The organism is Bradyrhizobium sp. Pha-3, assembly GCF_042258615.1.
In the GTDB taxonomy this organism is placed as follows: domain Bacteria; phylum Pseudomonadota; class Alphaproteobacteria; order Rhizobiales; family Xanthobacteraceae; genus Bradyrhizobium.
Genome location: NZ_CP170152.1, coordinates 3139606 through 3196546 on the forward strand (window position 1 = coordinate 3139606; position 56941 = coordinate 3196546).

The following is a 56941-nucleotide window of genomic DNA, read 5'->3' on the forward strand; positions in this document are numbered from 1 at the left end:
GATCGCCGAGGCAAAACTGGGAACGGAAACAGGTGACGAAGACCCGACCGAATCCGAGCGTCGCCAGCAGCCCGAACTGAGTCGCATTAAGCCTGTCGAGAAGAAAGCGCCGATCGAGAACGAGTTCGAGATCAGCCTTACCGACGACACCCAAGATGACGCGGTCCGCAACAGCCGGATGAACCGCCTCGTGCAGGGCGTTGCGCGGCAGGTATCGCTCGATCCCGGTGACGGCATGGAGCTGTGAGGTGATTGTGACGAAACCACCCAGGAAACAGCGCTTGTCGGTCTACCTCGATCCGGCCGTGATGCGCCGCCTCGCCGAACATGCTGCGCGGCGCGATCATTCCCGATCGCTAATTGCGGAGGCGGCCATCGAATCCTTCCTGTCGCCTGATGCTGCCGAGCGGCAGGAAGCCGCGATCACCAAGCGCCTCGACCAACTCGATCGCCGCATGACGCGGATGGAACGCGACGTCGGCATCTCCGTCGAGATGCTGGCCGTGTTCGTGCGGTTCTGGGTCGCCACAACACCGGCCTTACCGGAACCAGCCGCACAGGCCGCGCGCGCCAAGGCCGGCGAACGCTATGATCAATTCGTCGTCGCGCTCGGCCGTCGCCTGGCAAAAGGGCCGAAGCTGAGCCAGGAGATTTCCGACGACGTGCCGCCGAAACCCGATGAAAGTTAGTCGTGGATGGAGCGTGCGTTCGACTCGGGTCGATCGCTCCCTATCGCTCGCGATAGAGCACCAATTCCTCATGATAGAGCACGCCGTCGATCACGTCGCCGGTCGCGGTGAATCCGGTATCGTCGATATAGTCGATGTGGTTGCCCGTGACGGTGTAGCTGCCTTGATAGGCGCTCTTCTTGGTTCCGCGCGCTTCGTCATAGCGGCCGTTGGGCAACAGTTCTTGACGGATATGCCCGTCCTTCGTCACCCACATGCCGACATAATCATGGTCTGCCATCGTTGATCCCTTCTATCGGGGAGCGGCCGGAAGTTGCGCTGGCACAAGGCAGGTGAGCGACACGGCCGTCACTACATTAGGAAAAGCGGTCCGGAGACAGCAATTCTCTGCTTTTCAGGAAGGGCGAGTCGGCCCCGTGCCTGCGTTCAATGTGCGCTGGCGGTCGGACGGATGACGATCTCGCTGGTGTCGACATCGTCAGGCTGTTCGATCGCGAACCGCACCGCGCGCGCGATCGCGAACGGGCTGATCGAGATGGCGCGGTATGCCTTCATCCCCTCGCGGGCCGCGGCGTCGGAGATGGTCTCGGCCAGCTCGGATTCGACCACACCGGGGGAGATCACCGTCACCCTGAGCTTGTCATTCTCCTGGCGCAGACCGTCCGAAATCGCCCGGACCGCGAACTTGGTCGCGCAATAGACCGCCGCGGTCGGCGACACGCGATGGCCACCGATCGAAGCCATGTTGATGATCTGGCCCGAGCCGCGCGCCGTCATCGACGGCAGCACCGCGGCGATGCCATGAAGGACGCCACGGATGTTCACGTCGATCATCGCGTCCCATTCGTCGACCTTGAGCGAGGCCATCGGCGACAACGGCATGATGCCGGCATTGTTGACGATGACATCGACCCGGCCGAACTCGGCGATCGCCGCATCGACGAAGGATTGCATGTCCTCGCGTGAGGTCACGTCGAGCCGGCGGTAGCACGCGGTGTGACCTGCCTTCTCGAACTCGGCGACCAGCGTCTCAAGCCGATCGGTGCGCCGCGCGCCGAGTACGACGGTGTGGCCGGTTTCCGCCAAAAGGCGGGCTGTGGCCTCGCCGATGCCGCTACTGGCGCCGGTGATGAGTACGATCTTGGTCATCGTGATACTCCTTTGATGCGATGAAGTGAGCTCTGCCGTTCACGCCGGGTCGGAGATGCGGGTGAAGGCGCGCAGGTCGAGGTCGCCGGCAACGAGCGTCGGAATCTTCGCGACGAACCCCTGCATGTGCGGCAGCGCGAAATGTCGGCCGACCGCCAGGTCTCGTAGACCATCCAGAGATCCGCATCGTCGTTCGAGCGATGCACGTCGTAGGTGCCGCAGCCCGGTTCAGCGCGCGACGGCGCGACGAGCGCGAGCAGAGCGTGGCCGAGTGCGTCGGATTTGCCCGATTGAGCGCGGATGAAAGCGAGATTGGTATAGCTGCTCATGAGAAGTCTCCTTGGTGGGGTTTAGGTTTCTGGGGGGCAGGCGGAAAAATCGGTGGCGAGGCTGACATCCTCCCAGCGGCGGATGTCATCGTCGAAGCGGTCGAGTCGCGTGCGGGCGCGCTGCAGCGCATCGCTGCCGAGCAGCAGGTCGAGCGGCGGCTCGTCGGCATCGACAGCCTGAACGATCGCCTGTGCGGCCGCGGCGGGATTGCCGATCTGGCGACCGTCCTTGGCGAGCAGCGATGCGACCGTGCCGCCCGCCGCGTAATCGACGATCTCAGTCGCACTGCGCTTCGACGAGCGGTCGGACAGAAAATCGGTGCGGAACGATGCCGGCGACACGGTCGTCACCCAAATACCGAATGGCGCGACTTCCTGTGCCAGGCTCTGCGACAGCGCGCCGAGCGCGGCCTTGCTTGCCGAATAGACGCCCGAAGCTGCGCCCCGGCGCGATGCCGGCGACCGAGGAAATGTTGACGATATGCCCCGACCGTTGTGCGCGCATCATGGGCAGGACCGCGCGGATCATCGCGAGCGGTGCGAACACGTTGACGCGGAAGAGCTCGGTGGTCTCATCGTTCTGCGCCGCCTCAACCGGTCCGACCAGGCCGTAGCCGGCATTGTTGACGACGATATCGAGCCGGCCGTGGACGGCCGCCGCCCGTGCGGCGACATCGGCGACGGTCTCAAGTTGGCGCATGTCGAGCGCGAACATGGTGAGGTCGCCCGTGAGGTCGGCGGGCGCATTGCCGTCTCGGGTGGTGCCGATGACGGCGTCGCCCCGCGCCAGTGCGGCCTGAGCGATTGCGTGGCCGAGGCCACGCGCGATGCCGGTGATAAACCAGGTCTTTCGGGTCATGATGGTTCTCCCGCCAACGCGCCGTACCCGCATAAAAGTGCTCGCGCACACCGTCCGGCACAAGGAACTTAGCATCCTCCGGCCAGCCGCAGCTGCGCTTGGCCAAGCGGATCTCTTCAACTCCGAGCGGCTCGCCATGCGCGGCGCTGGTATCCTGCTTGTGCGGAGCGCCGTATCCGATATGGCTGTCGACGACGATCAGGGTTGGCACGTCGTTGGCGCTTCGGAAGGTCTCGATTGCCTGTGCTATCCGCTCGGTGTCATTGGCATCGCCAACTCGCTGCACGTTCCAGCCGTAGGCGAGAAAGCGCGCCGCGACGTCGTCGGTAAAGGCGAGATCTGTGTGACCTTCGATCGTGATGCGGTTGCTGTCGTAGATCCAGCAAAGGTTCCCGAGCATCAGATGACCCGCGAGGGAGGCGGCTTCGCTTGTGACGCCCTCCATCATGTCGCCGTCGCCGCATATCGCATAAACATCGTAGTCGAACACTGGAAAGCCCGGCCGGTTGAAGTGCTGCGCCAACCAGCGCTCGGCGATCGCCATGCCGACGCTCATCCCGCAGCCCTGACCCAAAGGACCGGTTGTCGCCTCAACGCCAGTGGTCAGGTGATATTCAGGGTGCCCCGGGCATTTGCTGTCGATCTCACGGAAGTGCTTGATGTCGTCAAGGGTGACCGCGAGTTCGCCGCGATGCACGTACTCGGCATTGACCTCCTTGACGCCAGCGAGATGCAGCATCGAATAAAGGAGCATCGAGGCGTGTCCGTTGGACAGCACGAATCGATCGCGATTCGGCCAGGTCGGACGAGTAGGATCGAAGCGCAGAAAGCGCTGCCAAAGGGTATAAACCACCGGTGCTAGTACCCGGAATCATAGATTCGTGAGACACAACCGTCATTGCGAGCGAAGCGAAGCAATCCATCTGCCTGCATATGCGGAGGCATGGATTGCTTCGTCGCTAACGCTCCTCGCAATGACGGCCGAATGCGACTCACACTTCAGCGATACTGAGTACTAGGGCCATCGGGGTGCCAGGATGACCGGATCCGGCCTGCTGCACGGCGTCCATGGACAGCGTGCGAATCGTATTGATACAGAGCTCGTCGATCGAGTGAGCGCCCGGCGCTGCCGTCGGTTTCTTGCTCAAGCTAATGTCCATACGGGTGTTCCGCGTTGTCGTGATTTGGCCCGTGACCCAGCCGCCGGACCGTCGTCTCGTCTGTGCTGTCGAGAGCGACAATTTGCCCGGTGCGATCTCGATCCATTCCCATCTAGAAAGTCGCGCCAAGCGCCGGCTGGGTTGGAGAAGCAGATCTGCACCGCAACAGCCAACCAAGACGGCCGAATGTTAGTTCCCTAAATCAGAACGAACTCGCTAGAAATTGGTTCATTACGAGCTTTGTCCTAGAGCGCCGCCGCCGCTCGGCCAAGCAAGAATGCGGGCTCATGCGCATCAGCCGATCGCTTTTGCTATCGAGCGCGCCTGACAATGGGACGTGAATCGCCAAGCTTGGTGAGCGCTGAAGCCTTGTGGAAGGCGATATGGTTAGTCTTGGGGGCTCTTGATCTCATGTTGCGGAATAGAACATGAATTCTAGCGATCGAGCTTGCTCTCCTCTGCCGCGCAATCAAACGGAACGATGAGCCCGGTTAGATGGCGATGAGGAAGATTTCATCGGTATTGCACTTTTGGCATTCAAAGGTGCGTAGATCGAAACCGGGTTTGTCCGGCTCGATGCAGGCCAACCTCATCGGCCTTCCGCATCCGGAACAGTTCAGAACTCCGATCTCCGCAACGCTAAAAAGTGGAGTTGGTTGAGTGGATAGCATGATACTCTCCTCGGATCAGGCGGGAGCGCTCTCCGTCACCGATCGTTGCCAGTGGTGGCCGGTGGTCGAACCAGCATACTCCTCGGGTTCCACCCACGCTGGTCAATATTGCTCGTGTTCAAAAACTGGCACTCTTTTCGACGCGACAATTAGGACGTCCTGCAGCGGCCCAAAAGCGAGAGCGATTCTCTTCCCTATTCGTGGGGGCTCGAGATGACCTCACGAGGCATCGCTGGTTCGGTTTGGATCCGGCGATATGCCTTGCGGCGCAGGCGTCCGAACAAGTTTTGATGGTTATGGAGTAGAAAACGCAGGACAGCGGGAATCCCGGAATGATATTGCAAGCTCCGCGCCAGAGCCCTCGAAATCCTGCAATCTCAAACTCCGATGAGAATAGCCATACGATCGCGAGACCCGAGGTCTCAAGATTGTAATATTGGCCGTCGAAAGTGCGCTTGCGGGCTCAGCTCCTGCAGTCAGACCGAAGAAAGTGTGTCCCTCCGAGCTCGGCAGTCGAGAAGCGGCCGGTGCAAGACTTCAAAGCCGAATTAGCGGTTAAACCAAGATCGTCGGATGGATCATGCCCATATCAACCGTTTCCGCTTTGAATGCCCCAACCGGTTTTGCAGGAGAGGCTCACACCAAATTTGAACAAAAAACCACCGGTTCAACGGCACTTCTCGCCCTTGGCATCGTCTACGGCGATCTTGGAACAAGTCCCCTCTATACGCTCCAGACAATCGCCCGCATCATGGGAGATCAATTTACGCCGGAGGCAGCGATCGGCTCGCTGTCCTTGATATTCTGGGCATTGATCATCACCATATCGGTCAAATACTGCCTGTTCGTGATGCGAGCCGACAATCACGGCGAAGGAGGCATTCTTGCGTTGATGACTCTGACCGGAGCACGTTGGTACGGCCGCGGACCTTCGCTGGTCATTGCGGGTCTATTTGGGGCGGCCCTCATTTACGGCGACGGCATTATCACCCCTGCTATTTCGGTCTTAAGTGCGGTGGAAGGCTTTAATGCCGCGACTGACATCTTCAAACCATACACGATGTCAATTGCGGTTTTTATCCTGATTTGCCTTTTCGCTATCCAAAGTCGAGGGACTGGAACGGTCGGTAAGGCGTTCGGGCCCAATCATGATGGTTTGGTTCGTGACAATGGGTGTGCTTGGCGTCCGCGGTATCGCGCGCCATCCGCAGGTATTGGAAGCGCTCAACCCGGTTCACGCTGCACGGCTTTTAGCTACGCATGGATCCATTGGGTTCACGGTTCTCGGTGGAATCTTTCTGGCACTCACGGGCGGCGAAGCTTTGTACGCGGATATGAGCCATATCGGTCGAAACCCCATCCACACTGCCTGGTATTGCATCGTACTTCCGGCCCTTGTCCTAAACTACGCTGGCCAAGTGGCAAATTTCATTGTCACGCCCGATCTGGAAGCAAATCCGTTTTTCAAGCTGGCGCCCGACTGGGCGATCTATCCCTTGGTTGCGCTCGCTACCTTGGCGACCATCATCGCAAGTCAGGCCATCATTACCGGGTCCTTTTCGATGACCAGGCAAGCGATGCAACTCGGATGGTTTCCAGGAGTTCGGATTAGCCAGACAATCGGCCGAAGAGTACGGACAGATCTACGTCCCCTTCGTCAACTGGACCATGATGTTTTTTACGGTTGCCCTGACCGTCGGATTTGGCAGTTCGGATCGGCTGGCGGGCGCTTACGGGACAGCGGTCTCCACGACCATGGTCCTAACCACGATGCTCCTCTCAGGTGATACTCCATCGGTGGCGCTGGTCGATTTATCAGGTCGTTGCCACCGCGGGGGTTCTGCTGGTTGTCGATTTGGCCTTCTTCTCGGCAAATCTGCTCAAGATTTTCGAAGGTGGTTGGATTCCGCTAATGTTCGGTACGCTGGTTTTCGTCATTATGACCACGTGGCATTCTGGTGTTGAGGCGGTGCATCGGCGAAACGCAGCGCGATCTCAAAAGCCAGGGGAGTTCTTCGCCGGTTTGCATCGCGACGGGATCGTGAGGGTTGCGGGCACCGCAGTGTTTCTAACCCGACTTGTCAAATCGATACCTCCGCTCATCGTAAACTATGTGAAGCAGGGGCGATCTCTCCAGAAGAATGTCATTGTCCTGACGGTGAGTTTTGAGAATGTCCCGCGAGTTCGATCGAATGATCGAGTCCGCATGGAGCGAATTGACGACAACTTTTGGCATGCAACCCTTCACTTTGGCTTTGTGGAGATCCCGGACATTCCGTCAGCACTCAGCGGTGCACAAGAATTAAGGTTGCCGGTCGTGGACCAGGCCACATACTACATTGAGCGCAACGACCTCATTAGTCGCCGGCATCGAAGTCCATGATCGCGTTGGCGCGTGGCGTTGTTTTCTTTATGTTTCGAAACTCCGCGCACGCCATCGACCGGTTCAAAATACCGGCCAGTACGTTGATCGAAATTGGTCGACGGATAGAGCTTTGAAATATCCGGCCGGTCTGATCCCCGTCAGATTCTGTTCTTCGACCCGCAGTTCGCGGGAACGACGATTTCGGCATGAAGCGGTAGCTCGAATTTCTGGCAAAACACATCCCGGAATCCAAAAAGGCCGAAAGTGTCCTGACGCTAGGCTACCCTGTCAGCGCGCCAAATCGTATTAACATCAGGTCAAATCATGCTTTGCTTAGGCGTGCAGTCCGAAGAAGCCTGCAACAATGACTATGACGACCACGACTCCGATGATGTAAAAAATGTTCATTGTACACTCCAATTGAGACATGCGCGACTTCGGTTGAAAGCACGATGCTCTAAATAGAAGACGCCTTGCGACGATATTAAGTTCCTCGCGCCGGCGAACCTATTGCGCCACGAAGAGAGAGCGTGGACTCGACAGCAAAAAAATGGCCGCAGAAGTCGTCTGCGGCCTGGTTTCTGTTCAGTGGGGTGTCTTACCAGCGATCGTTGCCGACGCCTACACCGATGCTCACGCCCGGGGCGCTGGAGCCAAAGCCGGGGCGCGGCTGGTCGTAATAATAGCCGCGCCGCTCGATGTACTCTTCGCGGGGGGCGTAGTTGTATGAATCGCTGTAGTCCCGCTGGATAACCACGCGCCGCGATCCACGGGATCGGTAGCAACGACCGGAGTCGTCGCAAACGAGGCGAACTTGTTCCACGCTCGGCTGATTCATGCCGAAATACGTGGCGTCGTTGCTAAGCACGCCGGCAGCCATGGCGCTGTTCGCGAACAGAACGCCCGTGCCAGCCAAGAGTGCAATGCTGATCTTTCTCATGGGTAACCTCCACCTGGTCGGTACCGTGACCGCCGAAAACCAATGTTGTTCGATCATCTTCGTTCCAATCATCCCGCTTCATCTGTCGAGGAACGGCGCGCGGCTATCGCACAAAATATTCGAAACTGAGCAGTATTGATCATGACTCTGAAACTGGGAACGTCAGACTAGCTCGGTTGCTCGCATTACGATGAGCGAGATCCGAGATGGAAGTCGCTGGCGACATTGTCGATCGACGCAATTCCACTTGCGTTATTTCGCAACATTTCCTCCCAACCCAAGATAGAAGCGGAACTATAGGCTGTTGGGGCCGTTCCACTCGATGGCCGACCTTCGTCGGCATGAATTCAGTTTGAATTGGAAAATCAGATGAGAATGACATTGATGGTTTCTGTGGCCGTTGCGGCCCTATTGGCCGCGACCGGGCTTGCGACGGCACAAGGCGTTAACCAAGGAGCCGCGAAGGAGTCTCCAACTGCTGCTTCGCCTAAAGGTGATACTGCAGCGCCGATGAATGCACCCGCAAAGGGAGCCGAGACCGTAACACCCGGCCCTGGGTCTAAGGAGGCAGTGCCTCAACACGCGCAGGGCAAGCCGGATGCAAAGACGACCGGCGACATGAAAGCCGATGGCAAGTCAAAGGCTTCGGACTCAACCACGCCGAATACCACTTCAAAGGAGATGAAGACTCCGACCGCCGAAACGAAGTCGCCTTCTGACAACAAGGCGGCTAGCGAGACGAAAGCCGACGGCAAAACGACCGGCAACGCCGCAACCTCGGCGACATCGGCGCCTCCCGCCGAAAAGCGCACACAGATAACCTCGGCGATCAAGCAGGAGAAAGTCGAGGAAGTGACAAATGTGAACTTCAATCTCTCGATCGGGACGGCTGTCCCAGCGGGTATCCGCTATCACCCGATGCCGCCACGTATCGTGGAAATCTATCCGGAATGGCGCGGATACGATTTCATCCTTGTGCACGGCAAGTACATCGTTCTTCGCCCACACACCCACGAGATCGTCTACATCATCGAAGGTTAGCGAATTCGCCGAACAAACGACAGACAATCCAGAGGGCGGCTTAAGAGCCGCCCGTATTTTCTGAACCAACTGCCGCGGGGTGAGCCCAATTGCCCTCTTCCGGAAGAGTACATGAAAGCGAGCAATATTGACCAGCGTAGATGGAACCCAAAGCGTATATTGCTTCATCACCGCCCCATCATTGGCAACGAGCGGTGACTGAGAGTGTCGCGCTCCCGCCTGGTCTTAAGGGGAGTATCATGCTGTCGATCCAAGCTAACCCAATTTTGGATGTTGCGGAGTTTGAAGCTCCAATCTGCTCGCGATGTGGCAAACCGATGAGATTGACCTGCATCGAGCCGGACCAACCGGGCTTCGATCTGCACACGTTTGAATGCGCACGGTGCAGCGCCGACGAAACCCTCCTCGTTGCCATTTAGGTGAGCTTCGTGCTTCCGCTTGATTGCGCCGCCTACAGAGCAGAGCAAGGCTCTCTCTCCATCGCTAGAATTCATGATTGCGATGCCGCAGCCCGCGGAAGCGATTGCGGCTGACCGCATGATGCCGCCGCCCCCGGCGCGCTCCGAGGCACTCAAAAAAAGGCAGACGTGCTTCGCTGCGACGCAGACAGCCGGGTTTGGTCTTCACCAAAACCGTAGACCCCGGAAGTAAGATCGCCTCAGATGGAACTCCCCAGTGCACGGAACATTCTTTCATTGCCGCGAAACGCGGCTACCTCAAGGAGAATACCAACATGAAACGTTTACTGCTGATCTGCTTCGCCGCCTGTGCGTTCGCGGCGGTGCCGATGCTTTCCGCATCGGCAATGCCGCGTGCAACACCGGATACGCTGGTTGCGGGCACCGATAGCGCCGTCATCCTCGCCAGGGGTGGTCATGGTCATGGAGGTGGCCATATGGGCCGCGGCGGTCGCGGACATCACTATGGTTGGTCGCGCGGGCGACATCGCGGTTGGCACTAATCCCGGATATCGCATATTCAAAGAGGCCGCCTCATGTGACGGCCTCTTAGTTTTATATCACGGAGCGATAAGGCAATCTGTCGAAGCTTTATTGCGGTCAGCCCCGGCAGGAATGAGTGGGCATAGCGCAACATATTGCGCCTTACCTGGACAAACTCCCCGATGCTGTGACGCTGCTCGAACGTCGGCACTCGGTGGACAGAAGGCATGATGCTCCCCCCGACATTAATGGGCGGGAGCGCTACCAAACTCTCAGTAACCGAAAAGCTGCCACGCACGGAGCGATGATAAGGCACTTTGTGCATTTTGGACCCCTTGCAGTGCTGGGCGCTGGTCAATATTGCTCAGTTTTTCGAATCTATTCCTCCGGTCACGTTTTTTACGCACAAGCATCTTCCGGACGAGCCTGGGTCGGCCAAAGCGGGTATGATTATCATCGAAGGCGATGACAGGCTCTCATTCGGAGGGAAAACCCATGGTTGCCGCCATACCGCCATCACAGCGCCCCTCCTTGCCGTCAATGCTGGATGTTGATCTGCCGGAGCCACAAGCCGCGGTGACGGAGGCTGCCGACGAGACGGAGATGCCGCTGCCTTCTGATCCGAAGACATTCTTTCTCGGCGGTTTGTTCGCGTTGGGTGTCTTTGCGGTGCTCTACTTGGCCAGCGCGATCATCCTTCCCGTCGTGCTGGCCTTCGTGTTGAACCTCCTTCTTCAACCCGCTGTCCGTCTTTTAGGACGCATGCATTTGCCCCGCGCTGTCGGAGCGCTCTTGACCGTCCTCCTGGTTATTGGAGCGCTGATAGGTCTTGTGGCAGCCTTATCAGTACCGGCCGCGACTTGGGCTGAGCGGCTGCCGGAAGGCATCCCGCGCCTGGAGGCGCACCTGCAGGTCATAAGAGGGCCAATCCAAGCACTCCAAAAGGTTATCGAACAGGCCGAGCAAGCTGCGGACGCACCCCCTGGTCGGGGCTCGATCGTTTCGGTTCGCCGCGATCTTGGCATAACGGGGGTACTTTTCGCAGGGACGCGCTCGGTACTCGATGGCCTGTTTACAACGGTTCTGGTGCTCTATTTTCTCTTGGTCGCGGGCGACATATTCCTTCGACGCATCGTAGAAATCCTGCCGACGTTCGGCAACAAGCGACAAGTCGTCGATATCTCTCAGCAGATCCAAGAGGATATATCGGGCTATCTCCTGACAATCACGGCCATGAATGCCGCAGTGGGTGTCACGACCGCGGCCGCGATGTATCTTTGCGGCCTGGGAGACCCTTTGCTGTGGGGGACCACAGCCTTCCTTCTCAACTACATTCCGATTTTGGGACCGCTTTTCGGGGTCTGCATCTTCGTGCTGGTCGGAATGCTGAGCTTCGAAAGCTTATGGTGGGCCCTGCTGCCGCCGGTGCTCTACTTCGGCATTCACCTCGTCGAGGGTGAAACAGTGACGCCAATGCTGCTGGCGCGACGCTTCACGCTGAACCCCGTGTTGATCATCCTGTCGCTGGTGTTCTGGTTCTGGATGTGGGGCGCACTCGGCGCGATCCTGGCCGTTCCCATGCTGGCTATCCTGAAGATCATTTCTGATAGGTTGCGCCCGTTAAAGGCCCTCGGGCACTTCCTCGAAGGCGAATAGCAGCATCGCTGCTGGCTTGCATGTCCCGTAGCAACGGAAACGTTCGTGACGGCTCGTCTTGCATCACATGCGGCCCCTGCGCCTGCCGAACGGAATGAAAGTCGGTTTCGGCGTATCATCATCTTGTAATTCATAAGGCTATATTTGAAGTTTGAGCCATGAATTCTTCCGAGACCGAGCTCAACAAATCGCCGCATAAACGTCGGAATATCTTGTTGCGGCTGCTCGGGCCTGGGCTGGTCACGGGGGCCGCCGACGACGATCCGTCCGGCATCGCGACATATTCCCAAGCCGGAGCGCAATTTGGGTATGGGCTGCTGTGGACGGTTTTTCTGACGACGCCGTTCATGATCGCGATCCAACTTGTCAGCGCTCAAATCGGCCGCGTGACGGGAAAAGGTATCATCGCCAACGTAAAAGACTTCGCCCCGCGGTGGCTGGTCATATCTCTCGTATCCATGCTGGTGACGGCCAATACGTTCAACATCGCGGCCGATCTCGCTGCAATGGGCGAAGCGCTCTCGCTCGTGATCGGCGGCCTCAATCACGAGCACGCGTTGATATTCGCGGCAACCTCGGTGCTGCTGCAGGTGTTTGTGCGGTACCGGCGTTATGCGCCCGCACTGAAGTTTCTCACCTTGGTGTTATTCCTTTACGTTGCCACCGCGTTCACCGTCCACATTCCGTGGGGCGAGGCGTTCGCGCGCGCAGTGTGGCCGGCTGCGGAGGTTAACCGCGATTATCTGCTCATGGTCGTGGCGGTGCTCGGAACGACCATCAGTCCCTACCTCTTCTCCTGGCAGGCATCCCAGGAGGTCGAGGAGATGAAACAAAATCGGCCACGGCGCCCGGTAAAGGAACGGCGTCCTTTAAGGGAGCTACTACGTGGCGGCGAATCCGAAACTGAGCGCATCGCGTTGGACACCAGCGTGGGCATGGCGTTTTCGAACATCATCGCTTTCTCTATTATTTTGACCACAGCAGCCGTGCTCAATGCCGGCGGCGTGACCAACATCCACAGCGCGGCCGAGGCGGCTGAAGCCCTGCGGCCACTTGCCGGTGATTTGACCTTCGTTTTGTTTGCGCTCGGGATTGTCGGCACAGGGCTGCTTGCGGTCCCGGTGCTCGCCGGCTCGGCTGCGTATTGCGTTTCCGAGGCGTTCGGCTGGCCCGCCACCCTAGAGGCGAAAGCGCCGGATGCCGTTGGGTTTTACAGCATCATCGCCGCCGCCACAGTGGTGGGACTCGCGCTCGGCTATACGCCAATCGATCCCATCCGAATGCTGATCTGGAGCGCCGTGCTCAACGGCATTGTTGCTGTTCCGATCATGGCGGTCATGATGGTGGTCGTTACGCGCCTTTCAGTGATGGGTCGTTTCAGCGCTCGGCCGACACTCACGTTCTTCGGATGGGCTGGCACAGCGCTAATGGCCGTTACTGTTGTGGCACTGTTCTGGTCCTCGATCGGCTGACCGCACTATCATCGCGAGTCAGGCAAATCTGTTGTAGTAGCGGGGAGCAGCCATGAAACGTGGACCGGTAATGGGCAAGGCCAGCTCCATTATGGGTGCGATCTCGTCGATCGGTTGCGCGAGCCTGGCCTGGCCTGGCCGGTCCGGCCCCCGTGCAATCGTCAGCCGAACCGCTGAATTGGTGCGCCGCGACGTGCAATGGAACTTTCAGGTTCCAATTGCGTTGACGGCGCATGAAACGGCAGCCGATCGAGGACGTTGTCGCTGAAAGCGGCAAGACGATCGACGCCCCACCACCAGAGATTCTCGAAACGGATCCAGGGCTGTCTCCGGAAGAAGCCGAGCAGATTCGCCGTGACTACTTGCTGAAGCGGTTCTGGATCAGCGCCAAGGGTTTTTGGGGAGTGGCTGGCGGCAGGCTGGCCTGGGTTCTCACCGGCGGATTGCTGGTGCTGATTTTCCTGCAGCTCTCTTTCCAGTTCGGCATCAACCTCTGGAACAGAGCGATCTTCGATGCCATCGAGAAGAGAGATGCAGCCGTCGCGCTGCGTCTTACAGGGGTATTCTTTCCGCTGGCAGTCGGCAGCGTTCTGCTTGGTGTAGTTCAGGTCTACACCCGCATGGGCATCCAGAGGCGATGGCGGGCCTGGCTGACCGGTTCGGTTATCTCTCGCTGGCTGAAGAACGGTCGCTACTACCAGCTCAACCTGGTCAGCGGCGATCATCAGAATCCGGAGTACCGCATTGCCGAGGACTTGCGCGTGGCGACCGACGCGCCGATAGACTTCGCCACCGGCGTCACGTCCGCGTTTCTGTCGGCAACGACATTCATCGTCGTACTCTGGACGATCGGCGGTGCGCTGACGCTGACAATTGCAGGCGCCACCGTGACGATTCCAGGCTTTCTCGTCGTCGCGGCAGTGCTGTATGCGGCGATCGCGAGCGGCTCGATGGTCGTCATCGGGCGAAATTTCGTGGCCATTTCGGAACGCAAGAATCAGGCTGAAGCCGAGTACCGTTACGCCTTGATGCGTGTGCGCGAGAACGGTGAGAGCATTGCGCTTCTGGGCGGTGAAGAAGAGGAGCGCTCCGGCATCGACAGTTCGCTCGGCGGAGTTCTGCAGCAATGGGCGCTGCTGTGCGGCCAGCACATGCGCACCACCATCGTCTCACAGGGATCGAGCCTGATTGCCCCCGTCATTCCAATATTGCTGTGCGCGCCTAAGTTTCTCGAAGGCAGCATGACGCTAGGCCAGGTGATGCAGGCGGCATCGGCGTTCACCATCGTGCAAGGCGCATTCGGCTGGCTGGTGGACAATTATCCCCGCCTGGCAGAATGGAATGCAGGAGCCCGCCGCGTTGCATCGCTGATGATGTCCCTCGATGGGCTTGAGCGTGCCGAAACTGGCGACAGCCTCAATCGGATCAAGCGCGGCGACACCGAGGGCAATACAATGCTTCGTTTGAATGATCTGTCAGTCACACTTGATGATGGCACCGCCGTGGTTGGCGAGACGGAAATTCTGATCGAACCTGGCGAGCGGGTTCTGGTGGCAGGCGAGTCCGGGACTGGCAAGAGCACATTGGTGCGCGCCATTGCAGGACTTTGGCCATGGGGTGGCGGCAGCGTCGATTTCCATGCGGATCGCCGTTTGTTCATGTTGCCTCAAAAACCCTATGTGCCGTCGGGCACGCTGCGTCGCGCTGCCGCTTATCCCGCGGCCGCCGAAGATTGGAGCATCGAGCAGATCGGGGAAGCGCTCGACAAGGTGGGGCTGGGTCATCTGAAGGAGCGCATCGAAGTGGAGGCTCCCTGGGACCAGACGTTGTCGGGCGGCGAAAAGCAGCGGCTTGCCTTCGCGCGGCTCTTTCTTCATCGCCCGGATATCATCGTGCTTGATGAGGCGACGTCTGCGCTCGATGATCGGAGTCAGGACAAGCTGATGGAGCTGCTTAACGAGGAACTAAAGGACGCGACCGTCGTCAGCGTTGCCCATCGCGCCGAACTGGAGGCGTTCCACAGCCGCAAGATCACCCTTGAGCGCCGCAAGGGCGGGGCGAGATTTGTCAGCGACATTGATCTGATTCCGCTTGATAGCCGCAGGCGCTTAGTGGGACGCTGGTTGCGCAAACGCAAGACGCCTCCGCTGCCGCCTCGGCAGGTGGCTTGAAGCCCGCACCCCAAATTGTTCCGGAAGAGGACATCCGACCGAGCAGACGCCGAAACGCCGCGCGTTCGTTCGGAGACCTAGAGCTGGCGGATTGCTGTCTGTCGACAGCAATCGGTCTGAGATCGTGGCCCACCTCGCTGTCGTGATCCCCATTCAAATACTGCGGTCTTGTCCCGATCGCGATGATCACGGTCGCGGACGCGCAGTCGCGATCCCTGTCACGACCGCCGATCGCCAATCGTACGCCAACAGGGTCAGCACCAGCCCCGACCTCTTCTGCCCGGCGGGCATTGCATTGCAACTCCAGCTGCGGCGGGATTACTGCGGCATACTCAATCACCGCGTGCTCCTATCACTGCTAGGCTCTGCGACCGCTGCCTGGTTGGATTTGGAACCGGTTGGGCCCCTTCTCGTTGAAATATTCCGAGCACGAGCTCGACCATCTTCGAAATTACCGGTTTCAGTGAAGCGATCTGCTAATGAAGCCAAAATAGGTCCGATCGGGACTTCTAATCCGCAGCTGCTTTCGTCGTCTACCGGTGCATCCCTCATGATTGACGACCTTTGGTACAAGAACGGCGTGTTCTATTGCCTATCCGTCGGGACTTATATGGATGCCAACGGCGACGGGATCGGCGACTTCAAAGGGCTGCTGCGACGTCTCGACTATCTGCACGGACTCGGTGTGACCGCGATCTGGCTGATGCCATTCCAGCCGTCGCCAGGCAGAGACGACGGTTACGACATCTCCGACTATTATGGTGTCAATCCGCGATACGGCACGCTCGGCGACTTCGTGGAATTCACTCACGGCTGCCTGCAACGAGGCATTCGCGTCATTATCGATCTCGTCGTCAATCACACCTCGGACGCCCATCCGTGGTTTCTCGACGCTCGAAGCTCACCGGATTCGCAACACCGCGATTGGTACGTCTGGGCTAACAAGAGGCCCGCCAGCGCCAGCAAGGGAATGGTTTTTCCCGGCGTGCAGAAGTCGACATGGACGCGTGACAAGGAAGCCAGGGCCTGGTTCTTTCATCGCTTCTACGATTTCCAGCCCGATCTCAACACGTCGAACCCATACGTCCAGGCCGAAATCCTCAAGATCATGGGCTTTTGGATTCAGCTCGGCGTGTCCGGCTTCCGGATGGATGCCGTCCCCTTCGTGATATCAACCAAAGGCGCGAAGGTCAGGACGCCGGTCGAACAGTACGACATGCTTCGCTCCCTGCGTGAGTTTCTGCAATGGCGGCAAGGCAACGCTATCATTCTTGCTGAGGCCAACGTCCTACCCGAAACCGATATGGAATACTTCGGCAAGGATGGCGATCGCATGCACATGATGTTCAATTTCCACGTCAACCAGAATTTGTTCTATGCAATGGCGTCCGCCGACGCCCGTCCGCTGGCAAAGGCCCTCAAGGCTACAAAGCCGCGACCAGCTTCAGCCCAATGGGGGCTATTCCTGCGTAATCACGATGAACTCGATCTTGGCCGGCTCACCAAGGTGCAACAGGCCGTGGTCTTCAAAAACTTTGGGCCCGACAAGAACATGCAGTTGTACGACCGGGGCATCCGGCGGCGCCTCGCGCCGATGCTCGGAGGTGATCGCCGACGTCTCGAACTCGCCTACAGCCTGCTATGCACGCTCCCGGGGACCCCGGTGATCCGCTATGGCGATGAAATCGGGATGGGCGACAATCTTGATCTGCCAGAGCGCAACTGCGCCCGAACGCCGATGCAGTGGTCGACCGAACCACACGCCGGCTTCACCGAAAGCGACAAGCCCTGCTCACCCGTTATCGATGAAGGCCCTTACGGGTACGAGCAGATCAACGTTGCCAAGCAGCGCCGGGATCCCAACTCGATGCTGAACTGGACCGAGCGCATTATCCGGATGCGCAAGGAAGTGCCGGAAATCGGCTGGGGTGACTTCCGTGTGATCGCGACGCGAGATCCAGCCATTCTGGCTATTCGCTACGATTGGCGAAATAACTCGGTGCTGTTCGTGCACAATCTCGACGAAACGCCGCGCGAGGCTTCACTCTCGGTTGGACTTTCCGGTAACGATGGAAAACACCTGATCAATCTACTGTCGGAAGACCACAGCGAAGCCAATGATCGAGGTGAACACATTTTGATGCTCGAGGCCTTCGGCTATCGTTGGTACCGCGTTGGCGGACTGGACTATCTGCTGAAGCGAACCGACATCGACGGTGTGAACGCCAATCATCCCGAATAACGCACGATGACCTCAGCCAAATCTCGCGTCTGAAATTGCAGCACAAGATAGTTGCTTTCTCGGAACGATACGGAGAAATCATCCTTACCTATCAGAGGCTCGAGCCATCCCGAGGCAATCCAATGAACATTCTACCCGTCGATCGCGCGCTGAGCAAATACGGTACTCTGGCAGACCGTTCCGAGACAAAAGGCGCCCGCGAAGGGCTTTCCAAGCATTTGATGAAGATGTACGCCGAGGGCGAAAGAGACGAGCACCGATTGACAGTGCACGGGCTGTCGTACCTTCGCAAGCTCGACCAGGAAATCGACTCCAGAAGCTAACCGTCTAATCGTCGGCGATGCGCACCACCTGGCCCTTCAGGGCTGCTCGCTGCCTTTGCAAGGAACTCCGTCGCGTCATTCTTGCCTTCGCGGCGCGGGCAGGCGGCCCTTTCGGGCTGCCCTTACCGCAATGGCGCCTACTGACAGAGGTGTCGGCGACCGTCTTCGCCACGGAACCAAGCTCCCGGCTGACAAACGAAGCCATTGCGCTTGGCATATCCATTATCGTAGCCGTAGCCGTTATCGTAGGCATATGAATCCCGGAACGGTGCTGTCGCAATAGCGGCGGCTGTTCCGACTGCGAACCCGGCTATGCCGGCGGCGGCATCAACAGGTCCTCGGTCGCGATAACCATCGTGGCCTCTGTAATACACTTGCTGGGCCATTGCTGGCGCGACCATAACGGTTGAAAGCACTGCAGCGGCGGCAAGAAGTTTTAGCTTTGTCATTGGATTTATCCTCTGGAGTTGTGTGAAGCCAACAACCCGCACGAAGAGACGTTCCGCTGTTAAGCGGCAATGGCCTCAAACAGACGTCAACGCACCTTGCAGCCGCGCTCTGTCAGATAGTCGGTTGCTCTCTGAACGCGGGCGCCACGATGGGCGCGATTGTTTCCGAACCGCATCGCGCGCTTGAACTAGGGTGTGAGCGAAATTGCTCACACCCCCGCCACGTCAATTGGGGGGTTGCACGCTTGTCGGGAACAATACGTTGAAGGCGCCGTTGATGCCTTGTACACGGCAAATATGCCTATCTCTATCAACGGAGAATTCCCATGGAAATGATCCTGATCGTCGTTTTGATAGTCCTCTTGTTAGGTGGCGGCGGATACTGGGGTCGCAGTCGCGGTCATTGGTGACAAACTTGACCCTTTCCTGCTCTTTGTCGCATCATCGACTGCTGACCTAACCCCGGCGACACACCGCGAACACTGCGCCACGATCATAAGCCCACATTGAACATGCTCTGATCGAAGTTCGACCGAACAATCCGGTGCGCGCGTGGCGACCCGATGTGACCAGTTTGCGGCCAACTGACCGGCCTTCCTCAAACTCGCATCGATCCGACTTTAGTTGCCCTCGGTTAGATCGATTGCGTGGACGACGGCTGCAGTCATCAATCTCAGCGTTCTTCGTCACCCCCGCTCCCGGCCTTAACGCGCGTGGTCGCGTGAGGGGCGGCCTCGGACCCACCAGCGCCGTCCTAGACTCGCGCAGGGGCCATTGAGCGCGCTGAGCATGCCGGGGATTTCTAAACCGGCGCTCGCAGCCCGGAAGATATCCACATCATCGATTTGGTCTCGCTGACGACCTTATCGACGTGATCGCAATTGACGCCCTGAAACGTGCGCATCTCGAATCCGATCCGAGAGGACTTGATGTGCGTCAGGATCATTGGACCCAAACATTTGGGACAGGTATGGGGCTGAATTGCTATGCGGCTTGCGTCGAACAAGACTGCCAAGGATGGCATGATGGCTCACCTAAACTCAGGCGGGAGCGTTACAGAACTCTCAGTCACCGATTAGATGCCGTGATTGGACGGTGATAGAGTCACCATGGGACCATTGCTGTCGCGGCGCTGGTCCATTTTGCTCACTTTCGAACAGTTATGACGAACTAGGGCCCTGGGAAAGCACAACGCCACCAAGCCCCAGAATGCTTGGTCGCGTTGGATTAGGTCCCGACAGTGCAATCCCCCGGTGATTACCAAAACATCCGATTTGTACCGCGATCGTTCCTTCAAAATCGCTCACTTTCAAACTAGGCTATGCTATTTTCAAACGAGGACACTGCGTTCGGAAACAGGCCAGTACCCACCGTCCGGTGCCGTCCTAGTTAGGACCCCCGCAATTTGAAAATGGGACAGTGAGCAAAAGTGAGCAGCGCGCCGCTGTTCGATGTGGTCGGCTGCAACGAAAGCCGCAGCCATGCTGTGGTTGCCCTCAAGACCTAGGCGGCGCTGGGGCCGTTTGAGGTCGATTTCCCATGCATCGCGACAGTTTCCTGATACTCGATCATCTCGTCAGCGCAGTGGAGCAGCGAGTGTGGGACGGTAAGAACCTGAAGCCACACCACATTTGCCAGCCGTTTCTGTGCGCGCAGGAACATAGACCGACCTTGTCGATTAGCTCTCCGGGACTTCAGCCCAGGGAGTGTGCACCATGGAGAACAATCGAATTGCCGGCTCGGCGAAGGATTTCGCCGGTAGGCTCGAGGGCGCCGTAGGCGATATCGCCAGCGACGCAAAGACCGAGGCAGCGGGCCGTATCCGCGAGGCGACAAGCACCGCGCAGAATCTATACAGCCAAGCCAAGGATGCAGCGCGCGAAGCTTCGGATGCCACCGTCAACTACGCGAAAGACGCTTATGAGAACCGCGGCGATACGATCCGTGACGGCTCACAAGCAACTGCGAAGAAGGTGCAGGACAATCCGCTCGGATCGATTTTGGTCGCGGGCGGGATCGGCTTTGCGTTGGCGCTATTGCTGACGCGCACCCCGCGCCGCCCGCTGCAGCGCGGGCGATAACGGCCAAGACGGTGATATCGGAACCGTTCACGCCCCTTGATTGATTGGTTGCTTGTTGGAGATCAAGTCGTGAGTGATGACATCCCGCTGGCCCCTTTCGCCCACGAAGGCTCGGATCCCGTTCCAGAACCGAAATCCCCCATCGCGGAAGTCTCCGAAGCCGTGAAAGGGACGGTTCACCGGGTTAGCGGCGCGATACAAGCGGGTCGAAAGCCAGGGATGCCGTTGAGCATCTTGAGTAACATCGTGCGCGAAGCGCCTCTTGGTTCGCTGCTAATCGCATTCCTGTTAGGAGTGGCCGTCGCCCGCCGCCGGTGATGGTTTGAGGGCGCGGCCGGGGTGAACAGATCTGCTGATGGCTCGGCGGATCTAGTGTCCCGAGTCACAAGTTCGCAATCGTAGATTCGCATTAGGTTCGCGTCGCTGTGCCAAGGCTGGAGGCAGCAGCAGTGACGGAGGATCTGATGGCGGTCCGGCAACTTGCCTGCCTGACATTGAGTGATGAAGAGCGCGCCGAACTGAAGGCGCTGACGACGCGGCGGAAGACGGCGCAGGCGCTGGCTCTGAGAGCTCGGATCGTGCTGACCTGCGCGGAAGGCGGTCAAAACAAGGAAGTGGCGGCCAAGCTGGGCTTGGGCCGGTCAACGGTAGGCAAGTGGCGGCGGCGCTTTGTGGAGCGGCGCGTGGACGGGCTGCATGACGAGCCCCGCTCCGGGGCGCCACGTACAGTTGACGATGTCCGCATCGAAGCCATGATCGTGAGGACGTTGGAGAGTTGCCCCGAGAACGCCACCCATTGGAGTTCCCGCGGCATGGCGAAGGCCAGCGGCCTGTCGGTGTCGACGGTGCAACGCATCTGGCGGGCCTTCGGGCTCCAGCCGCACCGGATGGAGACGTTCAAGCTCTCGACCGATCCAAACTTCGTGGCCAAAGTGCGCGACGTCGTGGGCCTTTACGTCTCGCCGCCGGAGCACGCCATCGTTCTATGTGTGGATGAGAAATCCCAAATCCAGGCACTGGACCGCAGTCAGCCGATGCTGCCGATGCGTCCCGGCCAGCCGGCCCGAAGGAGCCATGACTACACAAGGCACGGCACAACATCGCTGTTCGCCGCCCTCGACATTGCCAGTGGACGGGTGATCGGCAAGTGCTACGGACGCCATCGTGCTGCCGAGTTCCGCAAGTTCCTCGACGAGATCGAGGCTGCCGTGCCGCGCGACCTCGACGTCCATTTGATCATGGACAATTACGCCACGCACAAGACGCCATTGATCCGAAGATGGCTCGCCAAGCGGCCCCGGTGGCACGTGCACCTGACGCCGACCAGTTCGTCATGGCTCAACCAGGTCGAGCGCTTCTTCGCACTCCTGACCGACAAGAAGATCAGACGCGGCATCTATCGAAGCGTTGCCGCCCTCCGGGCAGACATCGCTTCCTTCATCGACCGGCACAACGCCGATCCCAAGCCGTTCCGCTGGACTAAGTCCGCCGATGACATCCTGGCCTCCATGGAACGCTTCTGCCGGTACAACGCTCCGCCAAATCCAGATTCGATATCGCGAACTTCTGGTCCACGACACTAGTAGCCTTTGCGCGTTGATGTCGACGATGGACATGCAAAGCACTTGTCGGGTCCCGGCCCGCGATGTTCGAGAAGGGGCGCCGTGAGCGGACATTGCCATGATCAACCCGGGTCGGTCTGGCCCGTTATCGAGGAATGCAAGTTGCTGCAAACAGGCAGCACGTGCTACTCGGCGCTGCTCACCAGCTTGATGCGCGGCTCAGCCGCATGCATCAGGGTGCGATACGCCGCAAGATAGTCAAGCGCCATGCGGCGCGCGGTGAAACGTGCCTCGAACCGCTTTCGGACCGCGCTGCGATCCAGCTGTGCAAGGCGGCCGACTGCCGCGACAGCGCCGATCTCATCATCGACGACGAAACCGGTCAGGCCTTCATCGATGATTTCGGCGACAGAACCTCGGTCGTACGCGATCACGGGCGTGCCGCACGCCATGGCCTCGATCATCACAAGACCGAAGGGCTCCGGCCAATCGATCGGCAACAACAGGGCGATCGCACCACTGAGAAAATCCGACTTCTCGTGATCGCCGATCTCGCCGATATATTCGATCAGCGAGTGGCGCAGTAGCGGCCGAATGATTTCGTCGTAATACTCCTGATCGCCGCGATCGACCTTGGCGGCGATCTTCAGGGGAATACCGCATCGTATGGCTATCTTGATGGCTTGGTCGACGCCTTTCTCCGGCGCGATGCGACCGAGCACCGCGAGATAGCTCGGCGAGATGGATCGCGGCGTCAGCAGCTTTTCCGGAACTCCGTGGTGGATTGTGCGGATCCAGCTTGCCTGCGGCACGGGGCGTCGCTGTGCGGTTGAAATCGAGATCACCGGAACCGAGGAGAACGTGGTGAAAACTGGCTGAAGTTCGGGCAGATCGAGGCGGCCGTGCAACGTGGTCAGGAATGGTGTCGGCTGCCGGGAGAACAGCGAGAACGGATAGTAGTCCAAATGAAAGTGCAGAACATCAAACGCTTCATCGTCGCATTTCTGTCGCACCCTCTCCAGCATCATCATGTGCAAAGCGTTGGGATCGCGTACTGATCCATCGAGGCGCAGGGCTTTCGGCCAGGTTGCGTCCAGTTTTGCGGAAGTGCTGGAATCGCCGCTTGCGAATAGCGTTACATCGTGTCCAAGTGCGACCAGTTCCTCCGTGAGCCAGTGCACCACTCGCTCAGTGCCGCCATAAAGCTTAGGCGGTACCGCCTCCGTGAGCGGGGCTATCTGCGCGATGCGCATCCACTGGTCTCCTACTAGGATTTCCGGAAAAAACGATCAGACATAAAAATGTCGGCGACCCGCCGCCAGGGGCGCTTCGTTTCGGATCAAGCGGCAGCGTTAGAACTCTCGCAGTCACCGGTAGATGCCTCGATGGGCCGGTGATATTCGAGCATGTCGTTTCGGGTCGCGACTCGCTGGTCAATATTGCTCACTTTCGAAGATTTTGAGCTGCCACGAATTGAGACGGAAACACATCGTCGAGGAACGCCTAAGCGTGTCCAACATTGGCTCAGCAGGATGTGAGGCCGCTCATCGGCTTGCGCCTTTTCCCGCCGAGCCGTCAGCGCCGCAAGACTAACCGGTTCCGCCCTTGGAGGACGTCGCTATTCGACGCCTCTCCGTCTATCCCGCGAGCATCAAAGAAAAGCCCCGCCGCGGCGCTGGGAGCGCCGGGGGCGGGGTGGATTTTGACAAGGAATCGAGCGGATTTAGTTATACTTGAATTGCGGCATTGCCTTTAGCTGATCCTTGGTAGCATTTAACGTCGCATGATCTGGATACCACTGCTCGTTACCGGCTCGTACTTGCTTGGTATTGGTCGTCGTAGTGGTAGCCGTCGTGCCAGTCGTGGTTTTCTCGGTCGTCGTAGTCGGCGCGCTACTTGCGCCGGTGCTACGAACGGCCTCGTTCACCCACCTAAGCTTGTCGAAGCCAACTGCAACGTAGTGCTCACCCATACCGAGAAAGCCGCCAACCCCTAAAACGACGTGATCGATCTTGCCGGACTGATCGACAATCAGCTCTTCAATGTCACCAATTTTTTCATTGGCATCGTTGTAAACATCGAGACCAATGAGCTTGGTAGATCGCCACTGGCCATCCTTGTGCATCATGGCGGTAGTAGCTTTGTCAGTCGTAGTCGTCGTTGTGGTCTGCGCCGAGGCGACGCCTGTTATCAACGCCGTGCCGAGCAATGCGGCGACGAAAAATCTCGTAATCATTGTGTCCTCCAACACTGTTATCCAACCAACGCGCTGGCTCAATTGATGAGGTCACCCTGGAACGACCGCCATCTGGACGCTGTTCCATTTTGCTCACTTCTGAAAATTATCGAATTAAACCAGTGAGCAGAATTGAACAGCGGCGGCGAGACGGAGGTGATCGGCTGTAGCTGAACGTCGCGGGCCGGTGGCGGTCAACTTTTTGAGACGACGAAACACAAGCGGCCTCCCCGAAGGAAGGCCGCTTGTGTCTCGCAATTATTGATTAGTCGCGGTCGATGACAACCGGACGACGGTCGTGGTCTCTGTCTCTGTCGTGGTCACGGTCCTTCCTGATAATAACCGTTTCGTCACGATCTCGGCGGTCCCGATCTCGAAAGTGTTCACGGTCACGATCGCGATCACGGTCACCATGACCTTCGCCCACCGTCACGCCATGAGGACCCACACCGATTCCGACTTCGTCCGCTCCAGCAGGGATTGCGGTGCAAATACCCACCACGGCGGCTACTGCTACTACGTACTTGATCATTGCGTGCTCCTATGAATGGGAAACTCTGGAGCCAATGCCTTGCGACGACGAATGTTCCGATTAGCGCAAACGCAGTGCGGTCGCTCGCTCAATGGGCGATGCTTTTCAGCAAGAGCACGCCTTATGAAATGTGGTCCTGTACAAAATTGATCACCTTTCGCCACCGTTGCGCCGGCAAATTGCAGCTTGCGGAAACGGCTCCGGATCACGGATTTGTTCGCATGCTGCAAACGCGTCGCCCTACTTGCATTCCCTCGTTGATCGTTTTCTCATCAGCGGTTGCGGCGCGCCTGAACTCCGAGGCCATCATGCGAACACACAAAGATCGCGCAATGAACAGCGGGAACCCTCGTTTTGGAGCAACCATTGACGACGCGCACCGTTGGTTCGGCGTTAGACAAACCAAGGAAAACTCAAAAATGTCGAATTTCAAACCAGAGCGGCTCAAATCAGTACGTCGCGCACCAACATAATGGCAAGGAACAAGGCGATACCGGGACCACGTCGGCCGACATCTTCTCCGGCGGCTTTCAGCGGATTGCCGCTGCTTATGGTAACTGACCGAGAGCTTGCGCTCGTGCCTGTTACAGGGAGCACCATGTCTAATCTGAATCCGCTCTTCCAAGATCTGTCGTTCGATCCAGAGGCGGTCGCTGCCGTGAACCAGGCATACGATCTGGCATGTCAAACGCTTCAGAATATCGGTCAGCTAGAAGTAGATCGCGAAATCATTGCCAGAGGAGTGTTGCAGGCTGCAGAGAGCGGCGAGAGGGACGCCAACAAACTATGCGAGCGGGCTATCCATGGGTTGACCGCATTCGACTATCGGCAGCATGGTATCTAGAACAACCATCGGACCAACTGGTTCAGGTTCGAAGAAACATCGGCAAATTGGAGGCCAATTAGAGAAAGCCCCACTAACCAGCGGGGCTTCCTTATTGCCGAGAGGGACACATGCTTATTGATAGATCGCTCATCGAGCACCGGGCCGTTAGACTTTGCTAGTTGAATCGTCCCGCTCTATCTCGGGCTTTTCATGCAAGACGGCATTCAAAAGCGAATTATGAACTTCTATCTTTCCATTGTAGCTGATGAGTCCGAGTTTTCGGAATTTGTTCATGAAGTAGCTCACCCGGGATCGGGTCGTTCCGATCATCTCAGCCAACGTTTCCTGGCTGATATCCAATAGAATTGGCTGAGGTATGCCTTCCTTTCCGAAGTGCGCGAGCAGAAGGAGAAGGCGGGCGAGCCGCTTCTCGCTCGAATTAAAAAGCTGATCGATCAAATCCTCTTCAACTCGGCTGTTCCGGGTCAAGAGATACGCCATGAACAGCTCGGAAAATTTCGGCTCCGTATGAAGGGTGGCGATCATTGCCTCTTTGGTGATGGAGGTGATCACGCATTCTTCCATCGCGGTTGTGGTCGCGATGCGCAATGGATGGCCATTGAGGCAGCCCTCGCCGAAGAACTGGCCCGGTTCTAGAATTCCGACGACCGCTTCCTTGCCTTGCTCGGATAGGACAGTGAGCTTGACCCGACCTCTTTGAATGTAAAAAACCGTATCTGCCACGTCTCCCTGCTGGAAGACGCGTTGATTCTTCTCCAGATTCAGGATCGCTTTGCCGGCCCCTACCTTGGCGAGAAAGGCTTTGGGATCGAACTCGTTGTTGGCTGGCTTCCCCACTGGAGCCTCCTTTGCTCCGATGAACGAGCGCGCCCCGCATTATAGGGGTTCCAACGCCGAAATGAAGCCGCGACTTACGTAGCAAGGGGATTTGACCGGCTAGAGGGAGTCCTTCTGCAGGGGGAACAGGAGTCCCTCGTGGCCCAGACGTGGCCGCACGTTCGACTGCCCCAAGTGCGTTCATGTCGAGGAAAACCGCTGGGCCCTCTATTCGCACCCGCGCCTCTTTCTCCCGCTGTAAGCCAAAAGCTCCTGAGTAGCCAGGCGGTAAGGTTCAGCTCCCGCCCAAGTGTGCGGACATTCGCAATCCGCGCGATAAGGTCCGAAAGGGGCCGAGGCTGTGTGAGAACCCTCTTTGGACTGATGGGCGAGATGCCCCCACGTCGGATGGTGGCTCGCTGGGCAACCAATGAGTCGCCAGGATGTTCTGAGGTGCCAGAACAGCCCCTTAGGTCTGCATCGCCGCCAAGAGTGGTCCGCAGCCCCGAATCGCTATTGCGCGTTTGATGTTGTAGGCGAGCACATTGAGCGCCATCTCGGTTGCTACCTTGTGTCGTCCTCGCATCAGGAAGTGCGTCGAACCCATCCAGTCCTTTATGGTCCCGAACGGATGCTCCACGGTCTGCCGGCGCAAAGTCATCTTGTTGGGGTCTTGATCGAGCCGCTGAACCTTCTCCAGCGCAGCCTCGTGCTCCCACCGAGAGATACGTCGTTGAGGGCCAGTCGTGCACTGAGCATTCAGCGCGCAGCTCTGGCAAGCGTTCGTCCAGTAACGGCGCAGCATCTTGCCATCTTCCTGGTTGGTGAAGCGATACGTCAGCCGTTCGCCAGCAGGACAGCGATAGATGTCCTCCGCCGCAACATAGATGAAGTCTTGCTTGCCAAAACGGCCGGCGGCTTTGGCACCTGAGGTCAGCGGTTTTGGCAATGTGACCGTGATGCCAGCCTCCTCGCAGGCACGAAGCTCTTCACCATCGTAGTAGCCGCGATCAGCAACGGCATCGATCGTCTCGACAACCATCTCGTCACGCGCCTGCCTGGCCATGTTCGCGAGCTGGTGCCGATCGCTGCCCACGTTGGTCACCTCGTGGGCCACAATGAGATGATGCTGCGTATCAACTGCAATCTGTACGTTGTAGCCGACAATGCCGGTGTCCTTGCCACTTGTGGCCATCGAGCGGGCGTCGGGATCAGAGAGCGAGATCTGCTTGTCCTCGCTCTTCATCATCTCCGTGTTGATCGCGTTGAGTCGAACGATCTCGTCCTTGAGCTTCTCGATCTTGCCCTTCAATCGCTCAACCTCCGCCTCTGGCACCGCATCGCCGTGCCGATCGGCGGTTTCAAGCTGAGAGAGATAGCGGGTGATGCTCTCATCGATCCGCTCAAAACGCCTCTTCATCTTGGCCTCGGTGAAGTTCTTGTCCCGTGCGTTGACAGCCTTGAACTTTGATCCATCAATGGCAACGCTCGCTTCACTGAACAGTTCAAGCTTGCGGCACACTGCCACGAACTCGCGACAGACCTCACGAATGGCCTTGCCATTGTCCTTGCGGAAGTCCGCAATGGCCTTGAAGTCCGGCGCTAGCTGCCCGGTCAGCCAGATTATCTCGATATTACGCTGGCATTCCCGCTCCAGGCGCCGGCTCGACGGAATCCGATTAAGATAGCCGTAGATGTAGAGCTTGAGCATAGTGCCGGGGTGATAGCTGGGTCGGCCGGTGTCGAGTGGCTGGACACCGACGAACCCGAGCTTGTCGAGACTGAGACCGTCGACAAACACGTCGACCGCTCGCACCGGGTTATCCTCGCTCACATAGTCATCGAGCAATGCCGGAAACAGCGTGGTCTGCCCGCGATCCAAACCTTCGACAAAGCGCTTCATCTGATGCCCCGCAAAGTCGGGGAAATCCTATCGCGCGAATCACTCTAAACAGAACGTTTTCACACAGCCTGGGCCAGGAGGCGACTGGCATCTCATCTGTGAATGAGAAAGGCCACTGTTGTCGTTCAAGTGCAAGCCTCCGCGCTGACGAAAACATCGAACACCTCGTAAGCCTGTTGCGGCGTCTTTCCTTCCTTGAATGCGTTTGCGAAACTGAAGATCGCATCCGCTAGAAGGAATTCATCCGGGACAGGAAACAGGGTGCGAAGTTCGGCGAGCCAGCTCGCGTAGGAGGGCGGGTTGAACTTACCCAATGTGTAGTTATCGCTGAATGAGGTGCGCATTTAGGTCGGAGCCTTCAGGCCGGGCGATGCAAGCCACTCGCTGATGTGAGAGGCAGTCTCAATTTGCCGCGCTCTCCGGATCAACCTCTCACGCTCAATTCCTGGCGGAGTACCCCTCGCTTGCTTGCGAAGTCGCTCCGCCTCATCGGTAAGGCGGTTGTATAGAGGTTCGGCTTGGGGCTGGTAACGGCGTCGCTGCATGCCGCTGCTCCTCTGTTTGAAGAAGGCGGGAGCGCATGGTGGCGTTCTCATCACCGATGCCGAGAGATGCGCGGTGGTTATGCCAGCTTGGGGCTTCTGGAACCCTCCCGCTGTTCCTTTTTGAACACTTCTGAAGAATTAACGAACCGGGAGGCGATGGTTCACTCGACAAACCGATGCTCAACACCAGTCGATGCCCAACAAAGGGGCGCTCCAACAATCACTGGAACCGTGTCCGACGGCGACGCCGTTGCGTTCAAGCCACGCGTCGTTTGCTTGCTGCGTCCCATCCGACCAGGCTGATAACGACGCGATCGCGACCCTCATGCTTGGCGTCGTAGAGGGCGAGGTCCGCAGCTCGAATGAGGTCGCGTGACGTGCGCTCGTCGCCAGGGACGAGACTGGCCAATCCGATGCTGACGGTCGGCAACTCGTGCTGAGACTCGCGAGCGGTCACCAGCATCGCGCGTAACTGTTCAGCAAGCTCCAGCGCGCCGGCCTTGCCGACGCCGGGCAGCAACACGGAAAACTCTTCACCGCCATAGCGCGCGCCGAGGTCGGATGCGCGCTTGGCGCTCGTTGCGATGCACCGCCCCACGATAGCAAGCACCGCGTCGCCGGCCGGATCGCCGACCTCCTGAAGTCGCTGATGGAACGGCAAGCCACCAAGAGCGCCTCCACCGATCAGAGGCTGCTCGATCTGCAGCGGGAGCTTAGTGATGCGGAAGACGGCTGAAGCGGCTTTATCGCTCGATCGAGGACGGTATCGTCGAACTCGGCGACATCCTGCGAGAACGTACCACCGCCCTCAAATCGCAGCGGGAACGCGCTTGAACAGCGCTGGACCGTGCCCGCGCCCAACGCGGTACCGCAGCCGCCATTGATGCCGGAAAGATCGACGCGTTCGCGCAGATGATGAACGAAAAGCTCGACACCGCGGACACCAACACCCGGAAGGGTTACATCCATTCAATCATCGGCGCTATCGAAGGCGACGACAAGGCCATCCGGGTCGTCGGCAGCAAGGATATCCTCCAGGCTGCTATCGCCGGCAAACAGACCGAGAACGGAAATGTTCGTGGTTTTGTACGCAAATGGCGCGCCGTCGCAGACGAGGATGAAACTGTATCTACGCTGCTACCCTCCTACGGTGGAATTCGAATCCTTCGCGGTCCGCCGGCGCAGCGACGACGCGTGACGCCGGGGCTCTCAACACTCCCTTTCATCCTCGTTTGCCTCCGGCATCCCCGACCATCGCGTCGCCGTTCTCCTGTATTTGCGCGCTACACTACTACTCCGATAAATCCTTGTTGAATCGCCTCGCAATCCGGCTCTTTTAATCGACCCCGCATGGGGAGCGTCTGTCTGTCCCCGTTTGCAACGAGGGCAGGGTGGGGTCTTTGCATCACAATTCTGTAGGTTTGGCGCGCGGTGCGCGCATGCTGCGTACGGCGCTCGGTCCCGCGATTGCCCGGTTTCTGGAAGACGCGGGCGTCGTCGAAGTGATGCTCAACCCCGATGGACGGATCTGGATCGACAGGCTTTCCGAGGGGTTGGTCGACACGGGCGAGCGATTGTCGGCGGCAGACGGCGAGCGCATCGTCCGCCTGGTCGCGCACCATGTTGGCGCCGAAGTTCACGCTGGCGCCCCGCGCGTCTCCGCCGAGTTGCCCAGCACGGGTGAACGATTCGAGGGCTTGCTGCCGCCCGTCGTCATGGCAGCGACCTTCGCGATCCGCAAGCCCGCCGTCGCGGTCTTCACGCTCGACGATTATGTCACTGCCGGAATCATGTCGGCGGCACAGGCCGACACGCTCCGCCAGAACGTCGCCGCGCGCGCCAATATTCTCGTGGCGGGCGGGACATCTACCGGCAAGACCACGTTGACCAACGCGCTGTTGGCCGAGGTCGCCAAGACCGCCGATCGTGTCGTCATCATCGAGGATACGCGCGAACTACAATGTGCGGCGCCGAACCTCGTGGCGATGCGCACGAAGGATGGCGTTGCCACGCTCTCCGACCTCGTCCGCTCCTCGTTGCGGCTGCGTCCCGATCGCATTCCGGTCGGTGAGGTGCGGGGTGCCGAGGCGTTAGAGCTCCTGAAGGCCTGGGGAACAGGACACCCCGGCGGCGTCGGGACGATCCACGCCGGCAGCGCTATCGGCGCGTTGCGCCGTCTCGAACAACTCATCCAGGAAGCGGTCGTCACAGTCCCGCGCGCTCTGATCGCCGAGACCATCGACCTCGTGGCGGTCCTCGTGGGTCGCGGCTCTGCCCGCCGTCTCGCCGAACTCGCTCGCGTTGAGGGGCTGCGCGCCGACGGTGACTACCGCGTCATCCCAGCCGTCATAACCCAGACAGGAGACCCCGCATGATCTACAGCTTATCCACTCTGCGTCGCAGGATCGCGATCGTGGCGCCCGCCGCCGCGCTCAGCGTCCTGTTGTCGCCTGCCGCCCATGCCTCCGGCTCGTCCATGCCGTGGGAGCAGCCGCTTCAGCAGATCCTCCAGTCGATCGAGGGTCCGGTCTCCAAGATCATCGCCGTCATCATTATTATCACGACCGGTTTGACGCTGGCCTTTGGTGACATGTCCGGCGGCTTCCGCCGCCTGATCCAGATCGTGTTCGGCCTTTCGATCGCCTTCGCAGCATCGAGCTTCTTCCTGTCCTTCTTCTCCTTCAGCGGCGGAGCGCTCGTCTAATGGCGGGTGCGATCGAACAGGGCGTCGAGACGCCAGGCTATGCCGTTCCGGTCCATCGGGCGCTGACTGAGCCGATCCTGCTTGGCGGTGCGCCAAGAGCGGTCGCCATCATGAACGGAACGTTGGCTGGGGCGATCGGCCTCGGTCTTCGCCTTTGGCTTATTGGTGTCGCCATCTGGGCAATCGGCCACTTCGCTTCCGTTTGGGCCGCCAAGCGCGATCCGCTCTTTGTCGATGTGGTGCGCCAGCATTTGCGCATTCCGACGCATCTGTCCGTCTGAGCGAGGCCACGCACATATGATGAGCCTCGCCGAATATCGCAATCGTAATAGCCGGCTTGCCGATTTCCTGCCTTGGGCGGCGCTGGTCAGCCCCGGTATCGTACTGAACAAGGACGGCAGCTTTCAGCGCACCGCGTGCTTTCGTGGGCCAGATCTCGATAGCGCCGTACCCGCCGAACTGGTTGCCGTCGCCGGACGCCTCAACAACGCCTTCCGCAGATTGGGGAGCGGATGGGCCATCTTCGTAGAGTCGGTGCGTCATGCTTCGAACCGCTATCCCGACAGCCGGTTTCCGGATGCCGCCTCGGCGCTCGTTGATGCGGAACGCAAGGCGGATTTCGAGGAGATCGGCGCGCATTATGAGTCGAGTTATTTCCTGAGCTTCACCTACCTGCCGCCCGCCGAGGACGCGGCCCGGGCCGAAGGTTGGCTCTATGAGGGAAGGGCGGCGCAGGGCGCAGATCCCAAAGAAGCGCTACACGGTTTCGTGAATCGAACCGGCCGCATCCTTCAGCTCATCGAGGCCTTCATGCCGGAATGCCGCTGGCTCGATGACGCCGAGACGTTGACCTACCTGCACAACTCTATCTCGACCAACCGGCAACGGGTGCGTGTCCCAGAGACGCCGATGTATCTGGACGCGCTGCTTGCGGATCAACCGCTGACCGGTGGGCTGGAGCCGAGATTGGGCGCGTCGCATCTGCGCGTCCTCACCATCACCGGCTTTCCGACCGTGACGACGCCCGGCCTGCTCGATGAGCTGAACCGGTTGGCCTTTCCGTATCGTTGGTCCACGCGCGCCATCCTGCTCGATAAGACCGACGCAACAAAGCTGCTGACGAAAATCCGCCGCCAATGGTTCGCCAAGCGCAAGTCCATCGCCGCCATCCTGAAGGAGGTGATGACCAATGAACCATCCGCCCTCGTAGATACCGATGCGGCGAACAAGGCGACGGACGCCGATCTCGCGCTCCAGGAACTCGGGCAAGACTATGCCGGCACCGCCTATGTCACTGCCACGGTGACGGTGTGGGACATCGATGCCCGTGCCGCCGACGAAAAGCTTCGCCTGGTCGAGAAGGTCATCCAGGGGCGCGACTTCACCGCGATGGCCGAATCCATCAACGCCGTGGACGCCTGGCTCGGCAGCCTGCCGGGCCATGTCTATGCCAATGTCCGGCAACCGCCGGTCTCCACCCTCAATCTCGCCCATATGATCCCGCTTTCGGCGGTGTGGGCGGGCGAGGTGCGCAACGAGCATCTCGGCGCACCACCTTTGCTGTTTGGCAAGACCGAAGGCTCAACCCCGTTCCGGCTGTCTATCCATGTCGGCGACGTCGGTCACACCCTGGTCGTCGGCCCGACCGGCGCGGGCAAATCGGTGTTGCTGGCATTGATGGCTTTGCAGTTCCGGCGCTATGAGCGATCGCAGGTCTTTGCCTTTGATTTCGGCGGCTCGATCAGGGCCGCAGCGCTCGGCATGGGAGGTGATTGGCACGATCTTGGTGGGGATCTCAGCGATGGAGCGACTGAGAGCGTCAGCCTTCAACCGCTCGCTCGCATTTACGATGTTCCCGAGCGCGCTTGGGTCGCTGACTGGATTATTGCAATCCTGACGCGCGAGGGCATGGCGATCACGCCCGAGGTGAAGGAGCATATTTGGACGGCGCTGACCTCGCTGGCGTCTGCGCCGCTCGAGGAGCGCACGATCACCGGCCTGGTCGTGCTGCTTCAATCGAACGATCTCAAGCAGGCGTTGCGACCGTACTGTGTCGGCGGCCCCTATGGGCGACTGCTCGACGCCGAACGGGAGCATCTCGGATCTGCTACCGTCCAGGCGTTCGAGATCGAAGGCCTGGTCGGCACGGGCGCAGCTCCCGCTGTCCTGTCCTATCTCTTCCATCGCATCGGCGATCGGCTTGACGGACGACCGACGTTACTCATTATCGATGAAGGTTGGCTTGCGCTGGACGACGACGGTTTCGCCGGCCAACTCCGCGAATGGTTGAAGACGCTGCGCAAGAAGAACGCCAGCGTCATCTTCGCCACCCAATCGCTCTCCGACATCGACAATTCGGCGATCGCGCCCGCGATCATCGAGAGCTGTCCGACCCGGCTTCTCCTGCCAAACGAACGCGCGATCGAGCCACAGATCACGACGATCTATCGCCGCTTCGGTCTCAACGACCGCCAGATCGAGATCATCGCGCGCGCGATGCCCAAGCGGGACTACTACTGTCAGTCGCGACGCGGCAATCGCCTGTTCGAGCTTGGGTTGTCGGATGTGGCGCTGGCGCTGTGCGCGGCCTCGTCGCGAACCGACCAGGCCGCGATCGCAAACCTCCTCGCCGAGCACGGCCGTGACGGCTTCCTCGCCGCCTGGCTGCGCCGTCGCGACGCCGGCTGGGCCGCCGACCTCATTCCCAACCTCACCAACCTGGAGACGTCCTCATGATCATCCGTCGCTCGCGCACGGCGTTGTTCGCCACATCCCTGCTTGTCATCCCTGCTGTGCTGCCGCCGATGCTGGCGGCTCCGGCTCTCGCCATGATCGTCTTCGATCCGTCGAACTATGCTCAAAATGTGCTGACGGCGGCGCGCGCGCTTCAGCAAGTCACCAACCAGATCACCAGCCTGCAAAATCAGGCGCAGATGCTCATCAATCAGGGGCGCAATCTCACAAGCCTGCCTTACTCCTCGCTCCAGCAGCTCCAGCAATCGATCACTCGGACCCAGCAACTTCTGGCCCAAGCACAGGGTATCGCCCTCAATGTCCAGCAGATAGATGGCGCGTTTCAAACCACGTACGGCAAAATCCCGATGACGGCGTCGAGCCAAAAACTCGTCATTGATGCGCAGACGCGCTGGCAGAACAGCGTCAGTGGCCTCCAGGACGCGATGCGGGTGCAGGCTAACGTCGTCGATAATCTCGACACAAACCGCACGCAGACCTCCGCACTCGTTGGCCAGAGCCAGGGCGCCGTGGGCGCGCTACAGGCGACGCAGGCCGGCAACCAACTTCTCGCCCTTCAGGCTCAGCAGCTCGCCGACATCACCGCCGTCCTCGCCGCTAACGGCCGCGCCGAGGCGCTATTGCAAGCCGAGCGCGCGACGGCGGTGGATCAGGGCCGAGTCCAGCGTCAGACCTTCCTCACGCCAGGTGCCGGCTATCAGCCGGGCAATGTCCAGATGTTCCACGGGAATTGAGGGGCGGGCGGTGGACAAGAAAGCCTTCGCTCGGCTCGGTGCCGTCGTGTTCGTGGCGCTCGCGATAACAACGACGATGATCGACATGGCCCGTCAAGACGGTCGTCTGGACGCATTTGTCGTGCCGACTCACTCCGTCACGACGCCTGATGTACTCGACGCCGAATTGCTCCGTTGTTCGGAAATCGGCGAGGCCGGCGCGCGTGATCCCGCCTGTCTGAAGGCATGGGCCGAGAACCGCCGTCGTTTCCTCGGTCAGGCCACCGTGTCCCCCATATCTCCGTCGGCCACAACACCGGGTGGCGCGATCGCAAAAGGGGAGCATGCCGGGCGATCAGGCTCAACCGGACATGCCGATTGAACCCGCACGGCCGGAGGCTCGCTGACATGGGCGGCACAAGCGTTATCGATCAGTTCCTCAGCACCTTCACAACGTACATCGATAGCGGGTTTGGCTTGCTCAAGCCCGAGGTGGCCTTCATTGCCTCCACGTTGATCGTGATCGACGTCACGCTTGCGGCTTTGTTCTGGTCGTGGGGCGGGGATGACGACATCATGGCGCGCCTGGTCAAGAAGACTCTGTTCGTTGGTGTCTTCGCCTATCTGATCGGCAACTGGAACAACCTCGCTCAGATCGTCTTTAATTCCTTCTCGGGGCTTGGCCTGAAAGCGGGCGGCTCGAGTCTGTCGGCCGCCGATTTCCTCCATCCCGGCCGTATCGCGCAAGTCGGGCTCGACGCCGGTCGACCGCTGCTCACCTCCATCTCCGGCCTGATGGGCTACGTCTCCTTCTTCGAGAACTTCATCCAGATCGCGGTGTTGCTCTTCGCCTGGGTGATGGTCCTGCTCGCCTTCTTCATTCTGGCTGTGCAACTGTTCGTGACGCTCATCGAGTTCAAGCTGAGTACGCTCGCCGGCTTCGTCCTCATTCCCTTTGGCCTGTTCGGCAAATCCGCCTTCATGGCTGAGCGGGTTCTCGGCAATGTCATCTCGTCGGGCATCAAGGTCATGGTCCTGGCCGTGATCGTCGGGATCGGCTCAACGCTGTTCTCGCAGTTCACCACCGCGAGCGGCACGCAACCGACCATCGATGACGCCATGGCGATCGTGCTGGCCGCGTTGTCGTTGCTCGGCCTCGGTATCTTCGGACCGGGCATCGCCAATGGCCTCGTCTCCGGCGGGCCGCAGCTTGGGGCGGGTGCGGCGATCGGAACCGGGCTTGCCGCCGGCGGAGTTGCCGCAGCCGGCATGGCTATGGTCGGTGCCGCGGCGTCGGGCGGTGCAGCTCTGGCTGGCGGTGTCGCCGCCGCGGCGCGTGGCGGGGCCACGCTCGCCGGTGGCGCTTCCACCGCCTACAGCCTCGGCGCAGGTGGCCAGTCGGGCGTTTCCGGCGTCGCCCCGGGTGTCGGGAGTGTCGCCAACGAAGGCTCACGGGGGGCGTCTCCATTGAAGCGGGCGGCAAGTGGCGCCGCTGACGGTCCTAAGCCTAGCGATCAGTCCGGCGCCCGCGCATCACCCGAGACAGCCGGCGGATCGTCCTCTGCTGACGCAGTCAGCGGAAATGCCGCTGCCGCTGAGACCTTATCTACGACGACATCATCTTCCTCCGCTGCCGACGGCCCACCAGCCTGGGCCAAGCGCATGAAGCGCTCTCAAGCCATGTCGCACGGCGTTCAGACTGCGGCCCACGCCGTCCGCTCCGGTGATGGGCACGGCAGCGGCTCCTCCATCAATCTTTCGGAAGGCGATTGAAGATGTTCAAGCGACCATCGGCTCATTATGGCAAGGCCCCTCAGTTCGAGACGCCATACCAACGCGCCGCGCAAGTTTGGGACGATCGTATCGGCTCTGCCCGCGTGCAAGCCCGCAACTGGCGGTTCATGGCCTTCGGCTCGCTGTTGCTCTCCGCCAGCCTATCCGCCGCGCTGGTTTGGAAGTCGATGAGCGGTTCGATCGTGCCTTGGGTGGTGCAGGTCGATCGGCTCGGCCAGGCGCAGGCCATCGCGCCCGCTGTGGCCGACTATCAGCCCAACGACCCTCAGATCGCATTCTACCTGGCGCATTTCATTGAGCAGGTGCGTTCGATTCCGGTCGACCCGATCATCGTGCGGCAGAACTGGCTCCGCGCGTACGATTTCACCACGCAGGGCGGGGCGCTGGCGCTCAACGACTATGCTCGCGCCAACGATCCATTCGCCAAGATCGGCAAGCAGCAGATTGCCATTGAGGTGTCGTCAGTCATCAGGGCGTCGCCCAGCTCATTCCGTGTCGCCTGGATCGAACGCCGTTATCAGGACGGAAGCCTCGCCGATACCGCCCGCTGGTCCGCCATCGTGACCGTCGTTGTGCAGCAGCCGCGCGACGCCGACACGCTGAAGAAAAATCCCCTCGGAATCTACATCAACGCCATCAACTGGTCGAAGGAGCTTGGTCAATGACGTCCGCCTTCCGCAAAGCCGCCCCCTGGAGTGCAGGACGTCCGGCTTTCTTCATCCGTACAATCCCGGCTTTCCGTAAATCCGGTTTACCGCTTTTCCTTCTCTGCACGTCTGCGCTTGCTGGTTGCGCAGTGAAGCCGCCAGAGATCTCATACGACGAGGGCGCGATGCCGGCGGTGCAGACCGCCGACCCGCCAGCGCCTGTTAGAGTGGTCGAACTGCCGAAGCCTCTGCCGCTTCCCGGCCAGTTAAAGCCGGTCGGCAGGAACGGCAAGCGTGCGCCGGAGGCTGCAGACCCAGCCATGCGCGTCAATCAGGCGAATGCCGCCGCCCGCGTTCAGCCCGTTCGCAACGGTTTCATCAATTCCATGCAGGTCTATCCCTTCGTCGATGGCGCGCTCTATCAGGTCTACGCCTCACCGGGGCAGATCACCGACATCGCGCTCCAGCCCGGCGAACAACTTGTCGGCTCCGGTCCGGTTGCTGCCGGCGACACCGTCCGCTGGATCATCGGCGACACCGAGAGTGGGGGCGGTGCGGGCAAGCAGGTCCATATTCTCGTTAAGCCGACGCGGCCCGAGTTGCTCAGCAATCTCGTCATCAACTCCGATCGTCGCACCTATCATCTGGAGCTGCGCTCGACCGAGAAGACCTACATGGCCTCGGTCTCATGGCAATATCCGCAGGACCAGCTGATCGCGCTTCGCCAACAGAACGCGGCCGCGCAGGCGGTTCAGCCGATTTCGACAGGCGTCGATCTTTCCCGTGTGAATTTCCGCTACGAGGTCATAGGTGACGGCGCGCCATGGCGACCGCTGCGCGCATTCGATGATGGTCAGCAAGTGTTCATCGAGTTTCCGCGCGGCATCGGCCAGGGCGAGATGCCGCCGCTCTTCATCGTTGGCCCCGAGGGTGACACTTCTGAACTCGTGAATTACCGAGTGCGCGGCAATTACATGATCGTCGACCGGCTGTTTGCCGCGGCCGAACTCCGGTTTGGCGCGGAGAAGGATCAGAAGCGCGTTCGCATTTCCCGCACGGATGGCATGAGAAGCGGTCCGTTCTCATGGCTGCAAGGCCTCGGGCAGTCATTGCAAGCAACACCTGTCAGCGGTGAAAGCGGAGGGCAATCATCGTGAGGCGTGAATTCGATCCCGAGAAGGAAGAGTGGCGAGAGCCGCCGAACGGAGCCCGGCCTGAGCCTCCGGGTAGGGATGGCGCCCGGTCACCGACTGGCGAGGCTGTCGCGTCCATGCGGCTGCGCTCTGACCCGCCGCGTGTGACGCGCCTGTCGCGCAAGGTCTTGGCAGGACTGGGCCTTGCCGCGGGTCTCGGTGTTGGCGGTGCGCTGATCTATGCGCTCCAGAGCCGTAACAGCGCCTATCAGAGCCAGGAACTCTATTCCACCGACAACCGGACAACCCCGGATGGGCTTGCCGGTCTGCCGAAGGATTATATCGGCGTCCCAAAACTTGGCCCGCCGCTTCCCGGCGATCTCGGGCGCCCGATCCTCAACGCGCAGGATTCAGGCAAGTCCGTGCCCACGCCGCCCATCGCCATGCCAAGCGCTGAATCCTTGGGCCGAAGCCAGGAGGAACAACGCCGGGCTCAGGAGCTGGAGGCTGCGCGCACCGCGCGTCTGTTCGCGTCCGCGGAGGCGAGCTCGGCAAACAATAACAATGTGTCTGCCGCCCAGCCCACGACAACTGCGTCCACGCCACAAACCAACCTGGCCAGCCTTGGCCTTGCGCCGCAGCCGGCGACGCCCTCAGCACAGGACCGGCAGCTTGCCTTCCTCAATCAAGTGCCGGATAAGCGCACCGTGTCTCCCGATCGCGTCGCCACGCCCGCCTCCGCCAATGTTCTGCAAGCCGGCGCTATTATCGCGGCAGCGCTCATCACTGGCATTCGCTCCGATCTCCCAGGCCAGATCACCGCGCAGGTGACGGAGAACATCTACGATAGTCCCACGGGCAAGATCCTGCTCATCCCGCAGGGTACCCGCGTCATCGGCCAGTATGACAACGGGGTCGGCTTCGGTCAGCGCCGCGTGCTGCTCGTTTGGAATCGGTTGATATTCCCGAACGGACGGTCCGTCGTTCTTGAACGCCAACCGGGGACTGACTCCCAAGGCTATGCCGGCCTTGAGGATGGCGTTGATTACCATTGGGGCGAATTGTTCAAGGCCGCCTTGCTCTCTACCATCCTCAGTGTCGGCTCCGAGGCCGGCTATTCGGGCAATGAGAGCGACATCGCCCGTGCGCTTCAACAAGGGACCTCGAACAGCACCAGCCAGATCGGCCAGCAGATCGTCGGCCGCCAACTCAACATCGCGCCGACGCTGACGATCCGGCCAGGCTTCCCAGTCCGGGTCATCGTGACCCGTGATCTCGTGCTCGAACCCTACGGAGGCTGACATGGCAAAGCTGAAACTTGGTCCGATCGCCGACGACAAGCCGGTCAAAGTCACGGTGGAGTTGCCTGCAACGCTCCATCGGGATCTAACTGTGTACGCCGAAATCTTGGCACGGGAGAACGGACAGTCCGCGGCCGATCCTGTGAAACTGATCGTCCCCATGCTCGCGAGATTCATCGTAACCGATCGCGGATTCGCAAAAGCCCGGCGTGTGACTACTGCGTCATGACCTTGGCCGCGACGCTCGCAATGTCTTTGATCCCGCTAATGTCCGGGCAACGCTCAGTAGCCTCCTGGCGGCCGGATTGTCGTTGTTCGTCGACCACACGGCGCTGAACGGCAGGATCTCATCGCGGATTGGCCGATAGGCGATACCGGGAAGCTGCATTGCCGTCGTGGCCTCGCTTGCCACCGTCAGGCCACGGCCGACGGACACTGACGCAAGAAGACTGTCCCTGCCGATGAATTGCCGCCTGATCTCAGGATGGCGACCAAGCTCGGCGAGCCGCTGCACCAGATAGTCATGAATCTCTTGGCCGGGCGCCGCGTCGCTGACCATGAACTTCTGGCCCGCGAGATCAATCCAATCGATCTGGACCTTGGCGGACAGCGGATGTTCACACGGCAACACCACGAACACCCGTTCCGACCAAAACTGTTCCGTATCGCAGCCCGGCCAATGTGTCGTTCCAGTGATGAACGCCACGTCGAGCCGGAGTTGGCGGATAGCCGCAATATGTTCCGATGGGTTACCTTCGATAAGTTCGACATCGACACTGGGATGCAGTTTCGCGAAGGTATTGAAAAGCGTCGGGAGAAAGCCAGATGCGATCGACGAAAAGATTCCGATTTTTACCCTCCCCTCGTCGCTCCGGCCGATCGCGGCGGCGCTGCCCACACCTTCATGCACATGCCTAAGCGCGCGCTTGGCCCGGTGCAGGAAGCGTTCGCCGGCGAGGGTTAGTTGGACGCCGCCATTGTATCGTTGGAAGACGGATGCGCCGAGATGGTCTTCAAGATCGCGGATGCGGCGGCTGACTGCGGATTCCTGAACGCCGAGCGCCGCGCTGGCTTTGCGAAAGCTTCCATGCTCGACCGCCGCTACGAAATAGCGCAGGTGACGAAGCTCGATCGATGTCACCTGCGTCGAGTTAGCGCGGAGCGACGGATACGTTTCGCGCGTCATCGATGGACGAACACTCTCTCTGAACTGTGACACAGGCGCCATCTACAGAACCGCATGTCACCGCTGACCCCAATACTGTCGGGGATGGCAGCATCAGCCACCGCGTCAAGAATGTTCGATGAATGGTCTTGAAGCTCCTGATCCGTCATGCGGCGGATGACATGCGCTTCAAAGGTACCGGGCGTGCCACGGTCAACGGCCATTGCTCGGATCAACTCGATTGCTGCAGTCTGAAATGCCACGTAAGTCATTGTCCGTGTAGCTCGGTCGTGAAGGTTCAGCGTCAACGCAGAGCTTGAAGCGAAACTGTACGTCGCTTTGCCTGTAAATTCCGGCGCAAAGTGGACAGGCAATGGATAGTTGAAGAGGGCGCCCGCACCACGAGTATGCATCATGCGCAGCTGCAGGTAATTTCGTGGTGCATTTGTCCTTTTGTCCAGTATTCGTCCAGTTGCTTTGTCCACCCGCATGGCAGACGTTGTCTAGCGTGAGCACAAAGAAGCCCAGTGCTCCGGCATCGGCGACAGCGGCCACGGCCCCGGCGTGTCGCCGCGTTCTCAATTCCTTGCCGTTCGCCAAGTCCCAAATTTTGATCGTACTGTCGAGGCTTCCCGACGCGACAGTTCGGCCGTCCGGCGAAAACGCGACAACATCTACGAACTTCGAATGTCCGGCCAACGTACGGAAGACGGGCTCCTTCCGTGGTTGCTCGATGCATTCGCTAGTGTGATCGTGAATGCGCTCTTTCGTGGCATTCTCGGTCGCGCTCTCGGCAGCCTGTAGCTGCTGAGCAATCTGCACGCAGGGATGCCCCTCTTCAATCATCTCGATATTGGCGAGCAAGTTGACGTCCGCACGCTTCGAGCGGCGGGCGATGGGCCTTGTGAGCCATTGTCTTTCCAGTCCTTCGGAATGAAAAGTCCGGTGCAGTGCCCACAGCACTACATGACCTCGGTGGCCTCTTTCCTCGGAACCGGCTCGCAACTTCGGCGGTAAGTCTATTTCGATCGTGTGATGATCGCACGTGCGCGTATGCGCACAGGCTCGTCGACCATGTCGCCGCCCAGCATAACCGCGCCCTCGCCGCTCGAAAGGACGGCTGTTGCCCAGGCAATTTCCTCAACGGTAGGGCGGAAGGCGGCTCTGACCGGCTCGACCTGCTTCGGATGAATGCAAAGCTTTCCTCTAAAGCCAAGGTCGCAAGCATGCCGGGCATCGCTTTTCACCAGCGTCAGGTCATTGATTGCTGTCGTTACGCCATCCACCGGGGATGGAATACCCGCTGTTCGAGATGCCAAAACAACCTCCGATCGCGCGGAAAGCAACGCCTCACGGGAATGGGCAGCCCCTATATCCGCGCAGAAGTCGACGGAGCCGAACACGAGGCGTGCAACTCCTTCCGTTCTGGCGATCGCGTGTACATCCCGGATACCCTTAGCGGTTTCAACAAGGGCGATAACTCGAATTCCCTCTTCCAAGGCGCGTGCGCACACTCGGTCGAGATCCGGCCCTGCCTCGGACTTTGGCAGCACAATTCCGGAAAATTGTCCGCTCAGCGCTGCGGCGAGATCCGCTTCGTGCCATTCTGTTTGCGAGCCGTTGATGCGCACAAAAACCGGAAGACTGGTAAAATTGGCATCTATGACAGACCTTGCGCGTTGTTTTACATCCTGGGGCACCCCGTCCTCAAGGTCGAGGATGATGGCGTCAGCTCCTGAAGCGGCGGCCTTCTCGAAGCGCTCGGATCGATGTGCAGGTGCAAATAGTGGTGCGACGAAGTCGAGTATGTCAGTCATGATGGTTCCCACCGACTGCCTTTGCAAGCGGTCCACAGCTCCAACTGATACAGGTCTTCACGGGCATGAAGCGCAATTCTGTCGCGATCCGATGCGCCGGCACCGGCCAGAGAGTCTGAATAGAATCGCGCGCAGCCTCACGATGTGGTCGAAGCGGGCGCTTGCGCAGAGCATGCGGATAGCATCCCGCATTCCCTGACTATCGTTGACACAGCTGCTGCTCACTTCTTCCCTCAATCCGATTTGCATCATTCAGGAGCGCATTTCGTTCAAAGCTCGCGTTCTAGCGGAGCACGAAAGGATTTGGGACGCTCTCGCCGAGGTTGATCCATATGCATTTGGTCTGCAGATATTCGTTTATTGCAGCTTGCCCGTTTTCGCGACCGATGCCGCTTTTCTTGTAACCTCCAAACGGTGCCATGAAGCTCACTGCACGGTATGTGTTCACCCACACGGTGCCGGCTCGAATTGCGTTAGCCATGGCAAAGGAGCGACGAATATTGGAGGTCCACACACCGCAAGCCAGCCCGTAGATGCTGTCATTGGCGATTGCAATGGCTTCAACTTCATCCTCAAATGGAATGATCGACAGGACCGGTCCGAAAATTTCTTCCCGGGCAATCCGCATGTTATTGGAGACATCGCCAAATATCGTTGGCTCGACGAACCAACCTTGAGCCAGCTCCGGCGCGGAGGGGCGGCCGCCGCCAAGAAGACAACGAGCTCCTTCGCCGCGTCCAATGTCGATATAATGCAGAACTTTTTCTTGCTGCTGTTGCGTCGTGATCGGGCCGACTTGCGTCGCTCCGTCGAGAGGGTTACCGAGCCGTGCCGAGCGGGCGAAGTCCACTACCCTCGCGGATACCTCATCATAAACGGAACGTTGGACCAACAAGCGAGATCCAGCGATGCATGTCTGTCCTGAGGCCGCAAATATTCCTGAAATTGCGCCCTTTACGGCGTCATCGATTTTGGCATCAGCGAAGATGATATTGGGCGATTTGCCACCCAGCTCGAGAGTGACGTGTTTAATATGTCGGGCCGCTTCTGAATAGACCGCCGCTCCCGTGGTATCTCCGCCGGTAAAGGCGACCTTCGCGACTTTCGGATGCTCGACCAGAGCGGCACCGATTTCGGAGCCGAGTCCTGTCACCGTATTGACGACTCCATTGGGGAAGCCAGCCTCCTTGATCAAATCCATAAGCGCTAGAGTGGAGCAAGAAGTAAACTCCGATGGCTTGATGACGACGGTGTTGCCAGCAGCTAACGCAGGCGCCAGCTTCCAGGTCAAAAGCAACAGCGGCGAGTTCCAGGGAGTGATTGCTACCACAACGCCAAGAGGCTCTTGCTTGGTAAACGCGAACACGTCGGTCTTGTCCGACGGTAAAACACCGCCCTCAATCTTGTCCGCCAGTCCGCCAAAATAATAAAACCATTCGGGTATATACCTAAGCTGCCCTAACATTTCGGCAATCAGCTTGCCGTTATCTTTGACTTCGATGGTTGCGAGCTTTTCAGCATCCCGCGCGACCAAATCGCCGAGACGCCTTAGGAGCTTGCCGCGGCCGCTGGGGTTAAGACTTGGCCATGGACCCCTTGTGAAGGCCAAGTGGGCGGCTTCAACCGCTGTCTCGACGTCGTCCTTCCCGCAAAGTGGCACCTCAGCCCAGTCTTGACCGGTGAAGGGATTCGTCGAGCGTAGCCAGCGTCCAGTTGTACTTTCGTACGGCCGGCCGCCGATTTGGTTAAGAAATCGAGTAAGATGAGTCATGGGGCAACCTGCGTTCTACGACCCGCGTCAGCGGCAGCCGTTCATGATGGGAAGATGTGGAAGTAGTGCCGCGGTTCGTCGTCCGGATTGATGCGCTATTTCGCGGTGTTACCTTGGTTGCCCTCCACGCGAGTAGCGCGAGCGTCCGAATTCGCAGGGTCGAGGCCAGAGCTCACTGTCGGATAGTCGGTGTAGCCCTGACTGTTGCCACCATAGAAGGTGCTCGGATCTGCTGCATTCAGAGGAACATCTCTGGTGATGCGAGCGACGAGATCGGGGTTGGCGATGAAAGGTCGTCCGAAGGACACCATGTCGGCCGCCCCGGTCGCGACGGCAAGCTTTGCGTCAGCCGGCGTATAGCAATTGTTGGCGATATAGATTCCGCGAAAAAGCTTCCTCAGTCTCCCGTAGTCAAATTGCATGTTGCGGCGGGTAATGCCCCCGGCTCCTTCCACAACGTGGATGTAAGCAATCCCAATTTCACCCAAGCGCTCCGCAAGATGCTCAAACAGGGGCTGCGGATCAGGATCCGACACATCGTTTGCGGGCGTCACGGGACCCATGCGAAAGCCGATGCGGGACCTACCGATCTCCTCGGCTACGGCCTGAGCCACCTCGATCGGAAAGCGCACACGATTTTCTATCGATCCACCATATCTGTCGTTCCGGACATTCGAACCTTTCTTTAAGAACTGGTCGAGCAAATATCCATTCGATCCATGTATTTCGACACCGTCGAAGCCTGCTGCTATGGCGTTGGCTGCGCCTCGCCTGAATTGACCGACGATGTGGAGAATTTCCTCCGTCGTCAGAGCACGCGGCATCGATGTCCCGCGAAACTCCCCTCCCGCCATGACCTTTGTCTTAGCGACAATGGCCGAAGGTGCCAGCGGCGGCTGATTGCGCGGTTGCAAGAACACGTGAGAGACGCGACCAACGTGCCAAAGCTGGAGAAAAATTCGTCCGCCCGCGGCATGCACGGCTTCGGTGACCTGCTTCCACCTTTTGACGTGATCAGATGCATAGATGCCGGGCGTGTTGTCGTATCCCTGCCCCTCGGGCGATACTTGTGATGCCTCGGAAACGATTAGTCCGGCTGTCGCGCGCTGTCGGTAGTACTCCGGCGTCCATTGCGACACGACGCCCTGCGAGACTCTGTTGCGGGTCATAGGCGACATTGCAATTCGATTTGGCAGGAGAACGTCTCCCAGCGATATCGGCTCAAGCAAACTGACCATTCCGCCTTCCTCTGTGAGCGTCCACGGTACGAAGCTCTTCATTGCTCAGGGCGTTAACGCAGGTGGGAGCCTCGTTGCGATGTTTCCTGACACGGTCGCGCCAGCATCGCATCAGCAAGTTAGGTTTGGCCATTGGAGCTGTCCATCGACGGTGAAGCCGACTGCAATAGATGTGCGCTAGAGTCCTATCTTTACGAAACAGTCGGAGGGCGGGTCGCCTCTCTCCCGGGGCACCGTGGCGACGAATCGGGAGCTATGTTGGTAGGTTGGTCAGGCTAGCTGTCATCCCTCTGACCCACAGCGGCCGCCCAGTGAAGTGCGGACTCTCGCAGCCGGCTCACATCTAGTCGGTAGTTGAAGCTCACTAGTCCGGCTCCGGACTAATTATCGCGACGCATGTTGAGCGCAAGGGAGCGGTTGATGGTAGCCGAGACCCGAAAGCCATTGCAGCGTCGAATCGCAGCGCGAGCAACCAGACTCAAGTTCATTCTAAGATAGCTCTATCGATCGATAGCAAGTGTAGATTGTAGACGACCGCTGCGCGGAAGTCTTGTGCGAGAATCCTACTGATTAAGTTGCTTGTCCTAACCTGCTTTTTCGCGAAGCACATAAAGTTGCGCCCGTTCCGCGGTTGGTCGGGCAAAGAGCACGTCGATGCAACGACGTCAGAAGCTCTCTAGTTCTTCGCGGTCACGGCAAAAGCTGAGCTGGTGAGGGGGAGTCATGGTCGCAAAGAGGATTAGCCGGCGGGTTGCCCTCGGTATTCTGGGGGCGGCTCCTATCGTTCGCATTGTGCCATCGCTGGCGCAGGGCCTCGTATCGACGAGGCCTTGGCGCGTAGCTTACGCCAATACAACGGATGAAATTCCGTTTGCGGTCGCGGTTCTGAAGGGCTTGAAAGAGGCCGCGAGAAAACGACCTCGCTTCGAGATGACCTGGTTAGATAATCGAAACGACGCCGCCCGAGCGGTGGAGATTGCACGCACGGTTGCGTCGAGCGGCTATGACTTGTTCATCGAATACAATTCGCAGCAAGCCGCCAATCGGCCTATCGCAGGCATACTCTCCGAAGAAAAAATCAAGGCCCTGTCGATTCAGACGCCGTTGCCTGGTTATCCAATTTATATGGTCGACAATTGGCGATCGGGATCTGAGGGAGGGCGAGCTCTTGTTGAGCAGGCGATGAAAAAGTGGCCGGGCACTGCGCCCGTAGCGATGGTGATTGGCTCGCCTGAACTCGGCGCGATCTTTCAGGAACGGGCAAACGCTGCCAGGAAAACAATTGAGGAGGGCTTTCCTGGCCTAAACGTTGTGGAGTTTTCGAGCAAGAATGACGCCGGAAACACGCGGCAGTTGGTGTTCGACACGCTGACACGCTTTCCAGGCCAAAAGATCGTAATTTGGGTTCATCTCGATTCAATGGCTTTGGCGGTACTAGCCGCAGCCAGAAATGCAAAGCGCGAATCCGACGTTCTAATTGCGTCGACTGGCGGAGATGCCGCCGTATTTCCGGAAATTCGTAAGGATAACTCGGCTCTCATAGGAACATACAGCTTCTTCCCCGAACTGTGGGGCGAAGATATCTTGAGTATTGCCGAGAAGATTCTTCTCAACGAGCCGGTACCAGAACAAAGCAGGCCTTCCCAAGCTGAGTTTATTACACGGGACAACATTACGCAGTTCTACCCTCAATGACCGTTCAGGCGCTCTTACAGGCCGCGAATGTCGAAAAGCGTTTCGGGGCGACGTACGCACTAAAGGGGGTCACGATTGCGTTGTACCCTGGCGAGGTGCATGCGCTCGTTGGCGAGAACGGTGCAGGGAAATCGACGCTTTCCAAGATCCTGTCGGGTGTTATTCAGCCGGATGGTGGCGAACTGATGCATCGCGGACGCACAATCCGCGTTTCGAGTCCCATAGACGCAAAAAGGCTTGGGATCCAATGCGTCCATCAGGAATTAGAACTCGCTCCAACGCTCTCGGTCGCCGAAAACATCTTTATGGGGGACCTTCCGCGGAAACGCCTGCTCGTTGACCGCTCCAAGATGGAGCAGCGTGCCCGCGAGGTTCTTAATTCGCTTGGAGCTGCCATTGATCCCCAAGCAACGGTACGGGATCTCAACGTGTCGGATCGGCAAATTGTCGAAATCGCCCGTGCACTGGTTCGAAAGGCAAGCGTCCTGCTCCTTGATGAACCGACCGCGGCGCTTCCGTCCGTGGAGGTGACCAATTTACTGGAGTTAGTTCGCAAGCTTCGAGCGCGAGGGGTTGCGGTCATCTACATTTCCCATCGGCTCGAGGAGGTCATGGAAATCGCCGATCGCATTACTGTGCTCAGGGACGGAAGGAAGGTCGCCGAGCTTGTCCCAGGCGAAATCACCAAACAGAGTCTGGTTACCCATATTCTCGGCGAAGAGCTTACATCCAGCGAATTCGAAAAGGTGAGTGATACCGCGCCGCATCTGGTATCAGTCGAATCCCTTCGTAATGGCAAAGATCTACATGACGTGAGTTTTGATGCACCAAAAGGCCAGGTCATCGGCTTCTTTGGCCTGCTCGGTGCGGGACAGAGCTCGATCGCCCGGTCATTGTTCGGTGTTGACGAGCGAGCCGAGGCGAAGAAGTGCGTCATAGAGCAGGTAGCCGGGCTGCCACTCAATCCCGCGGACGCGATACGGCGGAACATCGGTTATGTCCCCGCAGATCGCAGATATGACGGTTTGGCTCTAGGCCTTTCGATTCTTGAAAACATACTTCTGGCCTCGATGCAGAACGTCACCCGCCTCGGCTTCGTCAATAGGCGCCTGGCAAGGCAAATCGGCGGGAATCTAGCCGCCCGGTTCGATGTTCGCATGCGCGAGATCGATCAACCGGTCGCGGACCTAAGCGGTGGCAATCAGCAAAAGATTGTGCTGGCGAAATGGGTTGCCGCCGAGGCGCGGATCCTCCTCCTCGAAGAACCGACGCGAGGTGTGGATGTCGGTGCCAAGGCCGACATCTATAGGAACATTCGGGAGTTCGCCAAGAAGGATGTGCGATGTTGCCTGGTGTTTTCTTCCGATGCTGAGGAGATCGCGACTGTCTGCGACTCTGCCTTCGTTTTACAGAAAGGCAAGATCGTTGCGAAGCTTGGCGCGAACAACTTGTCTGTCAATCGTTTGGTAAAAGAAGCACTCGGATAGGTGGTGTTATGAACCTTCGACCAAAGCTCGGAGAGAAAAATCCGCCGGCGGCGGTGCATCTCGATGGCACCGTGACGCGTCAAAGCGCGAAAGTGCGCATCGACGCGCAAAGCCTCGCGCTCCTGCTCTTCTTGCTGTCTCTTTGCGCCATGTTTGCGTCGATGTCGCCCCACTTTCTGACGTTCTCCAATCTCCGCAACATCCTCTTGTCGGTCGCGGTCATGGGCGCAATGGCGCCTGTCATGACCCTGGTTCTTATTTCTCGCAATCTCGATCTTTCCGTGGGTTCGATATTTGCGCTAACATGCGTCGTCGGCGGTATGGCACTCGAAGAGGGATATCCCGCGTTCATTACGATCACCTACGTTGTTGGTCTTGGTTTGTTATGCGGTCTCATCAATGCCAGTATCATTGTCTGGCTGCGCATCGATTCCATCATTGTCACCATCGCGACTCTTTCAATTATTCGTGGCGTCGCGTTTGTCATTACTAACGGACGAACGACCGTAATTACGGACGAGGCAATTTCGGAGCTTGGTTCCGGCCGGATTGCAGGCGTTCCGTATTCCGTCCTGTTGATGCTCGTCATATTCCTGGCTTGCGGCGTTGTGGCGAAGTACTCGCGGCTGGGGCGTGCGATCTACGCGATTGGATCGAACGTCAACGCCAGTCGTCTGAGCGGCATAGCCATTAACAGACACATCTACTACGTCTTCGCCGCTAGCGGTGCGTCAGCTGCGATAGCAGCCCTCCTGTTCATGGGGCAGGCCGCGGCGGCAATGCCCGGAGCGGGCGTCGGATATGAGCTTCTTGTCCTTACGGCAGTCCTGCTCGGCGGAACCAGCCTGCACGGCGGAGAAGGGCGGATCAGCGGCACGCTTCTCGGCGTAATCATCATCGGCGTGCTCAACAATGGAATGATACTTCTTGGCGTCAACAGCTATCTCCAGATGGCCGCCCATGGCCTGCTGTTGCTCATAGCGGTCGGCATTGACCAGTTGCGTCGGCGGGCGGTCTAACCGTCAGCAGGCGCGATCTGCCGCACGAGCTGGCGCCGGGAGCACAACTCTCCTTTGTGGGTGAACGCCGTGAGGGTTGCCCGCCTGAGTCAAATTGTTTGATCGCTCAGTCCAAACGGTAGGGTGCGGCGACATGCTAAGTCTTGAATTCCTGCATAATCTAACATCCTGAGCGGGTAGGTAAGATGCTTGCGCTAAGCAAAGTCCGGCGGCCTCCATACGATGTGGTCATGAAGCCCTATGGCGCGGCTCTTGTGCGTCTGGCGCGATCGCGAACAGACATCGTGTGCCTGGGGGCCGATCTAACGAGGCAGACGGAAACGGATCTGTTTAGAGATCAGTTGCCGGACAGGTTCTTCAACATCGGAATGGCGGAAGCCAACATGGTCGGCATTGCCGGCGGGCTGGCGCGCGCGGGCCGTACTGTGTATGTCAATACGTTTGGTGTATTTGCCACACGGCGATGCTTTGACCAGCTCGCGATGGCCGTCTCGTATCCCGATTTGAATGTCAAGGTCGTCGGTTTTATGCCGGGCATATCAACGCCGGGTGGTCCGAGCCACCAGGCAATAGACGACATCGCCTTGATGCGAGTATTGCCGAACATGAAGGTGCTCGATCTCGCTGATGCAACGGAGATCGTACAAGCGGTGGATTTAGCTGCGCAGGAGCGCGGCCCCGTATACCTGCGCCTGAAGCGCGGCGAGATTCCGAAAATATTCAGCGACGACCATGTCCTGGAGCTTGGCAAGGCAAACTTGGTTCGGGATGGCGACGAGGTCGTCCTGATTGCATCCGGCATGATGGTGCCAGGCGCAATCGCCGCGGCTGAATTTCTCGCGGTGTATGGCTTCTCCGTTGCGGTCCTAAGTTCGCCCTCGATCAAGCCGCTGGACGTCGCCAGCGTAACGAGGTTAGTCGGTGGCGCTCCGCTCACGCTGGGGCTGGCGTGGCGCGGTCTGCCAGGGATCGAGAATTCTGGCGAGAGGCAGCGGTCTGCCAGCCTGAACGTGGCTGCCTTCGAACTTGATACGGCACGGAGACTCTGCCTTCCGATTTCGGTTCACGTTGGCGGCGAGACCGCCGAGTCTCAGTTCGCCGCGCTCGCGGAGCTCGACATGCTTCGGTCGGACGTTCAGCTTGTGCATATGACAGGAGTGAACGTTCTGCAATTTCGAGAGATCAAGCGCAGCGGAGCGTCGGTGGCGCTGACGCCGTTGACCGAACTTCGCATGGGTTATGGTTTCACCCGGCTCGGAGAGTTTCTGGATGCTGACGTACGGCTCGGAATCGGAATCGACTCGAATGCGCTGGCCGGACACTCGAACCCGTTTGCCCTTATGAGGCTGCTTCGGCTGATCGAGGCTGGTCGAAGGAAGGACGAAACTGTCATCTCCGCGCGTAGCTTGCTCGCCCTCGCGACAATTGACGGCGCGAGGGCGGTCAAGCTCGACCAAGAGATCGGTTCGATCACGCCGGGAAAGAAGGCTGACCTCATCATGCTCAATCCGAACGCATGGAATATGGGGTGGTTCTCCGAAGATCCCGCGGATCTGATCGTTGACGCTGCCGGTCCTGAAAATGTCGACACCGTTATCGTGGATGGAATTCTGGTTAAGCACAAAGGGAGGCTTACGCTGGTCGATCGAGATCAAGTGCTCGGAGGTGCGAAAACGTCGATATCGAACATTGTTCGGCGGGTGGCCTAGATGAAGGTCGAAAAGCCTGTCTGCATTCCGATTTGGAGGGTTAAGATGAACATAGTTAAGTGTCTTGCTTTGGGCTCCGCGGCGGGCCTCATTGTCGTGAGTGGAGCGCAAGCAGCAGATCTTCCCGTCAACGCCAAAGCGGTCGAGTATGTGAAAGTGTGCTCCCTGTATGGTCCCGGATTTTATTACATCCCGGGCTCCGACACCTGTATCAAGTTGGGTGGCTACGTGCGCGTGGATGTCCTAGCGAACACCAACTCGGACGCCACGGGCAACACGGGCCTGCCCGCCGGTGCGAACAACCGCTTCACGAACGGCTACACTTGGCGTTCTCGTGGAGATCTGAACGTCGATACACGCACCGCGACCGAGTACGGCCTGCTTCGTGTTTTCTTTGATGCGACGTTCAGCTGGACTACGGACAGTTACACAAACAATCCGAACGCGGCTGCGCCCGGCTCGAGCATCTACTCGGCCATCGGTGGCGGTGCTGCCGTGTCCCCGGCCTCAGCGCCGAACAACGCCAACGCCGGCGCAGTCGCGGGCGGGGCGGTCGGTGTCAATTATGCATTCCTGCAGTTCGCGGGGTTCACCATCGGCAAGGCGATCTCTCAGTTCAGCGCCCCCTGGACCAACTATCCGGCCAATAGCTTCGACGGTCTCGTCGGTGGAGGCGGCGCGATCCTTGGCGTGAACCAGTTCACCTATACCGCTGAGTTCGGCAGCGGCTTGTCGCTATCTCTGTCCGCACAGGATCCGACGACCTACTACCAGGCCGGTGTGAACAATCTCAGCGCAGGCGGCGCTTACGGGACGAGCGACTACGCCGGAACGATCTCGCCGGACTTTGTTGCCATGCTCCGTGTCGACCAGCCTTGGGGTCTGCTCCAGGCGTCGATTGCTGCGCATGACAACCATGCTGCCTACTACGGCGCCGCCGAGTTGACTGGTCATCCGGATGACAAGTGGGGCTGGGCCGGTCAGTTGGCCCTGTCGATCAAAAACATCCCAACTGGGCCTGGCGACACGGTCAACCTGAATGGTGTCTATACGGACGGTGCGACGCGTTACAATATCCAGGATCTGGCTGGTCAGGCAGGTGCAGCCCAGGTCTACGGGGGCACCAGCCTACCCGGTATTTACCAGAGCGTCGGTATTGGCGTTGCGCCTGACACCATCTTCGCTGCCGGTACTCAGCAGCAGACGATCAAAACCTGGGGCTTCCGCGGAGGCTACACCCACAATTGGGATCCCTATTGGAACACTGGTATCTATGGTGCCTACGCTGCAATCATGTACAACGACACAGCCAAGACCTTGCTCTGTGGCGTCAGTGGCTCGGTCCGCACGGTTCTCGCTTCGGCCCCCGGTACCGGGATCACTAGCTGCAATCCCGACTACAATGTTGCGCAGGTTGGCGTGATCACCCGCTGGACCCCGGTCAAGAACCTGACCTTCTCGGCCGACGTGACCTACACCCACCTCGATCAGAAGTATGCTGGTGTCGTCGCGGCGCCAAGCGCTTCTCTGGCCAAGCCAGCCGCTTTGTACGAGCTGAAGGATCAGGACACAGTGACCATGCTCCTCCGTGCCCAGCGCAACTGGTAAGACCCTGTCGAACAGACAGAGCCGTTAGCTTCCAAGGAAGGCTCCGACATGCCCATCGGGGCCTTCTTGTGTGTCACGCAGAGGATGCGTTGTGTGATCGACTATCCGCCCAACCAGCCCAGGGCCGCCGCTGGATGTGTTCTCGGAACCCAAAGAAGGCCCGGACAGGTTGGAACGCACCGCGCACGGTCAGATATCGAGCTGAAGCCTCTTTTTGCGCCTCAACATGCTTGATGAGGTGACAAAAGGAATCTTTGCTCACGCGTGCTGACAGCGTCCTATTGGGTTCACCACGCGCGAACTCAATGCGATCGCGAGCGCGTTACAGGACGGCCTCATTACCGTAGGGCGTGACCGACACGTCCCTCCTCAAGAGCAAATCCAATCAATCGAGTTTAGAGTCCTAACTGCTGAAACGATAACGAACTAGAAAGCTCGTAGAAGAGAAATCATGGCCGCAGAGAGCTCAAGGAGCCGGACAATGTCCATTACAAACTTCCTTCCGACACCGAAATTCGACGAATACAAAGAGCGCTTCAAGGATTTCTACAAGATGTCCCGCCGTCCGGACGGGGTGATCTTGGTTGAGGCGCACACAAATGGTGGGCCGATTCAGCTCAGCGTTGAGAACCATCGGTCAGTTGGTCAAATGCTGAAGACGGTTGGTGCAGACCCGGAAAACGAGATCATGATTTTTACGGGATCGGGCAAGGAATTCATGATGGACTCGGATCCTGAAGGCTTTGTATTGGAGCAGCAGGACCTCGCCAATTGGGCCTACGAATATGGCTACAAGGACGGCCGCATCAACGTGTCCTCGATGGTCAACGATCTAGAAATTCCGACCATCGGCATTATCAACGGCCCCGGATTCCATACTGAGATGTGCATTATGTGCGACATCACACTGTGTGCTGAAGACGCTGTCATCTTTGATCTGCACTACGACATCGGATCGGTGCCCGGGGATGGCATCCACAGTTGCTTTCAGGAGGTCCTTGGCGTGAAGCGCGCGGCTTATGCGCTCCTGACTGGCGAGGCTATCGACGCAAAAAAGGCGCTCGAATACGGCATGGTGAATGAGGTATTGCCGCGCGAAAAACTTATAGAGCGAGCCTACAAGATCGCTGACCATATCATGACGCAACCGCGCACTACGCGCCGCTGCACGGCGCAGATCGTTCGCCGACCCTGGCGCCGGCAGCTCGCCGACAGTCTTGATTTTGGCTTTGCGACTCAGCTGTTTGCGCATTTGGCTAAAGATGCTCCGACCCATGGCCGCAACCATATCGCCGATACCGTAGCTTACGTGCGCCAAGGAAAGCGAAACAACTTCGACTAAGAACGGCGAACGCGGCGGAGCGGTCCTAATTCGCCTCGGCGAGTGTCCGCTTAATCTTTGCTCAAGGATGGTTCACGTCGTCCACCCTGTACTCCGTCCCGAGCACGCTAGATTTTCGGGCTGCTCGGGACCATCCAGCGTTATCCTCTAGACTCTGCCTGCGTGATCGATTGCTTGTAAGACCGTATGTCCGCCTCTGCCGATGAGGTGGCTCGCCCTACACTGCGCGTCCGAGGGTTGCTCGGCCGAACCGAGCCGATCCTCATCACAGGAGGACGAGCCGTGGCAGATTATAGGCAAGCATTTGTCGGAATCGATGTGGCCAAGCTGAGAAATGCCGTCGCGATTGCGGACGCAGGCCGGGAGGGGGAGGTGCGGTTCTTCGGCGAGGTTGATGCTTCGGCCACCAACATGCGCCGCGTCTTAGGGCGGATCGCCAACCGGTTTGACCGCGTCCACTTCTGTTACGAAGCCGGCCCGACTGGGTATGGTCTTTATGGCCTGATCCGGTCGCTCGACCACCAATGCACGGTGGTGGCGCCATCGCTGATCCCAAGGAAGCCGGGTGATCGTGTGAAAGACGAACTGCCGGGACGCGGTTCTCTCGCGCGGCTACTACGCGCCGCGAGCCGACGGCTGTGTGGGTTGGTCACGACGTCGGCCGAACGCTCCCCGATAGTGGGACGGTCCATATTGGTTGGTAAACGTCAAGCGGCTATGTGATTTAACTGTGGCTGGGTGGAGGCGAGAATGGCTATCAGTCGAGCGAGGTCGACGCAGACCTGCTAGCATCGATGACGTCAAACGGCCGACGGTTCGACGATGCCATCGGATTGTCCGCAAACTGCGCGGCTGCATAGACGGCTCACGCGGGCTGTCCCGTTGGCTTGTTGTGATATTGGATAGGATGGCACGACAAGCCGAAATGTTATGTCACCATTCCTACTGGATGTGATCTAGTAAGCACATGGTGTCGAGCCAGCTTTCAGCCTATTGCAAGCGCAGCACTTGCAGGCTGCGACAAGGATAGTCTTCCGAAGGATATCCGATGTCCATTTTAGAGGAAGCAGCTCGGATAAGCGGTTGCACCGTTCGCCGCAGTTTTGGGCAGACTGTGCGAGTCTCACCGTTTTCGTACCGTTTCGAGGATAACGGCGCGTGCCGACCGTAGGAATCTCTCGACTACGGGCGTCGACGCGCGGTGCTTGAGCCTTTGGATGACGACTGGAAGGCGTTGTGAGCATTCGAGCGGCAGCGCGTGCAGGCCCCACCGGTCGGCGCCATGGCGAAAAGAGTATTCTGTCATGACGGTGAGATACTCTCCTGTCGTGAGGAGTTGCTGGCGCAGTTGCATGGAATAAGTCGCTATCGCTGCATCCGGCACCTTCAGGCCACGCTGCCTGAATTCATCCTCTAGGGTGATACGGGCCATGCTGTCGGTGGCCGCCAGAATCCAGCTCTCCCCCGTCAGGTCCGCCCAGTCGATCCGCTTCCGCGCTGCCAACGGATGAGTTGAGCTCGTCACGACTTTGAGCTTCTCCTCCATCAGGTGCTCGACGAGCAATTCGCTATCGATGTTTCCGTGTGAGCGCCGGCCGAGCAGGACATCGATGCCACGCTCGAGAAGTTCTCGGTATTCCGGCGCTGAAACGCGCGTGCTGGTCTCGAAGACATGCACGGATATTCCGGGATGGCGGCTGCGCAGATGGATAATGATGTCGGCCATCAGGCCACCAGCGATGAAGGCCATGTCGGCACCTACTCGCACGACGCCGCGGCCGCCATCCGTTAGGAACGCGATGTCGCGCATGCCGAGGTCAAGCGTGTCAAGCGCCTGACGCCCGCGCGCGACCATCGCTTCTCCCGCAACCGTGAGCACGACGCCGCGAGGGTTTCGATCGAGCAGACGAACGCCCGCAAAACGTTCCAGGTCCGCGATCGCCTGCGAAACCGCCGGCTGCGTGATCGACAGAAACGCCGCTGCTTTGGCCATGCTGCCGAGCTCGGCGACGACCGTCAGGGTGTGGAGGTCACGCAGCTTCAGCGAGCGTCCAAGCCGCATCCC

General features: G+C 59.1%; 53 protein-coding genes and 7 pseudogenes (1 of these 60 cut by a window edge). 37 read left to right on the forward strand and 23 right to left on the reverse strand.

Features of this window, described 5'->3' with window-relative positions:
* A protein-coding gene (locus ACE10Z_RS14675; RefSeq protein WP_375788545.1) for a conjugal transfer protein TraG crosses the window boundary here: on the forward strand, positions 1–247 show its 3' portion. 1739 nt of this gene lie to the left of the window's left edge; 247 of the gene's 1986 nt are visible here — the last part of the coding sequence; the start codon falls outside the window, past its left edge; its stop codon occupies positions 245–247.
* Between the two features lie 7 nt (positions 248–254).
* Positions 255–689 (forward strand): ribbon-helix-helix protein, CopG family, encoded by a 435-nt coding sequence (locus ACE10Z_RS14680; protein WP_375788546.1) that lies wholly within the window; start codon positions 255–257, stop codon positions 687–689.
* Positions 690–729: 40 nt separating this feature from the next.
* Here the strand turns inward: ACE10Z_RS14680 and ACE10Z_RS14685 are convergent, their stop codons facing one another.
* The 8 genes and pseudogenes from ACE10Z_RS14685 to ACE10Z_RS14720 all read right to left on the reverse strand — a co-directional run bounded on the left by ACE10Z_RS14685 (position 730) and on the right by ACE10Z_RS14720 (position 4174).
* Entirely contained in the window at positions 730–969 is a 240-nt protein-coding gene (locus ACE10Z_RS14685; RefSeq protein ID WP_375788547.1) for an Atu4866 domain-containing protein, read from the reverse strand.
* Positions 970–1115: 146 nt separating this feature from the next.
* Positions 1116–1838 (reverse strand): SDR family oxidoreductase, encoded by a 723-nt coding sequence (locus tag ACE10Z_RS14690; protein ID WP_375788548.1) that lies wholly within the window; start codon positions 1836–1838, stop codon positions 1116–1118.
* The gene (locus ACE10Z_RS14695) at positions 1835–2167 is read right to left on the reverse strand and encodes a putative quinol monooxygenase (protein ID WP_375788549.1); all 333 of its coding nucleotides are present in this window, start codon (positions 2165–2167) and stop codon (positions 1835–1837) included. Before ACE10Z_RS14695 ends, ACE10Z_RS14690 begins: the two co-directional genes overlap by 4 nt.
* Before the next feature lie 21 nt (positions 2168–2188).
* Positions 2189–2509 carry a hypothetical protein gene (locus ACE10Z_RS14700; protein WP_375788550.1) on the reverse strand — a complete coding sequence of 107 codons (321 nt, stop codon included), beginning with the start codon at positions 2507–2509 and terminating at the stop codon, positions 2189–2191.
* A pseudogene (locus tag ACE10Z_RS14705) lies at positions 2510–2650 on the reverse strand (SDR family NAD(P)-dependent oxidoreductase); the annotation flags it as partial.
* Positions 2651–2669: 19 nt separating this feature from the next.
* Positions 2670–3101, reverse strand: a pseudogene (locus ACE10Z_RS14710) (SDR family NAD(P)-dependent oxidoreductase); the annotation flags it as partial.
* Positions 3043–3879, reverse strand: a pseudogene (locus tag ACE10Z_RS14715) (transketolase); the annotation flags it as partial. The pseudogenes ACE10Z_RS14715 and ACE10Z_RS14710, both read right to left, overlap by 59 nt.
* Positions 3880–4018: 139 nt before the next feature.
* Positions 4019–4174, reverse strand: coding sequence for a hypothetical protein (locus ACE10Z_RS14720; protein ID WP_375788551.1), 156 nt, complete (start codon positions 4172–4174; stop codon positions 4019–4021).
* 1263 nt (positions 4175–5437) lie between these two features.
* Here ACE10Z_RS14720 and ACE10Z_RS14725 point away from each other — a divergent pair.
* From ACE10Z_RS14725 to ACE10Z_RS14740, 4 genes and pseudogenes are all read left to right on the forward strand, one after another.
* Positions 5438–5929, forward strand: a pseudogene (locus ACE10Z_RS14725) (KUP/HAK/KT family potassium transporter); the annotation flags it as partial.
* Positions 5930–6026: 97 nt separating this feature from the next.
* Positions 6027–6398, forward strand: a pseudogene (locus ACE10Z_RS14730) (KUP/HAK/KT family potassium transporter); the annotation flags it as partial.
* A 100-nt stretch (positions 6399–6498) separates the two neighbouring features.
* Positions 6499–6576, forward strand: a pseudogene (locus ACE10Z_RS14735) (hypothetical protein); the annotation flags it as partial.
* Between the two features lie 64 nt (positions 6577–6640).
* Positions 6641–7240: a KUP/HAK/KT family potassium transporter gene (locus ACE10Z_RS14740; RefSeq protein WP_375788552.1), complete on the forward strand. Its 600-nt coding sequence runs from the start codon at positions 6641–6643 to the stop codon at positions 7238–7240.
* Positions 7241–7820: 580 nt separating this feature from the next.
* Here ACE10Z_RS14740 and ACE10Z_RS14745 read toward each other — a convergent pair.
* On the reverse strand, positions 7821–8162 hold the full coding sequence (locus ACE10Z_RS14745; protein ID WP_375788553.1) for a hypothetical protein: 342 nt from the start codon (positions 8160–8162) through the stop codon (positions 7821–7823).
* Positions 8163–8531: 369 nt separating this feature from the next.
* Between ACE10Z_RS14745 and ACE10Z_RS14750 the strand changes: the two genes are divergently transcribed.
* The 7 genes from ACE10Z_RS14750 (at position 8532) to ACE10Z_RS14780 (ending at position 18008) form a co-directional block, all read left to right on the forward strand.
* Positions 8532–9203: a DUF1236 domain-containing protein gene (locus ACE10Z_RS14750; protein ID WP_375788554.1), complete on the forward strand. Its 672-nt coding sequence runs from the start codon at positions 8532–8534 to the stop codon at positions 9201–9203.
* A 733-nt stretch (positions 9204–9936) separates the two neighbouring features.
* Positions 9937–10164 carry a hypothetical protein gene (locus ACE10Z_RS14755; RefSeq protein WP_375788555.1) on the forward strand — a complete coding sequence of 76 codons (228 nt, stop codon included), beginning with the start codon at positions 9937–9939 and terminating at the stop codon, positions 10162–10164.
* A 475-nt stretch (positions 10165–10639) separates the two neighbouring features.
* The gene (locus ACE10Z_RS14760) at positions 10640–11800 is read left to right on the forward strand and encodes an AI-2E family transporter (RefSeq protein ID WP_375788556.1); all 1161 of its coding nucleotides are present in this window, start codon (positions 10640–10642) and stop codon (positions 11798–11800) included.
* Between the two features lie 158 nt (positions 11801–11958).
* Entirely contained in the window at positions 11959–13272 is a 1314-nt protein-coding gene (locus ACE10Z_RS14765; protein WP_375788557.1) for an NRAMP family divalent metal transporter, read from the forward strand.
* Between the two features lie 233 nt (positions 13273–13505).
* Positions 13506–15443, forward strand: coding sequence for an ABC transporter ATP-binding protein/permease (locus ACE10Z_RS14770; RefSeq protein WP_375788558.1), 1938 nt, complete (start codon positions 13506–13508; stop codon positions 15441–15443).
* Between the two features lie 550 nt (positions 15444–15993).
* The gene (locus ACE10Z_RS14775) at positions 15994–17685 is read left to right on the forward strand and encodes an alpha-amylase family protein (protein WP_375788559.1); all 1692 of its coding nucleotides are present in this window, start codon (positions 15994–15996) and stop codon (positions 17683–17685) included.
* Between the two features lie 122 nt (positions 17686–17807).
* Positions 17808–18008 (forward strand): hypothetical protein, encoded by a 201-nt coding sequence (locus ACE10Z_RS14780; protein WP_375788560.1) that lies wholly within the window; start codon positions 17808–17810, stop codon positions 18006–18008.
* A 137-nt stretch (positions 18009–18145) separates the two neighbouring features.
* Here the strand turns inward: ACE10Z_RS14780 and ACE10Z_RS14785 are convergent, their stop codons facing one another.
* Positions 18146–18457 carry a hypothetical protein gene (locus ACE10Z_RS14785; RefSeq protein WP_375788561.1) on the reverse strand — a complete coding sequence of 104 codons (312 nt, stop codon included), beginning with the start codon at positions 18455–18457 and terminating at the stop codon, positions 18146–18148.
* Between the two features lie 1715 nt (positions 18458–20172).
* Between ACE10Z_RS14785 and ACE10Z_RS14790 the strand changes: the two genes are divergently transcribed.
* The 3 genes from ACE10Z_RS14790 (at position 20173) to ACE10Z_RS14800 (ending at position 22121) form a co-directional block, all read left to right on the forward strand.
* The gene (locus ACE10Z_RS14790) at positions 20173–20538 is read left to right on the forward strand and encodes a hypothetical protein (RefSeq protein ID WP_375788562.1); all 366 of its coding nucleotides are present in this window, start codon (positions 20173–20175) and stop codon (positions 20536–20538) included.
* A 69-nt stretch (positions 20539–20607) separates the two neighbouring features.
* The gene (locus ACE10Z_RS14795; RefSeq protein WP_375788563.1) at positions 20608–20856 is read left to right on the forward strand and encodes a hypothetical protein; all 249 of its coding nucleotides are present in this window, start codon (positions 20608–20610) and stop codon (positions 20854–20856) included.
* 146 nt (positions 20857–21002) lie between these two features.
* Positions 21003–22121, forward strand: a complete 1119-nt coding sequence (locus ACE10Z_RS14800; RefSeq protein ID WP_375789833.1) for an IS630 family transposase — start codon at positions 21003–21005, stop codon at positions 22119–22121.
* Between the two features lie 164 nt (positions 22122–22285).
* Here the strand turns inward: ACE10Z_RS14800 and ACE10Z_RS14805 are convergent, their stop codons facing one another.
* Positions 22286–23353 (reverse strand): glycosyltransferase family 4 protein, encoded by a 1068-nt coding sequence (locus tag ACE10Z_RS14805; protein WP_375788564.1) that lies wholly within the window; start codon positions 23351–23353, stop codon positions 22286–22288.
* A 470-nt stretch (positions 23354–23823) separates the two neighbouring features.
* Positions 23824–24336 (reverse strand): PRC-barrel domain-containing protein, encoded by a 513-nt coding sequence (locus ACE10Z_RS14810; RefSeq protein WP_375788565.1) that lies wholly within the window; start codon positions 24334–24336, stop codon positions 23824–23826.
* Between the two features lie 298 nt (positions 24337–24634).
* Between ACE10Z_RS14810 and ACE10Z_RS14815 the strand changes: the two genes are divergently transcribed.
* From ACE10Z_RS14815 to ACE10Z_RS14825, 3 genes are all read left to right on the forward strand, one after another.
* On the forward strand, positions 24635–24883 hold the full coding sequence (locus tag ACE10Z_RS14815) for a hypothetical protein (RefSeq protein WP_375788566.1): 249 nt from the start codon (positions 24635–24637) through the stop codon (positions 24881–24883).
* 351 nt (positions 24884–25234) lie between these two features.
* Positions 25235–25429 (forward strand): hypothetical protein, encoded by a 195-nt coding sequence (locus ACE10Z_RS14820; RefSeq protein WP_375788567.1) that lies wholly within the window; start codon positions 25235–25237, stop codon positions 25427–25429.
* Between the two features lie 37 nt (positions 25430–25466).
* Complete coding sequence (locus ACE10Z_RS14825; protein ID WP_375788568.1) at positions 25467–25712, forward strand: hypothetical protein; 246 nt, start codon at positions 25467–25469, stop codon at positions 25710–25712.
* 147 nt (positions 25713–25859) lie between these two features.
* Here the strand turns inward: ACE10Z_RS14825 and ACE10Z_RS14830 are convergent, their stop codons facing one another.
* The 5 genes from ACE10Z_RS14830 to ACE10Z_RS14850 all read right to left on the reverse strand — a co-directional run bounded on the left by ACE10Z_RS14830 (position 25860) and on the right by ACE10Z_RS14850 (position 29948).
* Positions 25860–26552, reverse strand: coding sequence for a Crp/Fnr family transcriptional regulator (locus tag ACE10Z_RS14830; protein ID WP_375788569.1), 693 nt, complete (start codon positions 26550–26552; stop codon positions 25860–25862).
* A gap of 448 nt (positions 26553–27000) precedes the next feature.
* On the reverse strand, positions 27001–28434 hold the full coding sequence (locus ACE10Z_RS14835) for an IS1182 family transposase (RefSeq protein WP_375788571.1): 1434 nt from the start codon (positions 28432–28434) through the stop codon (positions 27001–27003).
* Positions 28435–28559: 125 nt separating this feature from the next.
* Positions 28560–28778, reverse strand: a complete 219-nt coding sequence (locus tag ACE10Z_RS14840; protein WP_375788572.1) for a hypothetical protein — start codon at positions 28776–28778, stop codon at positions 28560–28562.
* A gap of 457 nt (positions 28779–29235) precedes the next feature.
* The gene (locus ACE10Z_RS14845) at positions 29236–29640 is read right to left on the reverse strand and encodes a GGDEF domain-containing protein (RefSeq protein ID WP_375788573.1); all 405 of its coding nucleotides are present in this window, start codon (positions 29638–29640) and stop codon (positions 29236–29238) included.
* A gap of 23 nt (positions 29641–29663) precedes the next feature.
* Entirely contained in the window at positions 29664–29948 is a 285-nt protein-coding gene (locus ACE10Z_RS14850; RefSeq protein WP_375788574.1) for a hypothetical protein, read from the reverse strand.
* 470 nt (positions 29949–30418) lie between these two features.
* Here ACE10Z_RS14850 and trbB point away from each other — a divergent pair, with 470 nt between their 5' ends.
* From trbB to ACE10Z_RS14905, 11 genes are all read left to right on the forward strand, one after another.
* Entirely contained in the window at positions 30419–31354 is a 936-nt protein-coding gene (trbB, locus tag ACE10Z_RS14855) for a P-type conjugative transfer ATPase TrbB (RefSeq protein WP_375788575.1), read from the forward strand.
* A complete protein-coding gene (locus ACE10Z_RS14860) occupies positions 31351–31683 on the forward strand; it encodes a TrbC/VirB2 family protein (RefSeq protein ID WP_375788576.1) in 333 nt (110 codons plus the stop codon). The genes trbB and ACE10Z_RS14860 overlap by 4 nt, the downstream gene beginning before the upstream one ends.
* Positions 31683–31964, forward strand: coding sequence for a VirB3 family type IV secretion system protein (locus tag ACE10Z_RS14865; protein ID WP_375788577.1), 282 nt, complete (start codon positions 31683–31685; stop codon positions 31962–31964). The genes ACE10Z_RS14860 and ACE10Z_RS14865 overlap by 1 nt, the downstream gene beginning before the upstream one ends.
* Positions 31965–31980: 16 nt before the next feature.
* On the forward strand, positions 31981–34419 hold the full coding sequence (gene trbE / locus ACE10Z_RS14870) for a conjugal transfer protein TrbE (RefSeq protein ID WP_375788578.1): 2439 nt from the start codon (positions 31981–31983) through the stop codon (positions 34417–34419).
* On the forward strand, positions 34416–35171 hold the full coding sequence (gene trbJ, locus ACE10Z_RS14875; protein WP_375788579.1) for a P-type conjugative transfer protein TrbJ: 756 nt from the start codon (positions 34416–34418) through the stop codon (positions 35169–35171). The genes trbE and trbJ overlap by 4 nt, the downstream gene beginning before the upstream one ends.
* A 10-nt stretch (positions 35172–35181) precedes the next feature.
* Positions 35182–35532, forward strand: coding sequence for a putative entry exclusion protein TrbK-alt (trbK-alt, locus tag ACE10Z_RS14880; protein WP_375788580.1), 351 nt, complete (start codon positions 35182–35184; stop codon positions 35530–35532).
* A gap of 26 nt (positions 35533–35558) precedes the next feature.
* The gene (trbL, locus tag ACE10Z_RS14885) at positions 35559–36923 is read left to right on the forward strand and encodes a P-type conjugative transfer protein TrbL (protein WP_375788581.1); all 1365 of its coding nucleotides are present in this window, start codon (positions 35559–35561) and stop codon (positions 36921–36923) included.
* Positions 36924–36925: 2 nt separating this feature from the next.
* Positions 36926–37609 carry a conjugal transfer protein TrbF gene (gene trbF / locus ACE10Z_RS14890; RefSeq protein ID WP_375789834.1) on the forward strand — a complete coding sequence of 228 codons (684 nt, stop codon included), beginning with the start codon at positions 36926–36928 and terminating at the stop codon, positions 37607–37609.
* On the forward strand, positions 37606–38748 hold the full coding sequence (trbG, locus tag ACE10Z_RS14895) for a P-type conjugative transfer protein TrbG (RefSeq protein ID WP_375788582.1): 1143 nt from the start codon (positions 37606–37608) through the stop codon (positions 38746–38748). The genes trbF and trbG overlap by 4 nt, the downstream gene beginning before the upstream one ends.
* A 113-nt stretch (positions 38749–38861) precedes the next feature.
* Positions 38862–40025: a TrbI/VirB10 family protein gene (locus tag ACE10Z_RS14900; protein ID WP_375788583.1), complete on the forward strand. Its 1164-nt coding sequence runs from the start codon at positions 38862–38864 to the stop codon at positions 40023–40025.
* 1 nt (position 40026) lies between these two features.
* Positions 40027–40254: a DUF2274 domain-containing protein gene (locus tag ACE10Z_RS14905; RefSeq protein ID WP_375788584.1), complete on the forward strand. Its 228-nt coding sequence runs from the start codon at positions 40027–40029 to the stop codon at positions 40252–40254.
* On the opposite strand, the gene ACE10Z_RS14910 is transcribed toward ACE10Z_RS14905, so the two are convergent.
* The 5 genes from ACE10Z_RS14910 to ACE10Z_RS14930 form a co-directional block, all read right to left on the reverse strand.
* Complete coding sequence (locus tag ACE10Z_RS14910; protein ID WP_375788585.1) at positions 40249–41211, reverse strand: LysR family transcriptional regulator; 963 nt, start codon at positions 41209–41211, stop codon at positions 40249–40251. The two genes, ACE10Z_RS14905 and ACE10Z_RS14910, sit on opposite strands and share 6 nt — an antisense overlap.
* Positions 41212–41403: 192 nt before the next feature.
* The gene (locus tag ACE10Z_RS14915) at positions 41404–42054 is read right to left on the reverse strand and encodes a metal-sensing transcriptional repressor (RefSeq protein ID WP_375788586.1); all 651 of its coding nucleotides are present in this window, start codon (positions 42052–42054) and stop codon (positions 41404–41406) included.
* 155 nt (positions 42055–42209) lie between these two features.
* Positions 42210–43007 carry an HpcH/HpaI aldolase/citrate lyase family protein gene (locus tag ACE10Z_RS14920; RefSeq protein WP_375788587.1) on the reverse strand — a complete coding sequence of 266 codons (798 nt, stop codon included), beginning with the start codon at positions 43005–43007 and terminating at the stop codon, positions 42210–42212.
* A gap of 283 nt (positions 43008–43290) precedes the next feature.
* The gene (locus ACE10Z_RS14925; protein WP_375788588.1) at positions 43291–44778 is read right to left on the reverse strand and encodes an aldehyde dehydrogenase; all 1488 of its coding nucleotides are present in this window, start codon (positions 44776–44778) and stop codon (positions 43291–43293) included.
* 95 nt (positions 44779–44873) lie between these two features.
* Positions 44874–46016, reverse strand: a complete 1143-nt coding sequence (locus tag ACE10Z_RS14930; protein WP_375788589.1) for an alkene reductase — start codon at positions 46014–46016, stop codon at positions 44874–44876.
* A 723-nt stretch (positions 46017–46739) separates the two neighbouring features.
* Here ACE10Z_RS14930 and ACE10Z_RS14935 point away from each other — a divergent pair.
* From ACE10Z_RS14935 to ACE10Z_RS14965, 7 genes and pseudogenes are all read left to right on the forward strand, one after another.
* A complete protein-coding gene (locus ACE10Z_RS14935) occupies positions 46740–47711 on the forward strand; it encodes a sugar ABC transporter substrate-binding protein (protein ID WP_375788590.1) in 972 nt (323 codons plus the stop codon).
* A complete protein-coding gene (locus ACE10Z_RS14940; RefSeq protein WP_375788591.1) occupies positions 47708–49198 on the forward strand; it encodes a sugar ABC transporter ATP-binding protein in 1491 nt (496 codons plus the stop codon). The genes ACE10Z_RS14935 and ACE10Z_RS14940 overlap by 4 nt, the downstream gene beginning before the upstream one ends.
* Positions 49199–49206: 8 nt before the next feature.
* Complete coding sequence (locus ACE10Z_RS14945; protein ID WP_375788592.1) at positions 49207–50217, forward strand: ABC transporter permease; 1011 nt, start codon at positions 49207–49209, stop codon at positions 50215–50217.
* Positions 50218–50447: 230 nt separating this feature from the next.
* On the forward strand, positions 50448–51926 hold the full coding sequence (locus tag ACE10Z_RS14950) for an amidohydrolase family protein (protein WP_375788593.1): 1479 nt from the start codon (positions 50448–50450) through the stop codon (positions 51924–51926).
* A 45-nt stretch (positions 51927–51971) separates the two neighbouring features.
* A complete protein-coding gene (locus ACE10Z_RS14955) occupies positions 51972–53534 on the forward strand; it encodes a porin (RefSeq protein ID WP_375788594.1) in 1563 nt (520 codons plus the stop codon).
* Between the two features lie 481 nt (positions 53535–54015).
* The gene (locus tag ACE10Z_RS14960; RefSeq protein ID WP_375788595.1) at positions 54016–54876 is read left to right on the forward strand and encodes an enoyl-CoA hydratase/isomerase family protein; all 861 of its coding nucleotides are present in this window, start codon (positions 54016–54018) and stop codon (positions 54874–54876) included.
* 186 nt (positions 54877–55062) lie between these two features.
* Positions 55063–55547 (forward strand): annotated as a pseudogene (locus tag ACE10Z_RS14965) (IS110 family transposase); the annotation flags it as partial.
* A 452-nt stretch (positions 55548–55999) separates the two neighbouring features.
* Here the strand turns inward: ACE10Z_RS14965 and ACE10Z_RS14970 are convergent.
* Positions 56000–56938: a LysR family transcriptional regulator gene (locus ACE10Z_RS14970; RefSeq protein ID WP_375788596.1), complete on the reverse strand. Its 939-nt coding sequence runs from the start codon at positions 56936–56938 to the stop codon at positions 56000–56002.
* Positions 56939–56941: the final 3 nt, after the last annotated feature.

Bases quoted from the DNA above. Each gene is read 5' to 3' on its own strand.
- ACE10Z_RS14865 (WP_375788577.1), top strand. From the start codon at position 31,683: ATGGCGGGTGCGATCGAACAGGGCGTCGAGACGCCAGGCTATGCCGTT.
- ACE10Z_RS14955 (WP_375788594.1), top strand. From the start codon at position 51,972: ATGAACATAGTTAAGTGTCTTGCTTTGGGCTCCGCGGCGGGCCTCATT.
- ACE10Z_RS14825 (WP_375788568.1), top strand. From the start codon at position 25,467: ATGTCTAATCTGAATCCGCTCTTCCAAGATCTGTCGTTCGATCCAGAG.
- ACE10Z_RS14850 (WP_375788574.1), bottom strand. From the start codon at position 29,948: ATGGATGTAACCCTTCCGGGTGTTGGTGTCCGCGGTGTCGAGCTTTTC.
- ACE10Z_RS14810 (WP_375788565.1), bottom strand. From the start codon at position 24,336: ATGATTACGAGATTTTTCGTCGCCGCATTGCTCGGCACGGCGTTGATA.
- ACE10Z_RS14905 (WP_375788584.1), top strand. From the start codon at position 40,027: ATGGCAAAGCTGAAACTTGGTCCGATCGCCGACGACAAGCCGGTCAAA.
- ACE10Z_RS14940 (WP_375788591.1), top strand. From the start codon at position 47,708: ATGACCGTTCAGGCGCTCTTACAGGCCGCGAATGTCGAAAAGCGTTTC.
- ACE10Z_RS14755 (WP_375788555.1), top strand. From the start codon at position 9,937: ATGAAACGTTTACTGCTGATCTGCTTCGCCGCCTGTGCGTTCGCGGCG.
- ACE10Z_RS14835 (WP_375788571.1), bottom strand. From the start codon at position 28,434: ATGAAGCGCTTTGTCGAAGGTTTGGATCGCGGGCAGACCACGCTGTTT.
- ACE10Z_RS14695 (WP_375788549.1), bottom strand. From the start codon at position 2,167: ATGAGCAGCTATACCAATCTCGCTTTCATCCGCGCTCAATCGGGCAAA.
- ACE10Z_RS14945 (WP_375788592.1), top strand. From the start codon at position 49,207: ATGAACCTTCGACCAAAGCTCGGAGAGAAAAATCCGCCGGCGGCGGTG.
- ACE10Z_RS14790 (WP_375788562.1), top strand. From the start codon at position 20,173: ATGGAGAACAATCGAATTGCCGGCTCGGCGAAGGATTTCGCCGGTAGG.
- trbL (WP_375788581.1), top strand. From the start codon at position 35,559: ATGGGCGGCACAAGCGTTATCGATCAGTTCCTCAGCACCTTCACAACG.
- ACE10Z_RS14920 (WP_375788587.1), bottom strand. From the start codon at position 43,007: ATGACTGACATACTCGACTTCGTCGCACCACTATTTGCACCTGCACAT.
- ACE10Z_RS14785 (WP_375788561.1), bottom strand. From the start codon at position 18,457: ATGACAAAGCTAAAACTTCTTGCCGCCGCTGCAGTGCTTTCAACCGTT.
- trbF (WP_375789834.1), top strand. From the start codon at position 36,926: ATGTTCAAGCGACCATCGGCTCATTATGGCAAGGCCCCTCAGTTCGAG.
- ACE10Z_RS14960 (WP_375788595.1), top strand. From the start codon at position 54,016: ATGTCCATTACAAACTTCCTTCCGACACCGAAATTCGACGAATACAAA.
- ACE10Z_RS14925 (WP_375788588.1), bottom strand. From the start codon at position 44,778: ATGACTCATCTTACTCGATTTCTTAACCAAATCGGCGGCCGGCCGTAC.
- ACE10Z_RS14780 (WP_375788560.1), top strand. From the start codon at position 17,808: ATGAACATTCTACCCGTCGATCGCGCGCTGAGCAAATACGGTACTCTG.
- ACE10Z_RS14800 (WP_375789833.1), top strand. From the start codon at position 21,003: ATGGCGGTCCGGCAACTTGCCTGCCTGACATTGAGTGATGAAGAGCGC.
- ACE10Z_RS14765 (WP_375788557.1), top strand. From the start codon at position 11,959: ATGAATTCTTCCGAGACCGAGCTCAACAAATCGCCGCATAAACGTCGG.
- ACE10Z_RS14775 (WP_375788559.1), top strand. From the start codon at position 15,994: ATGATTGACGACCTTTGGTACAAGAACGGCGTGTTCTATTGCCTATCC.
- trbB (WP_375788575.1), top strand. From the start codon at position 30,419: ATGCTGCGTACGGCGCTCGGTCCCGCGATTGCCCGGTTTCTGGAAGAC.
- ACE10Z_RS14930 (WP_375788589.1), bottom strand. From the start codon at position 46,016: ATGGTCAGTTTGCTTGAGCCGATATCGCTGGGAGACGTTCTCCTGCCA.
- ACE10Z_RS14860 (WP_375788576.1), top strand. From the start codon at position 31,351: ATGATCTACAGCTTATCCACTCTGCGTCGCAGGATCGCGATCGTGGCG.
- ACE10Z_RS14685 (WP_375788547.1), bottom strand. From the start codon at position 969: ATGGCAGACCATGATTATGTCGGCATGTGGGTGACGAAGGACGGGCAT.
- ACE10Z_RS14690 (WP_375788548.1), bottom strand. From the start codon at position 1,838: ATGACCAAGATCGTACTCATCACCGGCGCCAGTAGCGGCATCGGCGAG.
- trbG (WP_375788582.1), top strand. From the start codon at position 37,606: ATGACGTCCGCCTTCCGCAAAGCCGCCCCCTGGAGTGCAGGACGTCCG.
- ACE10Z_RS14840 (WP_375788572.1), bottom strand. From the start codon at position 28,778: ATGCGCACCTCATTCAGCGATAACTACACATTGGGTAAGTTCAACCCG.
- trbJ (WP_375788579.1), top strand. From the start codon at position 34,416: ATGATCATCCGTCGCTCGCGCACGGCGTTGTTCGCCACATCCCTGCTT.
- ACE10Z_RS14805 (WP_375788564.1), bottom strand. From the start codon at position 23,353: ATGCGCATCGCGCAGATAGCCCCGCTCACGGAGGCGGTACCGCCTAAG.
- trbE (WP_375788578.1), top strand. From the start codon at position 31,981: ATGATGAGCCTCGCCGAATATCGCAATCGTAATAGCCGGCTTGCCGAT.
- ACE10Z_RS14900 (WP_375788583.1), top strand. From the start codon at position 38,862: ATGCGGCTGCGCTCTGACCCGCCGCGTGTGACGCGCCTGTCGCGCAAG.
- ACE10Z_RS14770 (WP_375788558.1), top strand. From the start codon at position 13,506: ATGAAACGGCAGCCGATCGAGGACGTTGTCGCTGAAAGCGGCAAGACG.
- ACE10Z_RS14935 (WP_375788590.1), top strand. From the start codon at position 46,740: ATGGTCGCAAAGAGGATTAGCCGGCGGGTTGCCCTCGGTATTCTGGGG.
- ACE10Z_RS14760 (WP_375788556.1), top strand. From the start codon at position 10,640: ATGGTTGCCGCCATACCGCCATCACAGCGCCCCTCCTTGCCGTCAATG.
- ACE10Z_RS14745 (WP_375788553.1), bottom strand. From the start codon at position 8,162: ATGAGAAAGATCAGCATTGCACTCTTGGCTGGCACGGGCGTTCTGTTC.
- ACE10Z_RS14910 (WP_375788585.1), bottom strand. From the start codon at position 41,211: ATGACGCGCGAAACGTATCCGTCGCTCCGCGCTAACTCGACGCAGGTG.
- ACE10Z_RS14950 (WP_375788593.1), top strand. From the start codon at position 50,448: ATGAAGCCCTATGGCGCGGCTCTTGTGCGTCTGGCGCGATCGCGAACA.
- ACE10Z_RS14970 (WP_375788596.1), bottom strand. From the start codon at position 56,938: ATGCGGCTTGGACGCTCGCTGAAGCTGCGTGACCTCCACACCCTGACG.
- ACE10Z_RS14750 (WP_375788554.1), top strand. From the start codon at position 8,532: ATGAGAATGACATTGATGGTTTCTGTGGCCGTTGCGGCCCTATTGGCC.